The organism is Enterobacter sp. MGH 4 (assembly GCF_000534735.1).
Lineage (GTDB): Bacteria > Pseudomonadota > Gammaproteobacteria > Enterobacterales > Enterobacteriaceae > Enterobacter > Enterobacter intestinihominis.
In genome coordinates this window covers 168,716-225,497 of sequence record NZ_KI973289.1, presented here as the reverse complement: position 1 = coordinate 225,497, position 56,782 = coordinate 168,716, and the positions used below count along the sequence as shown (strand labels likewise).

Genomic DNA, 56,782 nt, shown 5'->3' with positions numbered 1-56,782 from the left:
ACCCTGTGACAGCAGCGATGACGCGGTATCAATCAGCTTCCGGGCGCTGGATAAGCCTTCCTCGCTGAGGGCGGGCTTTTTGACGCCAGCGAACACCACGTCCGTGGAGCGTTCTGTGCGAATCGGCACCAGGTCGCTACGCAGCCACGCCTGGATCTGGCGGGCGCGGGCGCGCTTTTGCAGATCGTGAGGATAGATGCGTTCCCACTCTGGTGGGGCAAAGCGGTCTTCAAGGTACTCGTCAATCGCTGAGGATTCACTCAACTCAAAACCGTCAATCTCCAGCACAGGGACACGGCGGGTGAGCGCGTAGCCCTGCCACTGAGGCTTCAGATGTTCGCCGCTGTCCAGGTCAACGGTTTTCAGACTAAAAGTTAGCCCCTTTTCTGCCAGCGCCACATAAACGCTCATGACATAAGGAGAAAAAAAGTTCGCATCGGACCACAACGTTATTACAGGCTGGCTCATAACATCCTCATCGGCTGATCGGTTTTCACTCAACATATAATCTCTTTGCCTCGCTGTCACTTGATGAAAACTCACGATTTACAACAAGCACCTATACTGATTTTTCATGGCAACACTATTCGCACTGACAGGAGTTGAGAATGATAGATCTCTATTATGCCCCCACCCCTAATGGCCATAAGATCACCCTCTTTCTTGAAGAAGCCGAACTGGACTACCGGATCATTCGCGTGGATATCAGCAAAGGCGATCAGTTCCGCCCCGTTTTTCTGGCCATCTCGCCCAACAATAAAATTCCGGCCATCATTGATAACCTGCCTTCTGACGGGGGCAAACCGTTAAGCCTGTTTGAGTCCGGAGAGATTTTGCTTTATTTGGCAGAGAAAACCGGCAAGCTCCTGAGCGGGGAGTTGCGCGAGCGTCATCACACGCTGCAATGGTTATTCTGGCAGTCGAGCGGCCTGGGGCCGATGCTGGGGCAGAATCATCACTTTACCGCCTATGCGCCGCAAACGATCCCTTACGCCATTGAGCGATATCAGGTCGAAACCCAGCGCCTGTACGGAGTCCTGAACCGTCGGCTGGAAAAATCACCGTGGCTGGGAGGTGAGCATTACAGCATCGCAGATATCGCCTGCTGGCCGTGGATTAACACCCATGAACGCCACCGGATCGACCTGGCCACTTATCCGGCGGTGAACAACTGGTTTGAGCGCATCCGGACCCGCCCGGCAACCGAACGCGCCATGCAAAAAATCCATCAGATTTGAGCCTGTGCCCCGTTGGGTGCAGGTGTTCTCCTCATGTATGATGAGGTAAAAATACTGACACGGAGAAGACCTGCAATGTCCCAGCATGACGCTATTATTCGTATAAAAAACCTACGCTTACGTACATTCATTGGTATCAAAGAGGAGGAGATCGCGAATCGCCAGGATATCGTGGTGAATGTCGTGATCCATTACCCGGCAGACAAGGCGCGCGCCAGCGAAGACATCAATGACGCGCTGAACTATCGCACGATCACCAAAAGCATCATCCAGTACGTTGAGAACAACCGTTTTGCGCTACTGGAAAAATTAACTCAGGATGTGCTCGACATCGCACGCGAACACCACTGGGTCACTTATGCTGAAGTGGAGATCGATAAACTTCACGCCCTGCGCTACGCCGACTCCGTCTCCATGACGTTAAGCTGGCAGCGCCAGGCGTAAACCTGGAGGTTGTATGAAGATCCTGCTCACCGGCGGTACGGGGCTGATTGGTCGCCATCTCATTCCACGTTTGCAGGCGTTGCATCACGACATTACCGTGGTCACGCGCAGCCCGGAGAAAGCGCGCCAGGTGCTGGGCACCGGCGTTGAGATCTGGAAAGGCCTGGCGGAACGGCAGGATCTGAACGGCTTTGACGCCGTCATCAACCTCGCAGGCGAGCCTATCGCTGATAAACGCTGGACCGAAGAGCAAAAACAGCGTTTATGCAGCAGCCGCTGGAACATGACTGAAAAGCTGGTTGAGCTGATTCGAAACAGCGAGATGCCGCCCTCGGTGCTGATTTCTGGCTCTGCAACAGGCTATTATGGCGATCTCGGTGAAGTGGTGGTGACCGAAGAAGAGCCGCCGCACAACGAGTTTACCCATAAACTCTGCGCCCAGTGGGAGCGCATCGCCTGCGGGGCGCAGAGCGATAACACCCGCGTCTGCCTGCTGCGCACCGGCGTGGTGCTTGCGCCGAAGGGCGGTATTCTCGGTAAAATGCTGCCGCCGTTTAAAATGGGGCTTGGCGGGCCCATCGGCAACGGTCGTCAGTATCTGGCGTGGATCCATATCGACGATATGGTCAACGGTATTCTCTGGCTGCTGGATAACGACCTGCGCGGGCCGTTTAACATGGTGTCTCCGTATCCGGTACGTAATGAGCAATTTGCTCATGCCCTGGGTCATGCCCTGCATCGCCCGGCGGTGCTGCGCGTGCCTGCGACGGCGATTCGTCTGCTGATGGGTGAGTCTTCGGTGCTGGTACTGGGCGGGCAGCGCGCGCTGCCAAAACGGCTGGAAGCGGCCGGGTTTACGTTCCGCTGGTATGACCTGGAAGAGGCGCTGGGGGATGTGGTGCAGTGAATATGTTAGAGTTATACGCCATGTCTGGATGATATGGCGTAACTATGGCAACCATCACCACAACCCGGCTTAACCTCACCCCTTTCGAACCTTCTGACTGGGCATTCTTCCGCTCTCTGCGCGAAGACCCCGCCATCATGCGCTATATGGCCGCTATTACACCGGAAAAAGAGACGCGCCGCGTATTTGCCGCGCGCCTGATGGCGGAGCATGTCTTTGTGATCCGTCTGCATAACGACGTTACGCCGCTCGGGGATATCGGCCTGCAAATCAGTGCGGCGAACCGTGAAGAGGCGGATATTGGCTACACGGTTGTGCCTGCCGCGCAGGGAAAAGGCATTGCCAGCGAGGCGCTGCACGCGGTGTGCGAGTATGCATTTAACCAGACGGGCGTGAAGGCGATAAACGCGTACGTGCTGGCGGATAACGTCGGGTCGGTGCGGGTCCTTGAGAAAGCGGGTTTTGTGCGCACGCAGGTGCTGGAGAAGGCGTACGAGATTAACGGCGTACGGTACGACGACTGGGTGTATCGGCTGGAGTGTTGAATGCCGGGCGACACTGCGTTTGCCCGGGCTACGGTTTTTGTAGGCCCGGAAAGCGAAGCGCCACCGGGCAATTGGGCGGCTCTGCGGCCTGATGCCCTCACCCCGGCCCCCTCCCACAGGGAGAGGGAGAAAGGCCAAACCTACTTCAACGAGCCTTTCAGGAACTGCTGCAAACGCGGGCTTTGCGGGTTCGCCAGCACCTCGTCCGGATGCCCCTGCTCCTCAATCTTGCCCTGATGCAGGAAGATAACGTGGTTAGAAACGTTACGGGCAAAGCCCATCTCGTGCGTCACCACCACCATCGTTTTACCCTCTTCCGCCAGCTTCTGCATGATGCGCAGCACTTCGCCAACGAGTTCCGGGTCCAGCGCGGAAGTCGGTTCGTCAAACAGCAATACTTCCGGCTCCATCGCCAGCGCGCGGGCGATGGAAACACGCTGCTGCTGTCCCCCTGACAGGTGCACCGGATATTTGATCTGCTGCCGCTCGTCGATCCCCACTTTCGCCAGGTATTTCACCGCACGCTCGCGGGCTTCCTGCTTGCTTAAGCCGAGCACCTGAACCGGCGCTTCCATCACGTTCTCCAGCACCGTCATGTGGCTCCAGAGATTGAAGTGCTGGAATACCATTGTCAGACGCGTACGCAGCAGGCGCAGCTGATTTTTATCCGCCACTTTAAGCTGACCGTCTTTATCACGGACCATGTTGATGTTCTGTCCGCTCACCACAATCGATCCTTCGCTCGGCTTTTCGAGGAAGTTGATGCAGCGCAGGAAGGTACTTTTACCCGAACCTGATGAGCCGATAATACTGATCACGTCGCCCGCGTTAGCCTCCAGCGACACCCCTTTCAGCACTTCATGTTCGCCGTAGCGCTTGTGCAAATCAATTACGTTTAATTTGTTCTCAGCCATCATAAATTCTCAGTGCGTCGACGGTTTTATATGCTGCAACCAGCGTTTTTCAGCCTTACGGAACAGGCTGATCAGGACGTAAGAAATGATCAAATAGAGCACTGCCGCAATACCAAACGCCGTAAACGGCTGGTAGGTGGCAGAGTTAATATCGCGGGCAATCTTTAACAGATCCGGCACCGTGGCGGTAAACGCCAGTGCCGTCGAATGCAGCATTAAAATCACTTCGTTGCTGTAGGCCGGCAGCGCAATACGCAGCGCCGAAGGCAGAATAATACAGCGGTAGAGCTTCACGGACGAGAAGCCGTACGCGCGCGCCGCCTCGATCTCACCGTGCGGCACAGAACGGATGGCCCCGGCGAAGATCTCGGTGGTATAGGCGCAAGTATTGAGGGTCAGCGCCAGCACCGTACAGTTCAGACCGCTGCGGAAGAACGCGTTCAGCATCTCGGTGCCTTTCACGATCTCCAGCGTGTACATTCCGGAATAGAACACCAGCAGCTGCACGTACAGCGGAGTACCGCGAAACACGTAGGTGAACAGCCAGATCGGAAACTGGATAAATTTATTGTTCGACACGCGGCCAATGGCGAGAAACACCGCCAGAATGCCGCCCATGACCACCGAGGAGATCAGCAGCCACAGCGTGATCGCCACGCCAGTAAAGCGGTAGCCATCCGTCCACAGCAGGGATTTCCAGTACTCCTGAATAATCTCAATCACAGGTCAGCCCTCTTCACACCCACGGAGTAGCGACGTTCGAGCAGAAGCAGCACACCATTGGAGACGGTCGTAAAGACCAGATAGATTACGCCGCAGACTACCGCAAAATAGAACGGTTCCCAGGTGCTTTTACCCGCCAGCTGCGTGGCCTTCACCACATCTTCCAGACCCAGCAGGGAGACCAGCGCCGTTGCCTTCAGAATAACCTGCCAGTTGTTACCGATGCCCGGCAGCGCGTAGCGCATCATGGCCGGGAACATGATCCGGCGAAACGTTTGTGAGGAGGTAAAACCGTAGGCGGTCGCCGCTTCAATGTGCCCTTTCGGCACAGCCATGTAAGCGCCGCGAAAGGTCTCAGTGAAATAAGCACCGTAGATAAAACCAAGGGTAATAATACCGGCCACCATCGGGTCGATATCGATCTGATCCATGCCGATAGCATCCGTGACGCCGTTAAGTGCGATTTGCAGGCCATAAAAGATCAGCAGCATCAGCACCAGGTCAGGCACGCCGCGAATCAGCGTGGTATAGCCTTCAAATATCAGCGCCAGCGGTCTGTTGGCGGATAACTTTGCCCCCGCGCCCGCCAGGCCTATCAGCACCGCCAGCACCACGGAGCTGATAGCCAGCTCAAGGGTGACAAGCGCGCCCTGTAAAATAACGCCAGAAAATCCGTACAGCATACCGCGTGCCCTGTCGTCTCGTGAGTGGTGGAACCGTGTCTTTTCCCCTCCCGCAACGGGAGGGGCCGCACGTTATCAGACGGGGCGATTAGCCGCCGTAAACATTAAAATCGAAGTACTTTTTCGCCAGCTTGTCGTAAGTGCCGTCCGCGCGCATCTCGGCGAACGCTTTGTTCAGGGCTTCACGCAGTTCGTTGTCTTCTTTCCGCAGGCCCATACCGGTACCAACGCCAAAGAGTTTTTCGTCCTTAATGGACGGACCGCCGAACTTGTAATCTTTACCCACAGGCTGTTTCAGGAAGCCTTCGCTTGCCGCCACTTCATCCTGGAATGCTGCATCAATGCGGCCTGCCGTCAGGTCTGCGTAGATGTTTTCCTGGCCCTGGTAAGAGACAATTTCAATCCCCTTTGGTGCCCAGTGCTCGTTGCCGTAGGTTTCCTGCGTCGTACCCTGCAACACGCCCACGCGTTTGCCTTTCAAAGATTCAAGGGTTGGCTGAATGTCAGAGGATTTCGCCACCACCAGACGTGAGTCCGCCGCATAGAGTTTGTCCGTGAAGGCAATCTCCTGCTGACGTTTTTCTGTGATGGACAGGGAGGACATGATCACGTCAATTTTCTTCGCTTTCAGGGACGGGATCAGCGCATCCAGCGGGTTTTCAACGTAGGTACATTGCGCTTTAATGCGTTTGCACAGCTCGTTAGCCAGATCGATGTCAAAACCGACCAGTTCCCCCTTCGCATTTTTCGATTCGAAAGGCGCGTAGGTTGGGTCAGTCCCAATACGAATTTTCTGCGGAATGGCTGCGAATGCTGCGGTGGCGCTGGAAAAGGCCAGTACCAGAGAAAGTGACAACACCAGTTTTTTCATATCTGTCCTCAACAAACTGTCTAAATACGAGATTTTACGACTACGGGGTGCCGTTAATGTGCCATTAATCCCCTCACTCAGGCAAAGATTAATGCCTCTGAACGGGAATTTTTGCATTTAAAATGCTTAACTATGCACACGGCGGTCCAATATGGTGCATTGCTTGCACCATATTGGAACACCCCCCCCTAAAGATGCACCACATCAGTGCATCTCATTCAGGTATTAATCACCGTAGACGTTGAAATCGAAGTATTTCTTCGCCAGTTTGTCGTAGGTACCGTCTTTACGCAGCTCATTAAACGCTTTGTCGAAGGCGGCTTTCAGCTCGGTATCATCCTTACGCAGGCCAATACCGGTACCGTCGCCAAAGTATTTTTTGTCTTTTACCGACGGGCCGGCAAAGGCGTACTCTTTACCCGCAGGCTGTTTCAGGAAGCCTTCGCTCGCGGCGACTTCATCCTGAAACGCCGCATCCAGACGGCCTGCCGCAAGGTCAGAGTAGATCAGATCCTGGTTCTGGTAAGCCACCACATCGACGCCCTTCTCGCGCCAGTTAGCATTGGCGAAACCTTCCTGGGTCGAGCCCTGAAGCACGCCAACATGTTTGCCTTTCAGCGAGTCGATGGTCGGCTGGATTGGCGAGCCTTTCGCGGCAATCAGACGTGAGTCGGCAGCGTAGAGCTTCTCAGAGAAGGCGATCTCCTGCTGACGTTTTTCCGTGATGGAGAGAGAAGAGATAATGGCATCAATTTTCTTGGCTTTCAGCGACGGGATCAGCGCGTCAAAGTCACTGCCCACCCATGTGCATTTCACTTCCATGCGTTTGCACATCTCATTTCCCAGATCGATATCAAACCCCACGAAATCGCCTTTCGCATCCTTGGAGGAGAATGGCGCGTAGGTTGCGTCTGTACCGATACGAACTGTCTGTGGTAGCGCTGCATAGCTACTTGCTGCTGCACTCAAGCCCACGAGCAAAGACAGAGCCAGAACCGTCTTCTTCATACATTTACCCTCAAGAACCGTGATTTTATTATGGTTTATGTTGTGTGTTGTGTTGCAGGCTGCTCTTGCAGGTCTTATGCCACATTGTCGTCGGGTTAAAACTACGACGTTAAATATGTTAATAAAACGTTGTGATACTGCCTTAATGGTGAAAGATAGCAGGTCTGCCGAACGAACCGGAAAGAGAAAAAGGGAAAAAACGAATTAAATGTCGAGGATATGATCGCGGTTGCAGTTTTGCCCTGAAACAGGGCAAACAGTCATTTCATGCACCTTGTTTGTGCACAGCCTCACGCCCCCTGCCAGCGGGTAAAGAGATCTTCCGGCAGGTCTATATCGAACTGATCCAGCACGCGGTTAACGGTCTGGTTGATGACATCGTCCAGCGTTTGCGGACGATGATAGAACGCGGGGACCGGCGGCATTATCACAGCTCCCAGTTCGGCTGCCTGCGTCATTAAACGCAGATGTCCCAAGTGCAGCGGCGTTTCCCGCACGCAGAGCACCAGAGGACGACGCTCTTTCAGCACCACGTCCGCCGCACGCGTCACCAGCGTGTCGGTATAGCTGTTTACGATACCGGAGAGGGTTTTAATCGAACAGGGCAAAATAACCATGCCGGCCGTTTTAAACGAGCCCGAAGAGATGCTGGCGGCGATATCGCGGGCATCGTGGACAACATCAGCCAGCGCCTGAACGTCGCGCAGAGAGAGATCGGTTTCAAGAGAGAGGGTCTGACGCGCCGCCTGGCTCATCACCAGATGGGTTTCTACGCCAGCAACGTCACGCAGCACCTGTAACAGCCGGACGCCATAAATCGCGCCGCTGGCACCGCTGATCCCTACAATGAGTCGTTTCATGATTTTTGCCCTTGCTGATTTCAGGGCTGACTGTGCAGGATTTTACGGGGAGTTGCAAGTGAGGGCGAGCCCCCTCACTTGCCGGAGCATCAACCTTCGTTGTGCATCTCTAAGCTTTCGAGATCGTTTTGCAGCTGGACGGCTTTCGCATCGTCGTTACGCAGAGAATCAAGGTAGTCGAGATACTGCTGGTCTACGTCTTTTGTCACGTAGATCCCATTGAATACCGAGCATTCGAACTGCTGAATATCCGGGTTCTCGGCGCGCACCGCATCGATCAGATCGTTCAGATCCTGGAAAATCAGGCCGTCGGCCCCGATGATCTGGCGAATCTCATCCACTTCTCGGCCATGCGCAATCAGCTCATTAGCGGTTGGCATATCAATGCCATACACGTTCGGGAAGCGAATTTCCGGCGCTGCGGAGGCGAGATATACTTTCTTCGCCCCGGCCTCACGCGCCATCTCGATGATCTGCTCAGACGTCGTGCCGCGCACAATGGAGTCGTCCACCAGCAGCACGTTCTTGTCGCGGAACTCGGCACGGTTAGCGTTTAGCTTACGACGTACGGACTTACGACGCAGCTGCTGGCCCGGCATGATAAAGGTGCGGCCAACGTAGCGGTTTTTCACGAAGCCCTGACGGTACGGCTTGTCCAGAATACGGGCAATTTCCAGCGCGATATCACAGGAGGTTTCAGGGATTGGGATCACGACGTCGATGTCGAGATCGTCCCACTCGCGGGCAATCTTCTCGCCCAGCTTCGTCCCCATGTTGACGCGCGCGCTGTAAACGGAAATTTTGTCGATGAACGAGTCCGGACGCGCGAAGTAAACGTATTCGAACAGGCACGGGTTGCTCACCGGATTGTCGGCGCACTGGCGGGTAAACAGCTGGCCCTTCTCGGTGATGTAGACCGCTTCGCCTGGCGCGACATCACGCAGGAATTCGAAGCCCAGCGTGTCCAGCGCCACGCTTTCGGAGGCAACCATGTACTCGGAACGGCCATCGCCGAGGTCACGTTTGCCGAGCACCAGCGGGCGAATGCCGTTTGGATCGCGGAAGGCCACCATGCCGTGACCGATAATCATCGCCACGCAAGCGTACGCGCCACGGATCAGGCGGTTAGTCGCGGCAACGGCGGCAAAAATGTTGTCTGCTTCCAGCGGATAATGGCGGAAGTTATCCAGCTCGCTGGCAAAGATATTGAGCAGGATTTCAGAATCAGAGGTGGTGTTAATGTGGCGACGTTTCTCTTCGAACAGCTTTTTACGCAGCTCGTGGGCATTGGTCAGATTGCCATTGTGGGCAAGCGTGATGCCATACGGGGAGTTAACGTAAAAAGGCTGAGCCTCAGAGGCGCTGGAACTGCCAGCAGTAGGATAACGAACGTGACCGATCCCCATATTACCTTGCAGACGCTGCATATGGCGGGCTTCAAACACATCGTTTACCAGGCCATTCGCCTTGCGTAAACGGAAGCAGTTGTTTGCATCAATGGTAATGATACCCGCAGCATCCTGCCCACGGTGCTGAAGCACCGTTAACGCGTCATAAATCGACTGGTTTACCGGCATGAAACCGGCGATACCGACAATACCGCACATTCGTCTTTTCCTCGTTAAGCCACATCTCAGGGTTTATGCCCTGGGCAAGAAACTCGACGAGCTTTGCAGATAGTCAAAGAACCATCTGATGATGAAGCTGAACTCCGGAATGAGCTGCGATTTTTGCCAGTCTTCACTTTTGGAGAACCCGGTAAAGGTATCCAGGAAGAACAGGATCGCGGCCACAATCAGCACGCCTCGCAACGCGCCGAAACAGATGCCGAGCACCCTGTCCGTTCCTGACAGACCGGTTTTCTCGACCAGCTGACCTATCACGTAATTGACGATAGCGCCGACAATCAGCGTCGCGATAAACAGCACCGCGATGGCGATTCCGTTTCGGACCAGTTCATCTTCAAAGCCCGTGAACCAGACAGACAGGTAAGTGTAGTAATGACTGGCAACAAAGAAAGCACAACCCCAGGTTACCAGCGATAACGCTTCACGAACAAAGCCACGGATCAGGCTAACCAGACAGGAAAAACCAATCACCGCAATGATGGCGTAATCAATCCAGACCATATGTGTCCCACGATTAAACGCCCTGTCATCCAGTTCGGGGCGAATTCTAACAGAAAAAGAAAACGTTTGCGTAGGGATTTCCTTCCCACGCGTAAATAAAAAAGGCGCTGAAAAAATGCTCAACGCCCCTCCGCCTGACGTCTCTGTGGACGTCTGCTTTCTCCCCCTCACCCTAACCCTCTCCCCAAAGGGGAGAGGGAATTATTTGCACCCTCTCCCCTTTGGGGAGAGGGCCGGGGTGAGGGGAGCCTTATCAGTTCGCGCTGTAGTTCATCACCACACCGCTCAGGCCGGAGATTTGCTTCAGCTCGCCAAGCGAACCTTTGAGCTTATCTTTAGACGCATCCGGCCCGACGAGGATACGGGTAATTTTACCCTGTACCGGCGTGGTGGGTGAAGTATAAACACGGTATCCCGCGCCGCGCAGTTTACTCACAATCTCATTGACCTTATCTGCATTTTTCAATGCACCGAGCTGAACGACATAGGCTTTGCCGGTAGGGGCCGCGTCCTGTTTCGCCGGCGGTGGCGTTTCTGAAGCGGCTGCCAGTTGCTCGGCCGCTTTATCCCGCTGCGGTTTCGGCTGCGGCTTCTCCACCGGTTTCGGCTTCTCAACAGGCTTAGGCTGTTCTACCGGCACCGGATCAATCTCGATGTTATTGTTCGTCGCCAGACGCGACGGGTCAAGAGACGGCGCGGCTGCATCACCTGCGCGCACCTCTTCCGCTGCGCCTTCAGGCGGCTGGGCTGGCAGCGCCTGCGTTGCCGCTGGCAGCATATCGGGCTCGTCGCGATCGCCCGGTTTGGGTACCAGCGGAATGGCCGCAAATTCATCCTGGTAATGCTTTTTCTGCCCGTCGAGCAATCCCGGGAGAATAATCACCCCGAGCGCGACCAGCACAATGGTTCCTGTTAAACGGTTCTGAAACTTACTCGCCACCGGTTCTCCCCGCGTCCATCACTTCCATGACATGTGCCACCGTGTGGAATGACCCACACACCAGCACGGTATCTTCTGGTTTAGCCTCCGCCATCGCGGCACGCCAGGCCGAAACCACACTGCTGTAGATTTCGCCTTTGCCGAGATGTTCCATCAACTGCTCAGCAGTCGCGCCGCGCGGCCCTTCCAGAGGAGCACAATACCAGCTATCGACCACACTCTCCATGCAGGCCAGCGTGCCGCCGATATCTTTATCATGAAGCATACCGATAACCGCCAGCACGCGCCCGGTTTTTGGTAACGATTTGAGACGTCCTGCGAGGTACGCCGCCGCATGCGGGTTATGTGCAACATCCAGAATCAGACGCGGTGACTCACTCACAATCTGAAAACGTCCCGGCAGCAGTGCGTTCTGAATGCCATCGCGGATTGCCTGCTCGCTCACCGTTAACCCGCTGGCGCGCAGGGCTGCCAGCGCAGTCGCCGCGTTAGGCTGTGGCACCTGCGGCAGCGGCAGATTCTCCAGCACGCCCTGCGCGTCGCTGAAGCGCCAGCCGTTGTCCTGCACCTCATACTGCCAGTCCACGCCGCGACGCAGCAGTCGAGCACCCTTCTCTTTCGCCACTTCAGCGATGGTATGTGGCATGTCCGGTTCGCCAACCACGGCAGGCTTATCGGCCCGGAAAATACCGGCCTTCTCACGGCCAATGCTTTCGCGGTCGGGCCCCAGCCAGTCGGTGTGATCCAGCGCGATGCTGGTGACGACGGCGACATCCGCATCTACCATATTTGTGGCATCCATACGCCCGCCCAGCCCCACTTCCAGGATCACCACGTCCAGTTGCGCCTGCTTAAACAGCCACAGCGCCGACAGGGTGCCGTATTCGAAATAGGTTAATGAGGTATCGCCGCGCGCGGCTTCGATAGCGGCAAACGACGCCGTATGGGCCGATTCGGCCAGCTCGGTGTTTTGCACCCGCACGCGCTCGGTGTAGCGCACCAGATGCGGCGAGCTGTAAACGCCTACCTTATAACCGGCTGCCATCAGGACAGATTCCAGCGTACGGCAGGTGGTGCCTTTACCGTTAGTGCCGGCCACGGTAAACACGAAAGGCGCAGGTTTCAGCACGTCAAGGCGCGCGGCAACCTGGCTTACGCGCTCAAGGCCCATGTCGATAGTTTTACTGTGCAGGTTTTCCAGATAAGAAAGCCACGCGGCCAGGGGCGACGTGGCTTGAGGAATGCTTTTATTTTCCATGATGCCCGGTTGTCATTAACGGTTTAGAAAGCAAAAGGGCAGCGCCATTTGGCCCTGCCCTTTTCAGTTATCAGGCCTCGGGTTCCTGATCCGGTACCACCACGCCTTCGCGCGGCTCGTCCGGGCTCGGCGACGGCAAATTCATCAGCTTCGCCAGGACGCTTGCCAGTTTGAGGCGCATCTCCGGGCGGCGGACGATCATGTCGATAGCACCCTTCTCAATGAGGAACTCACTGCGCTGGAAGCCCGGCGGCAGTTTCTCACGTACGGTCTGCTCGATAACGCGAGGACCGGCAAAGCCGATCAGCGCTTTTGGCTCAGCGATGTTCAGGTCGCCCAGCATCGCGAAGCTTGCAGAAACGCCGCCCATGGTTGGGTCGGTCAGTACCGAGATGTACGGTAGACCGCGCTCCTGCATTTTCGCCAGCGCGGCAGAGGTTTTCGCCATCTGCATCAGGGACATCAGCGCTTCCTGCATTCGTGCGCCACCGGAGGCAGAGAAGCAGATCAGCGGGCAGTTGTCTTCCAGCGCCTGCTCAACGGCACGCACGAAACGCGCACCAACCACAGAGCCCATTGAGCCGCCCATAAAGGCGAACTCAAACGCGGCGGCAACCACCGGCATCTCATGCAGGGTGCCTTTCATGACGATCAGCGCGTCTTTCTCGCCGGTCTCTTTCTGTGCAGAGGCCAGACGATCTTTGTATTTTTTGGAGTCGCGGAACTTAAGCACATCTTTTGGCTCCAGTTCGCTGCCCAGTTCTACCAGAGAACCTTCGTCCAGCAGGCTATGCAGGCGGTTGCGCGCCGACATACGCATATGGTGGTCACACTTCGGACACACCTCAAGATTGCGTTCCAGCTCTGCGCGATACAGAACCTGGCCGCAGCTATCACACTTCGTCCATACCCCTTCAGGAATGCTCGCTTTACGCGTTGGGGTAATGTTGCTTTTAATTCGTTCAATCCAGCTCATTGATAACCTTTCTGCCTGAACCTGGTCGTATGCCAGTTTTGCTGTAAGAGGCGAATAATGCCATTTTTGCCTCCAACAGACCATGAATGTTGCACATTAAAACATAACAGCCCGAAACTTTGGATAAAAAAGTGGTCGAACCGCCAGCGTGCATTTACTTCGCTTGTTTTGCCGCCGCGCGTTTGTGACGAATAATTTCGATCACACCCGGCAGAACGGAAAGCACAATAATCGCTACAATCAGTAACTTAAGGTTTTCCTGAACCACCGGCAGATCGCCAAACAGGTAGCCCGCATAGGTAAACAGCAGTACCCACAGCAGGGCGCCCACCACGTTGTACATGGCAAAATGACGATAGGACATGTGACCCATTCCCGCCACAAACGGTGCAAATGTGCGCACAATAGGCACAAAACGGGCAAGGATAATGGTTTTACCGCCATGGCGCTCATAGAACGCATGGGTCTTATCTAAATAACTGCGGCGGAAAATCTTCGAGTCCGGATTACTGAACAACCGCTCGCCAAACACCCGCCCGATAGTGTAGTTGACCGCATCACCAATAATCGCGGCGATGATCATCAGGACGACCATCAGATGGACATTCAGGTCATTCGTTGGCAGTGCGGATAACGCGCCCGCCACGAACAGCAGTGAATCTCCCGGCAGGAACGGCGTAACCACAAGGCCGGTTTCACAGAACAGAATGAGGAACAGAATGGCGTATACCCAGACGCCGTACTGCGCGACCAGCTCCGCCAGGTGAACATCAATGTGCAGGATGAAATCAATCAGAAAACGTATTACGTCCATATTGTCTAAGCCCTAATTGCGCCTTTGTTTAGTCCGCTAAAAACAGCGGGCCCATTGGCGGTTTTGGCAGGTCGAACCGGTCCGGGTAATCCACCGAAACCAGATACAGACCTTCCGCTTTCGCCGTTGCTGCCGCAAGCGTTCTGTCCTTCGCTGCCAGCAGTTCTGCAATCCAGCTCTCCGGCTGGTGTCCGGCGCCCACTTCCATCAGGCTGCCTACAATATTCCGCACCATATGATGTACAAAGGCATTGGCTTTGATATCCACCACCACATACGCGCCATAACGACTGACGTTAATGTGCATGACGTTACGCCACGGCGTACGGGACTGACACTGCACCGCACGAAACGACGTAAAATCATTCTCTCCAATCAGACACTGCGCCGCACGCTGCATACGTTCTGCATCCAGCGGTTCATAAAAATGCGTCACGCCCTGGCTTAACACCGCCGGGCGCAGGCGCTGGTTGTAGATGACATAACGGTAGCGCCGCGCCGTCGCGCTGAAACGCGCGTGAAAATCATCCGGCACAGCTTTCACCCAACGCACGGCAATGTCACCAGGCAAATTCGCATTTACACCCAGCGTCCAGGCCGCGTCTTTGCGCACGGCGGTGGTGTCAAAATGCACCACCTGCCCCGTGCCGTGAACGCCGGCATCGGTGCGGCCCGCACAGAAGACGCTTATCGGTTCATTCGCCACCTGAGAGAGCGCTTTCTCCAGCTTCTCCTGGACGCTGCGCACCTCATTCTGCCGCTGCCAGCCATAGTATTTACTGCCATCGTATTCAATGCCGAGGGCAATTCTGTGGACCGGCTTTTGTTCCACATCTGACATCAGTACAGATACTCCTGCACCAGTTTTTCCGCGATTTTGACCGCCATCAGCGCGCCGCCAAAACGCACGTTGTCGGCAACGGACCAGAACTGCACCTGCTCAGGCATACCGTAATCGTTACGCACGCAGCCCACAGAGAGATGCGCGCTGCCGGTAGCGTCGCCCACCTGCGTCGGGAATTCACTCTCTTCGGACAGGACAAGGTCCTCTCCGCGGCCAAACGCGTCGCGGGCTTCTTCAGCCGCCAGCGGACGCAGGGCTTCAAACCCGACCATCTGCGCGTGGCCGTAAAAGACCGGAGACTGCACGACGTTCGCGGAGATCATCAGACCGTCATCCTGCAGAATTTTGCGTGCTTCATCGACGATACGACGCTCTTCCCGCACCGAACCTTCACGATCCGGCAGCAGCGGCAGCATGTTGAACGCCAGCTGGCGGCCAAAGAAATCATCTTCGTCGATCGGGATACCGTTCAGCAGCTTCGCGCTCTGCCCTGCCAGTGCGTCTACGGCTTTTTTGCCGTTAGCGGAGGCTGACAGCAGGCTGGTCACGGAAATACGCGACAGGCCACCGTCGTCGATCAGCGGCTTCAGCGCGGTCAGCAGCTGGCTGGTGAGGCTGTGCGGTACTGCAATGATATTGCGGTTGCGGTAGTCAGCCAGCACAAACGGGTTGACGTCCGGCACCACCAACGGCACATCCGGCTCCAGGGAGAACAGACCGCTCAGGTCGATCACCAGACAGCCTGAATTGGTCGCTTCTTCAATGTAGGATGCCGTGGCTTCCGCACCTGCGGCAAAAAACGCCAGCTGAGCCTGTGTCCAGTCAAACGCGGCGGCATCCTGCACCATCACGGATTTCCCGCCGAAACGCAGATGTTCTCCTGCGCTGTCGGTACGCGCCAGCGCGTAAATGTCGCCCACCGGGAACTGACGCTCAGCAAGGGTTTCAAGCAGGGCTTCGCCCACGGCGCCAGTGGCACCCAAAATGGCAATGTTCCAGCCTTCAGACATGGTGGTTTACTCCAGAAATAAAAAAGCGTCCCTGCCGGAATATCCGACAGGGAGCATTAAGAAGACATTAACGTGCCGGGTGGTGAACGGCGTTAAATCCCAGCTGATGCAACAGCGCCGCCGCGGGGGCGTCATCGCACATCACATACAGGGAGGACCACTCGCGGCGCTCAAGGTAATTTTTGCGCAGCTTGTCAAACTCACCCGGAATACCCGCCACTTTACGCAGCAGCGCGTCATCGCGGCGCACATCATACACCAAATGCACCAGTCTTTTCAGCGTTGCCTCATCCAGCGGTCCATGAAGGGTAATGCGACCAAATTCCGGGGCGGGCAGCAGCGTATCCAGCGCTACCTGCTGCGGATGGCCGATAAAGGCGCTGTAAGCCTCAAACACCTGGGTTGTACCACGCGCTTTGCCTTCAAGGGTATAACCCGCGATATGTGCGGTACCCACGTCCACCTTATTCAGCAATGCGACGTTGAGATCCGGCTCTGGCTCCCAGACGTCCAGTACGACGCTAAGATCTTGTCCCTCATCGAGACATGTCAGCAGCGCCGCGTTATCCACCACCGGTCCCCGGCAGGCATTTATCAGAATAGTGCCAGCCTTCAGACGGCGGATCAGCTTTTCGTCGGCCAGGTGCAGAGTCTTGTACGGCCCTTCTTTAAAGAGCGGCGTATGGAAGGTGATGACGTCGCACTCGTCGACCAGCTCATCCAGCGTGCGGAAATCGCCCTCATCGCCGTTATCCTTACGCGGCGGATCGCACAGCAGAGTGCGGATGCCCCAGGCTTCCAGACGCTTTTGCAGACGTCCGCCCACGTTGCCCACACCCACAATCCCGACGGTGCGGTCTTTCAGCGCAAAACCATCGCGCTCGGCCAGCATCAATAGCGAGGAGAATACATATTCCACGACGGCAATGGCGTTACAGCCTGGCGCCGCGGAAAAACCAATCCCCGCCAGCTTAAGCCACTGGTCATCCACATGATCGGTCCCGGCCGTTGCCGTCCCGACAAATTTAACCCCTTTGCCGGTGAGCAGCGCCTCATTTACTTTGGTCACCGAGCGCACCATCAGGGCGTCTGCATCGTCCAGTTCGCTGACCGGAATCGGGCGACCAGGGACAGCCTTAACCTCACCCAGGCGGCTGAACAGCTCACGGGCGTAAGGCATATTTTCATCAACGAGGATTTTCACGTCTGAGTACCTGTTTGAGAGGAAGTAAACCTGCCAAGTGTGCCATAATCTCGCCGCCGGGCATATATCTCCGCCCGGTTACGCAGAGTTTGACTTTAAGGATTTTTGACGATGCAGCCCATTTCAGGTACGCCTCCGCGCCCTCCGGGTGAAGGCCCCGTAACGCCCAACACGCCAGGCGAACAACCGCTCTCCACGCAGCAACGCACCGTACTGGAGCGTCTTATCACGCGTCTTATTGCGTTGACCTCACAGCAAAACGCAGAGGTATGGGCCGGCGTTAAGCACGATTTGGGCGTCAGAAACGATGCGCCGCTACAGTCGCGCCATTTCCCTGCCGCCGAACAAAACCTGAACCATCGTCTTACCAGCGCACAGCAGCAACATACTACCCGCCAGATTATCTCGCAGCTGACCGAGCTGTTGGGCCAGGGGAATAATCGTCAGGCGGTGAGTGATTTTATCCGTCAACAGTACGGTCATACCGCCCTGAGCCAGCTTTCGCCGGAACAGCTGAAAACCGTGTTGACCCTGCTGCAAAGCAATCAGCTTTCTATCCCGCAGCCGCAACAGCGCCCGTCTACAGAGCGGCCATTACAGCCTGCGGAGCATAATACGCTCAAGCAGATGGTCACTAAGCTGGCTGCCGCCACCGGCGAACCGACAAAGCTTATCTGGCAATCCATGCTGGAACTTTCCGGTGTGAAAGCGGGCGAGATGATCCCGGCAAAACAGTTTACCCATCTGGTCACCTGGCTCCAGGCGCGTCAGACGCTCAGCACCCAGAGCGCTCCGACCCTGCACAGCGTACAGGCGGCACTGAAACAACCGCTGGAACCGCACGAGTTCGATATGATCCGGGATTACGCCCAGCAGAGCTGGCAGGCGACACCGCAAACGGTGCTGACCACCGCGCAGGTACAGGATTTACTGAATCAGATCTTCGTTCGCCGCGCCGAGCGGGAAGGCGGTGTACCGGAGGTAAGAAACATTCAGCCGATCTACAACCCGCTGTTTGCCCCCGTTGTTGACACGTTCAAAACGCTTTCTGCCCGTCCGGGATTGATGTTTATCGCGTTGGTGATTGCGCTGGCGATTTTCTGGCTGGTTGCTTAAAACTGCCGGGTGGCGGCTACGCCTTACCCGGCCTACGGTTCGCGCGGTTGTAGGCCCGGTAAGCGGAGCGCCACCGGGCAAAAACTACGACCTGCGAAACGCCACCAGCGTCACCACAATCCCCACCACCGCTGACACCGCACCGGCGAGAAATACGGAAGGATAGCCAAACGACGTTGCAAGCAGCCCCGCCAGCGGCCCGGTGATGCCGTAAGAGATATCCTGAAACGCCGCATAGCCGCCCAGCGCCGTTCCGCGCACCTGCGGAGCCACGCGCTTCACCACTTCAACGCCCAGCGCCGGGAAGATCAGTGAGCAGCCGCAGCCGGTTAACGCCGCACCCAGCAGCGCAACGGATGCGGACGGCGCCTGCCAGAGCAGTACCAGACCCACGGTCTCAATGATAAGTGACGCCACGGCCACCTTCACGCCGCCAAAGCGATCCGGCATCCAGCCAAACAGCACGCGCATCAATACAAACGCGCCGCCAAAGGCCGTCAGCGTAAAGCCCGCCATCGCCCAGCCGCGGCTCATGAAATAGAGGGAGACGAAGGTACCGATAACCGCAAAGCCCACTCCCTGAAGCGCCAGCCCAAGCCCCGGTTGCCAGATTTGCCCCACCACGCTCCACAGCGAAGGACGCTCGCCTTTATGGGCGGGCACCTTACGCACCGAACCGTTAAACGCCCACGCCAGCAGCGGTAATACCATGGTGGTGCCTGCCAGCACCGCAAAACCAAACTGGCTGTGGATCAGCAGCCCCAGTGGTGCGCCTGCCGCCAGCGCGCCGTAAATCGCCATCCCGTTCCAGGACATCACTTTTCCGGAACGCGCAGGTCCCACCAGCCCCATTCCCCAGGTCAGGGTGCCGGTCAGCAGCTGGCTTTCGCCAAAGCCGAGGATCAGGCGCCCTGCCACCAGCAGCGCGAATTTATACGCTGCATCTATCGGCAACAGCGCCGCCAGCAGCCAGGCTCCCCCCGCCAGCCCGCAGGCAAACATGCCCTGCAACGCCGAGCGTTTTGCGCCGTGCTGATCCGCCAGGCGACCGGCGTAGCCCCGGGTTAATACCGTCGCTAAAAACTGAATGCCCACCGCAATACCGACCATGGTGTTGCCATAGCCCAGCTCCTGGTGAACGAACAAGGGGATCACCGGCAGCGGCAGACCAACGGTCATGTAGGTCAGAAACACCGCAAAGGCGATGCGGAAAAGGGAAAGGTTCCCGGAAGGAGCGCTCTTCTCAGGGGTAACAGCCTTCATGCATAACTCCGTGTTCAGGCATAAAAAAAGGGAGCCGCGTGGCTCCCTTCTACTATATCTTCAAACGCTTACGCTTTCAGCTTACGCATCACCAGCGTGGCGTTGGTGCCGCCGAAACCGAAGCTGTTGGACATAACGGTCGTCAGCTCACGTTCGGTGGTTTCGGTCACGATGTTCAGGCCTGCCGCCTGCTCGTCCATCTCGTCGATGTTGATGCTTGGCGCGATAAAGCCGTTTTCCAGCATCAGCAGAGAGTAGATCGCTTCCTGCACGCCCGCCGCACCCAGAGAGTGACCGGTCATGGCTTTGGTTGCAGAGATCGCCGGACTGTTGTCGCCGAACACTTCACGGATCGCACCCAGCTCTTTCACGTCGCCTACCGGCGTAGAGGTGCCGTGAGAGTTCAGGTAGTCGATTGGGGTATCAACGCCGTGCATCGCCATCTTCATGCAGCGCACCGCGCCTTCGCCGGATGGAGCAACCATGTCAGCGCCGTCAGACGTTGCGCCGTAGCCCACGATCTCAGCGTAGATGTGCGCGCCACGCGCCAGAGCGTGTTCCAGCTCTTCAACCACAACCATACCGCCGCCGCCAGCGATAACAAAACCGTCGCGGTGTGCATCATAGGTACGGGATGCTTTGTCTGGCGTTTCGTTGTATTTGGTGGACAGTGCGCCCATCGCGTCGAACTCACAGGCCATTTCCCAGCCCAGCTCTTCGCCGCCGCCAGCAAATACGATGTCCTGTTTGCCCAGCTGGATCTGCTCAACCGCATTACCGATACAGTGTGCGGAGGTCGCACATGCGGAGCTGATGGAGTAGTTCACACCGTGGATTTTGAACGGCGTTGCCAGGCACGCGGAAACCGCTGAACCCATGGCTTTGGTCACAACATATGGACCAACCGCTTTCAGGCCGCGCGGGCTGCGCATGGCGTCAGCACCGAACACCTGAGCTTTAGAGGAACCGCCGGAGCCTGCAATCAGGCCCACGCGTGGGTTGTTCTGGTAAGCGTCTTCGCTCAGACCAGAATCCATGATCGCTTCCTGCATGGAAAGATAGGCGTAGATAGAGGCATCGTTCATGAAACGAACCACTTTACGGTCAATTAAACCGGTGGTATCCAGTTTAACGTTACCCCATACGTGGCTACGCATTCCAGAATCTTTAAACTCTTCAGAGAAAGTGATCCCGGAGCGTCCTTCACGCAGAGATGCCAGGACTTCCTGCTGGTTATTACCGATGCTGGAAACGATGCCCAGGCCAGTAATCACTGCACGTTTCATTCAATACCTCTGTAAGTCGCACTATAAAAAGTTTCGAGTCGCACAATAGCGTACACTTGTACGCCGAACAAGTCCGATCAGCGATTTTCTGTGGAAATTTGCACCGATGGGCTCACATCGCTAAGATCGTGCCACTGCCTGTCGGACGAGTAACTTACGTGAAACAAAACGCCATACAACCTGCCAACCTAGAATTCAACGCTGAGGGTACACCTGTTTCCCGAGATTTTGATGACGTCTACTTTTCTAATGATAACGGACTGGAAGAGACGCGCTATGTCTTCCTCGAAGGAAATCATCTCAGCACCCGCTTCCCTGAGCATCCGCGCAGCCTGTTTGTCGTCGCGGAGAGCGGTTTCGGCACCGGGCTGAATTTTTTGACCCTCTGGCAGGCCTTCGACCAGTTTCGCGCTGCACACCCCGAGGCTACCTTACAAAGATTACATTTCATCAGTTTCGAAAAATTTCCGCTTACCGCACACGATCTGCGGCTTGCCCATCAGCGCTGGCCGGAGCTTGCCCACTGGGCGGAACAGCTTCAGGCCCAGTGGGCACCGGCTATCGGCGGCTGTCATCGTCTGATTCTGGACGACGGACGCGTCACGCTCGACCTGTGGCTTGGCGACATTAACGACCTGACCGATAAGCTCGATGACTCAATGCATCAGAAAGTGGACGCCTGGTTCCTGGACGGTTTTGCGCCCGCCAAAAACCCTGACATGTGGAGTCCGCACCTGTTCAGCGCAATGGCACGTCTGGCACGCCCGGGCGCGACGCTTGCCACCTTCACCTCGGCGGGCTTTGTCCGCCGTGGGTTGCAGGAGGCGGGGTTTACCATGCGGAAAACCAAAGGCTTTGGCCGCAAACGCGACATGCTGGTGGGGGTGATGGAGCAGGATCTGGCGATCCCGGCACAGGCACCCTGGTTTGCTCGCCGCCCCAGTGCGTCGCGTGAGGTCGCCATTGTGGGCGGAGGTATTGCCAGCGCCCTGCTCTCACTGGCTCTGCTGCACCGTGGCTGGCAGGTGACGCTCTACTGCGCTGACGAGGCACCGGCGATGGGTGCATCAGGCAACCGTCAGGGCGCGCTTTATCCCTTATTAAGTTCACACGATCCAGCACTGTTCCAGTTCTTCCCGGCTGCGTTTACGTTTGCTCGTCGCCTTTACGATAGCCTGCCGGTTGCGTTCGACCACGACTGGTGCGGTGTGACGCAGTTGGGCTGGGATGAGAAGAGCCAACAGAAAATCACCCAAATGCTGTCGCTGGGGCTGCCGGAAACCATCGCCCATGCAGTGACGGCTCAGCAGGTTGCTGAGACCGCTGGCGTCGACACCGGCTGCGGCGGAATTCAGTATCCACTCGGCGGCTGGCTATGTCCGGCTGAACTGACTTCTGCGGCGATAGCCCTCGGGCAGTCGCGTGGGTTGACAGTGCATTATGCCCATAAGGTTCAATCGCTAAGCCGCACTGCGCACTGGGAACTGCGTTTTGCTGACGGCAAAGCGTCGCAGCATGCCAGCGTTGTACTGGCCAACGGACATCACATCACTCAGTATACCCAGACAGCGTCATTGCCGGTTTATCCAGTCGGCGGCCAGGTGAGCCATATCCCGACCGCGCCCGAACTGAGCAAACTGCGTCAGGTGCTGTGTTACGACGGCTACGCGACGCCGCAAAATCCGTCCAACGGCCATCACTGCATCGGTGCCAGCTATCATCGCGGTGAAACAGATATGCAGTACAGCGAAGCGGATCAGCAGCAAAACCGCCAGCGCCTGCTCGACTGTTTCCCGAATGCGTCGTGGGCGAAAGAGGTTGATGTCAGTGAGGGTCAGGCGCGCTGCGGCGTACGCTGCGCGACCCGCGATCACCTGCCGATGGCGGGAAACGTGCCGGACTATGACGCCACGCTTGAAGTCTATCAGGATCTTGCAGACAACAAAGAAACGGCGGTAAGTGCGCCCGTTTATCCGGAACTGTTTATGTTGGGTGGCTTAGGCTCGCGGGGATTATGCTCCGCGCCATTGCTGGCTGAAGTGCTAGCCGCGCAAATGAGCGATGAGCCGGTTCCGCTGGACAGGGTAACGCTCGCGGGGCTTAATCCGAACCGACTGTGGGTGCGGAAATTGCTGAAGGGGAAAAGGGTTAAGTAGGGTGCGGTCTGGTGCCCTCACCCTGGCCCTCTCCCCAAAAGGGAGAGGGAAGAGAAGGCGGCAACTTAGCGTTTAGCCTGCTGGAACAAATTGTCCCACATGCCCAGCACTAAAGACTGGTCGCGTGGAGACAGTTCCCCGGCCAGAATGGCTTTTTCAAGGCTGCGAGTAACTTCCGCGTGAACGGCGTCGGCAGAGTGATCGTCCCCTGCTTCCAGCGCGGCTACCGCCAGCGTCAGGTGACCACGCAGATAACCGCTGGCGAACAGCTCATCATCGCTGGCGTGTTCCACCATGTCATCAATTAACGCCAGAATGCGTGATTCAAATTCTGCGATCATCTTCTTTCCTCTGTTATAAATCTTCCGGCCACGGGAAGCATTCCGCCGTGATCTCCGGCGTATGGTAATAATTTTGTAAAGCCTCGATCAGGCGTGCCGGACGTTCCGGGATGCCTCTCTCAAGATATTCCATCACCTGCGCATGCACGCGGCGCTGGAAGACGATACGGTCTGGCTCGAAGTCGCCTTCAAGGTTGTCACAGCTGACGTTGAACGGGAAACCCGCCGCCACGCAGAACAGCCACTCCAGCGCCTGCGGTTTCACCTCCACATCTTCGAACTGCCCTTGGGTGGCGGCGTCGCGCCCGTCCGGGCAGTACCAGTAACCAAAGTCCACCAGCTCGCGACGCGCTTTCCCCGCGATGCACCAGTGCGAAATCTCGTGCAAACCGCTGGCGTAAAAGCCGTGGGCAAAGACGATGCGGTTGTATGAAACCTGGTCATCAGCAGGAAGATAGATCGGTTCGTCGTCGCCTTTAATCAGACGGGTATTAAAATCATCAGCAAAACAGCTGTCGAAGATCTCAATCAGCTGTTCGTATTTATGCGTACTGTTCATTAGTTCATCCCCAACCAGGTGAGGATCTCCTGTCCATGGCTGTCATAAAGAAGTTTGGCGCTCATCACCGCCGAGACGACAACAATCATCGGGCGGATCAGCTTTTGCCCTTTGCTTAATACCAGACGCGAGCCTGCGCGCGCGCCCAAAAACTGCCCCGCCATCATCACAAATCCGGTAGCCCAGATAACCTTGCCGCCAATGATAAACAGCAGCAGACCGCCAACGTTGGAGGTTGCGTTGAGGACTTTGGCGTGGGCGGTGGATTTGGCGAGGTTGAACCCGGCCAGCGTCACGAATGCCAGCGCGTAAAACGAGCCTGCTCCCGGACCAAAGAAGCCGTCGTAAAAACCGACGCAGCCACCGGCAATCAGCGCAAACGGCAGGCCGTGCAGTCGCCGCGCCCGGTCTTCCTCGCCGAGCTTTGGCATCAGTAAGAAATAGAGGCCAATACAGATAACCAGAATCGGCAGGATCTGGCGCAGAATGTCGGACTGTACGTGCTGGACCAGCAGCGCGCCCGCCGTCGAGCCAATAAACGTCATCAGGATATTGAGCTTCTGATCGGCGAGATTCACCACTTTGCGCCGAACAAAGTAGAGCGATGAGGAGAGCGAACCGCCGCATGCCTGGAGTTTGTTGGTGGCAAGCGCCTGGGCAGGGCTCATGCCTGCCGCCAGCAGCGCCGGAACGGTGAGCAACCCGCCACCGCCCGCCAGGGCATCGATAAATCCGGCTAACATCGCAACAAAAAAGAGCACCGCCAGCAGCAGCGGTGACACCATAAACAGATCGACGAAATTATCCATTAAAGTACATGCTCATCCAGTAGCGCCTGGCAGGAAGGCGGCAACGGAGGCGGTGTCTTCTTCTCAGGCTTAGAGGTTCCAGGCTTGGCCGGTTCAAACCAGCTTTGCAGTTCGTAACCACAACCATCGCCAGGCGGTGGCAGCGGCTGATCTTCACATTCCAGGCTGTTCGCCGGGCAGCGCAGGCGAACATGCATATGCGCCCGGTGCTGGAACCATGGGCGCACTTTACGCAGCCAGTCGCGATCCGTTCCCGCATCCAGGCAAAGCTGCTGCTTGATGGCCGGGTTAACAAAGATCCGTGTGACGTCGTTATCCTCTGCCGCCAGCTTAATCATGCTGGAAATTTCCGGCGACCAGCGCGAGGCCACGACCCGTTTACCGTCGGCCGAGACCAGATCCAGCGCCTGCGGTTTCAGCAGCTGCGCTGAGCTCCAGCGCGTTTTCGGCAGTTGCAGGAAGATGTCCACATCCAGTCCGGTCTGGTGGCTGGCGTGACCGCCGTTGAAGCGACCACCTGCAGGCATCCCCATATCGCCAATCAGCATCGTCCCCAGCCCCAGGTTATGCACCTGGTTGCCAAGACGCTGAATAAACAGCACCAGGTCAGGATGGCCGAAGTAACGGCGCTGGTCGGTGCGCATCACCTGATAGGTGTCCGACTGCAGCGGAAGTTCCTGCGCGCCGACGATACACCCGTTGGAGAAAGCGCCAATGGACTGCGCGCTTCCCGCTACCGGGTGGGTGATTTTCTGCCACGGCGTGGCGGCCAGGCTTGCTCCACTGGCCAGCAGCGCCAGCAGAGCGATTGCGGTTTTTTTCATAGTTACCAGCGTGGAATGGTGGTCGACACATCCGCATTCTGCGCGCGCTGGCGCAGGAAGTGATCCATCAGCACGATCGCCAGCATCGCTTCTGCGATCGGTACCGCGCGGATCCCCACGCATGGATCGTGCCGCCCTTTGGTGATCATCTCTACTTCATCGCCTGAGCGGTTAATCGTGTGGCCCGGCACGGTAATGCTGGACGTTGGCTTCAGCGCGATATTGGCAATAATTTGCTGCCCGCTGCTGATGCCGCCCAGAATGCCGCCCGCATGGTTGCTCTGGAAACCCGCCTTCGTGATTTCGTCGCGGTTCTGGCTGCCGCGAAGCTTAACCACGTCAAAACCGTCGCCGATTTCAACGCCTTTCACCGCGTTGATGCTCATCAGCGCGTGGGCGATGTCAGCGTCGAGGCGGTCAAATACCGGCTCGCCCCAGCCAGCCGGCACACCGTCGGCCACCACGGTGACTTTCGCACCAATGGAGTCGCCCTCTTTTTTCAGGCCACGCATCAGCTCGTCCAGCGCGTCCAGCTTGTCGGCATCGGCGCAGAAGAACGGGTTAAGTTCTACCTGATCCCAGTCTTTGATTGCCAGCGGAATGTCGCCCATCTGGGTCAGACAGCCGCGGATAACGATGCCGAATTTCTGCTGGAGATATTTTTTGGCAATCGCACCTGCCGCCACGCGCATCGCGGTTTCACGCGCGGAAGAACGTCCGCCGCCGCGATAGTCGCGAAAGCCATATTTTTGTTCGTAGGTATAGTCGGCGTGGCCCGGACGGAAGACGTCTTTAATCGCGCCGTAGTCCTGGGAGCGCTGATCGGTGTTTTCAATCAGCAGACCAATGCTGGTCCCGGTGGTACGGCCTTCAAAAACGCCGGAGAGAATTTTGACCTGGTCCGGCTCGCGACGCTGCGTGGTGTAGCGAGAGGTACCCGGACGACGACGGTCAAGGTCATGCTGTAAATCGGCTTCGGTCAGTTCGATGCCTGGCGGGACGCCATCAACGATACAACCCAGTGCCAGACCGTGCGACTCGCCAAAGGTGGTCACACGGAATACCTGTCCAATACTGTTTCCTGCCATCACGGCTCCGATGTTGTTGTTTGTGTTTGAGCGTTGTGAAACGGGCCGAAGCCCGCTGGATTAATCTTTGTAAATGCTGAAGTATTCGCGTGCATCAAGCAGTTGCGTTTTGGTCAGCATAAAGACGCCGTCACCGCCGTTGTCGAACTCAAGCCAGGTGAACGGCACATCCGGGTACTGCTCTATCAGATGTACCATGCTGTTACCCACTTCACAAATCAGAACGCCATCGTCGGTCAGATAATCCGGCGCGCAGGCCAGGATGCGGCGGGTCAGCTTCAGCCCGTCAGAGCCTGACGCCAGGCCCAGCTCCGGCTCGTGACGGTACTCGTTCGGCAGATCGGACATGTCTTCGGCATCCACGTACGGTGGATTGGTGACGATCAGGTCGTATTGCAGCGTCGGCAGGTCGCGGAACAGGTCAGAGCGGATAGGCGTGACGTGATGGATCAGGCCGTGCTCTTCAATGTTATGTTCGGTGACGGCCAGCGCGTCGGTGGAGATATCGACGGCGTCCACTTCCGCTTCCGGGAAGGCGTACGCGCAGGCAATCGCGATGCAGCCGCTGCCGGTGCACATATCAAGTATGTGCTGCGGCTGATGGTTAATCAGGCCGTCAAAGTGGTTGTTGATCAGCTCGCCAATCGGCGAACGTGGCACCAGCACACGCTCATCAACATAGAACTCATGGCCGCAGAACCAGGCTTTGTTGGTCAGGTAAGCCACCGGAATACGCTCGTTCACGCGACGGATCACGCGCTCAACGATGCGGTGTTTTTCACTGGAGGTCAGGCGCGCGGTGCGCATGTCTTCCGGAATATCCAGCGGCAGATAGAGTGACGGCAGCACCAGCTGGACGGCCTCATCCCACGGGTTATCGGTGCCGTGACCGTACCAGATATTGGCGGCGCTGAAGCGGCTAACCGACCAGCGCAACATGTCCTGTATAGTATGCAGCTCGTTTACTGCTTCATCGACAAAAATTTTATCCACTCTTTCCTCCAGGGCATGCTCGCATAATTTTCGGCGGCTAGTTTGCCATGAAGACGGCGATAAATCAGCAATGACGCGTGTCGCTTGAGGTTAAAAAATGCGTTTAGTCGGGTACACTATCGGAAATACGAGATGAGAATGACGAATGAAAAAGAAAACATCGCTCAGCGAGGAGGATCAGGCTCTCTTCCGTCAGCTGATGACCGGGACGCGTAAAATCACGCACGACACCATTGTCCATCGCCCACAGCGTAAAAAAATCAGCGAGGTTCCGGTCAAACGGTTGCTTCAGGAGCAGGCCGATAACAGCCACTATTTTTCAGATGAGTTTCAGCCGCTGCTAAATACGCAGGGCGCGGTGAAATACGTGCGCGAAGACGTTAGCCATTTTGAACTGAAAAAATTACGCCGGGGAGATTACTCGCCGGAGCTGTTCCTCGATCTGCATGGGTTGACCCAGATGCAGGCGAAGCAGGAGCTGGGGGCGTTGATCGCGGCGTGCCGACGCGAGCATGTTTTTTGCGCCTGCGTGATGCACGGTCACGGCAAACATATTCTCAAACAACAGACGCCGCTGTGGCTGGCTCAGCATCCACACGTGATGGCTTTTCATCAGGCACCGAAAGAGTACGGCGGAGATGCCGCATTGCTGGTATTGATTGAGGTGGAGGAGTGGCAGCCGCCAGAGTTGCCCTGACAGGATGGCGGGAGGCACGCGGCACCCCGCCATATCGCACGTCACGTCAGATGGCTTTAGCCATCTTCAGGTTGCATGGACTCATTTGCCAGTTAAAGACCCCTTTGCCGGTTTCGTCGAGGGTGACGTTGGCAATGGCGGACGTTGTGAACATCGGCGGCGTTTCGCCCGGGCACAGCTCAGATACCAGATAGCCGACCAGCGGCAGGTGGGAAATGACCAGTGCGGAAGCGACACCTTCGTTGCACAGCGCCTGAAGATAAGCACTGACAAGGCCAACATCGCCACACGGCGTGAGTTCAGGGAGAACATCCACACTGGATGGCAGGTTCATACACTCCCCTACCACATCCAGCGTCTGTTCTGCCCGCAGGAACGGACTCACCAGAACGCGTTCAATGTCCACTTTTTGACCTTTAAGCCATGTCGCCATCTGACGGGATTCGTCGCAGCCACAGACGGTTAAAGGACGTACTGAGTCACTGGCGGCATCGAGTGCCGCGTCGCCGTGACGCATGATAAAAACTTGCATATTGCACCGCTTTTGTTAACCAGAATCACCGGCGTTAACTACCCGCGATTAATGCTCTGAGGTAGAAAACCCGATGGCCGGGCATTGTGCCTGATCCATTCGGTGAATGAAACGCTGTTTTTTACCTCAATGGCGTAAGTATAGTCAATCTCTGTTTACAATTTCGCCAGAACAGGTTCCATCACCTCAGGATTTACCCTTCTTTGACTTCAGTTTACGCAATCAGTTTCCCTTGCGGGCCAGAATGTCTGACCCCGTTCCGCCATCTGCAATAATTCGTCACAAGGTATAAACCGTGGACCGTATTGCGAGGCCAGACGTTGCAGGATCGCAACCACTTCACCCGCCCCGAGGGTATCCATATACCGGAACGGGCCGCCAAGGAATGGCGGAAAACCGATACCAAACACGGCACCGATGTCGCCGTCGCGCGCGCTTTTGATCACCTGCTCACCAAAGCAGCGCGCCGCTTCATTGAGCATCATCATCACGCAGCGCTCAGCACACTGAACCGCCGACAGTTTTCCCTGACCCGTGACAGGAATAAGCGCATAAACCGAAGGGTCGACCTGTTTCTTGCTTTTACGCCCTTTCGCGGCGTAAAGATAGAAACCGCGTTCATTTTTTCTGCCTTTGCGATCGTCCTTCAAAATTGCGGAAACAAAGTTTGCAGGCGGCGCAAAACGATCGCCATAAGCCGCTTCCAGCACAGGGATAATTTTAGTCCCCGTATCAATTCCTACCTCATCCAAAAGTTGGATTGGGCCGACGGGGAAACCAAACTTCACCAGGGCGTCATCGACGTGCTCAATTTTCTCCCCTTCCGTCAGCAACCGCATCGCTTCGTTAATATACGGCGCCAGAATGCGGTTGACGTAGAAGCCGGCTTTGTCCGCGACCACAACAGGAGTTTTGCCCTGTTTTTTCGCCAGCTTCACCACGGTGGCAATAGTTTGCGGGCTGGTTGTGGCATGAGGGATAACCTCCACCAGCGGCATTTTTTCGACAGGACTGAAATAGTGCAGCCCTATCACCTGCTCCGGGCGCATGGCTTTCGCCGCGATGTCGCCGATCGGCAAAGACGAGGTGTTTGACGCGAAAATGGTGTGCGGCGCGCAATGCTGTTCAACGTCCGCTACCATCTGCTGCTTAAGGGCCAGATCTTCGAACACGGCTTCAATCACCAGATCGCGGTGTGCAAACCCACTGTAGTCGGTGGCGCCAGTGATCATCGCGAGGGTTTTATCGCGATCGCTGGCCTTGATATGGCGGCGTTTCACTTTGCGATCAAGGTTCTGCCAGCTGTACTGCAACGCGTGGTTGATGCCCTTAGGATTGATATCTTTGATACGTACGGGCAATTTGCCTTTGCTGGCGGTGACAAACGCGATGCCGCCGCCCATCAGCCCACCACCCAGAACCCCAACGGCGCGCAGCGGAGCCGGTTCAGCTTCACTGCCCGGATCTTTTTTAACCTCCGTGCTGGCAAAGAAAATGCCGCGCAACGCCTGCGACTGCGGCGTCATCGCCAGCTCGCCAAACGCTTTCGCTTCCGCGGCATAACCGCTGCTGCTGCCCTGCGATAAACCGGTTTCAATCACCTTCAGAATGCGCGTCGCTGCCGGATAGTTCCCTCTGGTTTTTTGCTCGGTTTTTTTACCCACCATATTAAACAGCAGCGTGCGCCCCAGCGGCCCGGCGAGGATACGCTCACGCACCGGCAGGGGGCGTTTCGCCTGACGACCTTTCAGCGCCCGCTCAACGGCAGCCTCAAGCAAGATTGCGTGCGGAACGACCTCATCAACCAGACCCGCCTTTAACGCCTGACGGGCGCGCAGCTGTTTACCGGTTAAAATCATCTCCAGCGCAGTACTGACGCCCACCAGCCGCGGCAAGCGCTGCGTGCCACCTGAACCGGGCAGCAATCCAAGCTGTACTTCAGGCAGTCCGAGTACGGTTTTCGCATCGTCGGTACAGATGCGACTGTGGCAGGCCAGCGCCAGCTCAAGCCCGCCGCCCAGGCAAGCCCCGTGGATCGCAGCGACAACGGGTATCGACAGCGCATGGATCTCCGCCATCACCTGCTGCCCCTGACGTGCCAGATCTTCTGCTTCCTGAGCGCTTGTCGCCCGGGCAATCATGTTGATATCGGCCCCGGCAATAAAGTTATCCGGCTTTGCCGAGATAAATACCAGGCCACGTATCGCTTTGTTTTCGCGGATCTGTCTGAGCATCGCACGCACCTGAACGCCGAACTCCGCCTTCAGGGTATTCATTTTTTCGTCGGGCACATCAATGGTGATAACGGCCACGTAATCAAGGCGAACAGCAAGGTTAAATGCAGATGTCGTTTCCATTATTCAGCCTCCAGAACCATTGCTGCGCCCAGGCCGCCCGCCGCACAGGCGGTGACGAGACCAAAGCCGCCGCCACGGCGACGCAGTTCGTGCAACGTCTGGGTGATCATTCTCGCCCCGGTCGCTGCAAACGGATGACCGTAAGCAATGGAGCCACCCAGTACATTGAATTTACTTTGATCCACTTCGCCTGTGGCATGTGCGCGGCCCAGCAGGTCGCGGGCAAAACGTTCGCTCGCCATAAGCTGCACGTTTGCCAGCGTTTGTGCGGCAAAGGCTTCGTGCATATCAATTAACGTGAGATCGGAGAGCGTTAGCCCCGCGCGCTCCAGCGCCAGCGGCGTGGACCAGGCCGGTCCGAGCAGCATGTCCTGCCAGACATCGATGGCGGTAAAGGCGTAGCTGCGCAAATAGCCCAGCGGTGTAATGCCCAGCTCTTTCGCCCGGGATTCCGTCATCAGGATCACGGCGGCGGCACCGTCCGTCAGCGGCGTACTGTTGGCCGCCGTAACGGTGCCATGTTTACGGTCAAAGGCCGGGCGCAGTTTTGCATAATCTGCCAGGGTTGAGGTGCCGCGAACGTTGTTATCTTCCGCGAGCGGTTCCCGGTAAGGCGGTACATAGGCGGTCATCACTTCGTTGGTCAGTTTGCCCTCCGACCAGGCTTTCGCTGCCAGCTGATGCGAGCGATGCGCCAGCGCATCCTGCTGTTCGCGGGTAATACCATAGGTTTTTGCCATCTGCTCGGCTGTATCGCCCATGCGCAGGCCGGTGGAGTATTCAGCAACGGCAGGTGGCACAGGCATGAGGTCGCGCAGGCGTAAACGCGAGAAGAGTTTAAGCTTTGCACCGGTAGTGCGAGCTTTGTTGGCATCCACCAGAATGCGGGCCAGCTGTTTGCTGACGCCGATGGGCAGCACGGAGGAGGAATCAGCGCCGCCGGCAATTCCCGCGCGAATGGTCCCCGCCATCAGGCTTTCCGCCACGTTCGCCACCGCCTGGAAACTGGTAGCGCAGGCGCGGCTGACGCTGTAGGCGTCGGTATGAACATTCATGCCGGTACCCAGCACGATTTCACGCGCGATATTGGGTGCTTCCGGCATCTGTACCACCTGGCCGAAAACCAGTTGCTCAATAACCTCTGGCGGGATCTCGCTGCGAGCCAGCATCTCCCCCACCACCATTTTTCCCAGATCGACAGCCGGTATACCGTGAAACGCGGTTGCCTGACGTGCAAACGGCGTACGTAACCCGCTGACAATGGCAATGCGGTCACCGTGTCGGGTGATAAGCGGTAATGCCTGACTCATAACACTCCCCTGTAAAAAAATTTTGCGCGCACGTTAAGTGGTCTGACCTGATAATAGTCTTAACTATTTTTTTACATTGAGCCAATCGGGGAAGCGAAAAATTGCGAGCTAAGGCACAGAGAAGAAAAAGAAAATGCCCAGGGTAAAAGCAAAACGGTAACCCGTGGGTTACCGTTTTTAGTGTTTGCGCCCTCTCCCGTGGGAGAGGGTTGGGGTGAGGGCACCAGACCGCAGGAATTAACGCAGGCCCAGCTGGAAGATCAGCGTTTCTGCCTCGCAGGCGAACACAAAGTCGATATCCAGCTGTACGCCGCCTTCCACTTCCGTGAAGGTAGATTTGATTTCACATGGATCGGATTCGACTTCACGCGCACGCTTGCTCAGCGCGGCCAGCGTCTCTTCCGCTTCAGCGCGGTTAGGGAATACGCGGCTGTAAGAGGCGGTGCAATCGGTGTTGTCCATAATGGTGCCAACATCCATACAGCAGCAAACCGGGGTTTCATCAGCACTGCATTTACTCATAGCTCAATTTCCTCTGTATTCGCGCAGCGCGCGAGATAAACACGATGCGACTATTTTACGCCCCCGGACGAGCCCCCTCCAGCCGTTAATGGCGCAAAACCGGATAAGTGAGCAATATCACACTAAAAAATGATCTAAAACAAAATTCACCTTTTCGGATGAATCGTACTGGTCACAATTTTGCCAACCAGATCTCGTTTCATGAAACATGTTTGAAAATATTAATAAACAAACTTGCAACATCCCAGCTGGTCAGACCTATACTCTCGCCACTGGTCTGATTTGTATGTCATACCTCAGACCCTACACTTCGCGCTCCTGTTACGGTATGTAACAATTATTGAATAAAAATAACTCAATGAGGTTATGGTCATGAGCCAGAAAACCCTGTTCAAACAAACTGCTTTAGCAGTTGCAGTGGCAATCGTCTCAACGTCCGCCTGGTCAGCGGGCTTCCAGTTAAACGAATTTTCTTCCTCTGGCCTTGGCCGTGCGTATTCCGGGGAAGGTGCGATTGCCGATGACGCAGGCAACGCAAGCCGTAACCCGGCGCTTATCATGATGTTTGATCGCCCTACCTTCTCTGCCGGTGCGGTTTACATCGATCCTGATGTCAACATTTCTGGCAAATCTCAGTATACCGGCGCAGATCTGAAGGCGGATAACATTGCACCAACGGCGTGGGTGCCTAACCTGCACTTTGTTGCGCCAATCAATGAACAGTTTGGTTGGGGTGCCTCTGTCACCTCTAACTATGGCCTGGCAACGGAGTTCAATAACAACTACCCGGCCGGGGAATACGGCGGTAAAACCGACCTGACGACCCTGAACCTTAACCTGAGCGGCGCATATCGTCTGAACGATAACTGGAGCTTTGGTCTGGGCTTTGATGCTGTCTACGCTGATGCAAAAATCGAGCGTTATTCCGGGGAGCAAACTGCTGCGCTGCCGAAAAACAGCAATAAAATTGCCAGCCTGAAAGGTGACGAGTGGGGTTACGGCTGGAACGCCGGTATCCTGTATGAATTGGATAAAAACAACCGCTGGGGTCTGACCTACCGCTCAGAAGTGAAGATTGACTTCGATGGCGATTACAAAAGCGGCATCCTGAGCCCAGTCAACGGTATGGTGCCGGGTGCAGGCACCACCATTCCATGGGGTACCTCGAATCAAACTGTACCGGGTTCACTGTCACTGCATCTGCCAGAAATGTGGGAAGTGTCAGGTTATAACCGCGTTGCGCCGCAGTGGGCTATTCACTACAGCCTCGCGTATACCAGCTGGAGCCAGTTCCAGGAGCTGAAAGCCACCGGCAGCAACGGCCAGACGCTGTTCTATAAAGACGAAAGCTTCCACGATGCTTACCGTATCGCACTTGGTACGACCTATTATATGGATGACAACTGGACGTTCCGTACCGGCGTGGCATTTGATGACAGCCCGGTACCGGCAGATAAGCGTTCTATCTCCATTCCGGATCAGGACCGTTTCTGGGTAAGTGCGGGGGCAACCTACGCGTTCAACGAGAATGCCTCTATCGACGCGGGCGTGTCGTACATGCATGGACAGAAAGTGACCTTCCAGGAAGGCCCTTACGAGTTTACCTCTGAAGGTAAAGCCTGGCTGTTTGGTACCAACTTCAACTACGCGTTCTAATCCCAACACGATTAAAAAAGGTGAGCATCGCTCACCTTTTTTATTTATTCCGAATCGATATCTTTTAATTCGTTCTCGATGGCTTTCGCGTTCGGATTATCTTCCGGCTTCAGCTTACCGCCGTTGGCAATAAAGTCATGGTTCTGGAAATAGGCCTCGCGGACCATGATGTACGGATCGGAAGACTGACGCAGCAGACCGTCAGAGTCCAGCAGTTGCGCACGCGTTTCAATCCCTTCCACGGTCCATTTACCAATCGACAGCGGCCAGGTGAGCCATGACAGCACCGGATACAGCGTATCCACCATATCGCCGCCATCATCACGCACGGTAAAGCTGCCGTAGAATGGCAGGTGCACATACGGCCCATAACCTACGCCATAATGCCCCAGTGTGCTGCCGAAACGATGCGGCTGTTCACGCTGTAATTTCGGGTTCGCCATGCCTGCGACATCTATTAAGCCGCCCATACCCAGCAGAGAGTTCAGGAAGAAACGGGTGAAATGCACCATCCCCTGATACGGGTCGCCCTGGAGGAAGTAGTTCACCATCACCGCTGGCTCTTCCAGGTTACTGGTAAAGTTGCTCAGCCCGTTACGCGCTGGCTGCGGAACGTAGTCACGCCATGCCACGGCAACCGGACGAACCAGATATGGATCCAGCACATTATAGTTAAAGTTGTACATTGAACGGTTAAATCCTTCGAGAGGATCGGAGCGTCCCGTTTGCTCGCCAGAGCTGGCGCAGCCCACAAGCATCGTTACGCCCAGCGCAAGCGCCGACAGCCGAAGCTTCATATATTTCTCCCTGTTCAATATGGCTATCGTTGAATGCCATCTGTGACGGAGCCTGTGAGGCTCCGCCTGAAACGTGCAAGTGATTGTAACAGCACGCTTACCGATGTCTACGAGGACAATGACGACCCGCTCGCGTCATCACGCTAATTTCAGCATAGCCTGTCTTTAAGAATTCGTTTCGCTGGCAATTTTATATTGGCTTTGAAAGAGATGTCTCACCTTTATTGCCATTTTCAGCAATTTAAGAGCTTCCCCACGGGCAAGGCGCCAAAAGCCGCTACGCTTAAATGAGCGATTACCCCGAAGGAGCAGTTATGAAAGATATTAACAAAGAAAAAATTGGCGAGAACAATGAGGAACATGAGATTGAAAGTGAGGAGAAAGACCGGGGAGAAGAGATAGAAGTCGATGAGGATCGCCTGCCGTCGCGTGCCATGGCCATTCATGAGCATATTCGCCAGGATGGCGAAAAGGAGATGGAGCGTGACGCAATGGCCCTGCTGTGGTCGGCCATCGCAGCCGGTCTGTCGATGGGTGCCTCTCTGCTCGCCAAAGGTATATTTCACGTTCAACTGGAAGGCGTGCCGGGCGGTTTTTTGCTGGAGAATTTAGGCTACACGTTCGGCTTTATTATCGTCATTATGGCGCGACAGCAGCTTTTCACGGAGAACACCGTCACTGCCGTACTGCCCGTCATGCAAAATCCGACCCTTGGTAATTTTGGTTTACTGATGCGCCTGTGGAGCGTCGTGCTGCTGGGGAACCTGATCGGTACGGGCGTTGCAGCCTGGGCCTTCGAGTATATGCCAATCTTTGATGAACCGACCCGCGACGCATTCGTGAAGATTGGCATGGACGTAATGAAAAATACGCCGGTTGAAATGTTCTCTAATGCCATTATCTCCGGCTGGATCATCGCCACTATGGTCTGGATGTTCCCGTCAGCGGGCAGCGCGAAAATCGTGGTGATTATTCTAATGACCTGGCTTATCGCACTCGCCGATACCACGCACATTGTTGTCGGGACCGTTGAAATCCTTTATCTGGTATTTAACGGCACACTCCACTGGAGCGACTTTTTCTGGCCGTTCGCCCTGCCTACTCTCGCAGGCAACATTTGTGGCGGAACCTTTATCTTTGCACTGCTGAGCCATGCGCAAATCCGTAACGACATGTCCAACAAGCGTAAAGCCGAACTTAAGGCTCAGGAAAAAAAGGATAAAACTGCCGAAAAATCGGCGTGAACGGTGACTCTTTGACCAGTCAGGCGGCAATGCGCTTAACGAGAAGTGTAAATAACGCTATACTCTTGCCGCTTCGTCCCCTTAGTTAAATGGATATAACGAGCCCCTCCTAAGGGCTAGTTGCAGGTTCGATTCCTGCAGGGGACACTTTTAATTTCCCCCTATAATGCCTGATTTATCAATCCGCTTTGCAATTGCCGCTTTTTTAAGCAAAAACGAGTAATAGCTCATAATGTATAACGGTGCTACATTAAGCCGCCCACCCAAGTCAGCAATGGCCAGGCAACGTCGTAAAGAACGGTAAAGCCTGCAACCATGACCTCGTCCTACGGTCTCAATGGCACGTGGTATCGCGAAGTCTGCGCTACCTTCACAGGCTTTACAAAGGTTCCACTATTTTGTCTCAATCCAAATTTCAGCGGGCGTTTCTGCACCCGCGCTACTGGTTTACATGGTTCGGCCTTGGCGTACTTTGGCTGCTGGTCCAGCTTCCTTATCCCGTGATTCGCTTCCTGGGTTCGAAGCTCGGCAGTGCATCGCGTCACTTTCTTAAGCGTCGCGAGTCCATTGCCCGAAAAAATCTTGGACTTTGCTTTCCGCATTACAACGCGCAGCAGCGTGAAACGCTGATCGCTGAAAACTTTAAATCTATCGGTATGGCGCTGCTTGAAACCGGTATGGCCTGGTTCTGGCCAGACGAGCGTGTCCGTAAATGGTTTGACGTTGAAGGTCTGGATAACCTCAAACATGCCCAGATGCAAAAACGCGGCGTGATGGTTGTGGGTGTGCATTTTATGTCGCTTGAGCTGGGCGGCCGCGTTATGGGTCTTTGTCAGCCGATGATGGCAACCTATCGCCCGCATAACAGCGCACTGATGGAATGGGTACAAACGCGGGGCCGCATGCGTTCAAATAAGGCGATGATCAGCCGTAACAATCTGCGCGGCATGGTTGGCGCCCTGAAAAAAGGTGAAGCCGTCTGGTTTGCCCCGGACCAGGACTACGGCCCTAAAGGCAGCAGCTTTGCCCCTTTCTTTGCGGTTAAAGATGTCGCTACGACGAACGGTACCTTTGTGATTTCACGTCTCTCTGGCGCCTCGATGTTAACGGTGACCATGGTCAGAAAAGCGGATAAGTCAGGCTATCGTCTGCATATCTCACCGGAGATGGCGAACTATCCTGAGGATGAGAGTGAAGCCGCGACCTTTATCAATAAGGTGATTGAGTTTGAGATTATGCGAGCACCTGAGCAGTATCTGTGGATGCACCGCCGCTTTAAAACCCGCCCTCTGGGCGAAGCCTCACTTTATATCTAACCCCTTTCGAAGGTTAGTTTCGCTAAGAAACTAACCTTTTCAAGCACCTGTAATCGCAGTGCGTAACGGCTTTTTTCGACCGTCGCTCAACAGGCATTTATTGCGTACCGAAATCAAACTGTCGCCGTTCCACGACACTCGTAAGTATCGGAAATTATTTAAAAAAATGCCTCTTGTCACTCCTGAAATTTAGGCGTACATTAGCGCCGTCTGGCGACAGGAAAGCACAGAATTCAGAGCTGAAGTTAGCGACGTAACGGGATAATTCCGATTTCCCCTTTCGCATGATTTCAACTCTCTATACTCAGTTGGACTCTGTTTTTTTAATGCGTACCGGAAGATACGCGGAGCGATGAAACGTGAAATATTTCTTTATGGGCATTTCGGTTATTGTTTTAGTTTGGGCCGGAACGTTTGCTCTGATGATCTAGTTAAGAAAATGCAGTCAAAAAAACAGGCGCCGTTGGCGCCTGTTTTTTTGGTGTCCGTTACGACTCGGGTTGTTCCACGACGCTCTTCACTGCGAGCAGGCCATCCGCGCGGAACATGCTTTTAATCCCCCGCACAGCCTGACGGATACGGTCGCTGTTTTCGATCAGCGCGAAACGCACATGCGTGTCACCGTAGTCACCAAAGCCAATGCCTGGAGAAACGCAAACCTTCGCGTCCTGAAGCAGTTTTTTGGCAAATTCCAGAGATCCCATCGCCGCATACGGCTCGGGGATTTTCGCCCAGACGTACATGGAAGCTTTAGGCATTTCAACCATCCAGCCCGCTTCGTGAAGCCCTTTTACCAGCACATCACGGCGGCGTTTGTACTGGGCGGCAATATCAAGCACGCACTGCTGATCCCCTTCCAGCGCCGCGATGGCCGCGACCTGCAATGGCGTAAACGTACCATAGTCATGGTAACTTTTAATACGCGCCAGGGCGCTCACCAGCGTTTTATTTCCCACCATAAATCCTATTCGCCAGCCCGCCATGTTGTAGCTTTTCGACAGGGTGAAAAACTCAACCGCCACATCACGGGCACCCGGTACCTGCATAATTGACGGCGCTTTCCAGCCATCATAAACGATATCAGCATAGGCGAGATCGTGTACCACCAGCACGTCGTAACGCTTAGCCAGCGCGACCACTTTCTCAAAGAATTCGAGTTCGACGCATTGTGCCGTTGGGTTGGACGGGAAACCGAGGATCATCATTTTCGGCTTCGGATAGCTTTCACGAATCGCCCGTTCCAGCTCGTTGAAGAAGTCGACGCCTTCCACCAGTGGGACAGAACGCACCTGCGCGCCAGCAATCACCGCCCCATAAATATGAATTGGGTAGCTCGGATTCGGCACCAGGACGGTATCGCCGTGATCGAGCGTCGCCAGCATCAGGTGGGCCAGCCCCTCTTTGGAGCCAATGGTCACAATCGCTTCGCTTTCAGGATCGATATCCACCTGATAACGATCCTGATACCAGCGGGAGATCGCCCGACGCAAGCGTGGAATGCCGCGAGAGGTTGAATACCCATGGGTATCGGGACGCTGGGCAACTGTGCAGAGTTTCTCAACGATATGCGGCGGCGTTGGGCCGTCAGGGTTACCCATACTGAAATCGATAATGTCTTCACCGCGCCGACGCGCAGCCATTTTCAGTTCAGCAGTGATATTGAAAACATAAGGGGGGAGACGATCGATACGCGTAAAACGGCGTTCAGGACTGAATTCAGCCATAGATTCCTCAGAGTCACGTTAGCGCCCGGACCGTCCGAGCGACGCTGCCACCCGTGTGGCATGCTTAGAAAATAACCTGAAGAAAAAGACGCTGTCGAGGGGATAACGGCAAAACAATATATTGCGCTAAAACGGGAATGCGATTGCAGTGAAAAGCGGAACTCTTATCGTGAACAGGCAGTTTTAAGCGCTGCGATTTAACACAATATTTTCAGTATCGTTACCTGACGCTTCTCCCCAAACGAAAAAGCAGCGACTTTCAGTCAAAAGCCAGCAATCCCTTTTGAGAATTATGGTTTTTCCCCATTTGATAAATCTGATGGATAGCTGGTCATCTGGCCCTATGTTTTCTATCATAGATTTTTCCCGTTTTCCCAGGCCTGACCGTGCACGAAATCTTCAATATGCTCCTGGCGGTGTTCGACCGCGCGGCATTAATGCTGATCTGTCTCTTTTTCCTTATCCGCATCCGCTTGTTTCGCGAACTGTTGCATAAATCTGCCCACTCGCCAAAAGAGCTGCTGGCCGTTACGTTTATCTTTTCGATGTTTGCCCTGTTCAGCACCTGGTCCGGCGTGCCGGTAGAAGGCTCGCTGGTGAACGTGCGCATCATCGCCGTCATGTCGGGCGGGATCCTCTTTGGTCCCTGGGTCGGGATTATCACAGGCATTATCGCCGGCACCCATCGATACCTGATTGATATTGGCGGCGTGACGGCAGTCCCCTGCTTTATCACCAGCATTATTGCCGGGGTACTCTCCGGCTGGATTAACCGCAAAATCCCGAAAAAACAGCACTGGCGTGCGGGGATTATCGCGGGGATGGTCTGCGAAACGCTGACCATGATCCTGGTCGTCGTCTGGGCACCGACCACTGCGCTGGGGCTGGATATCGTCTCGAAGATCGGTATTCCGATGATCCTCGGGAGCGTCTGTATAGGCTTTATCGTGCTGCTGGTGCAAAGCGTGGAAGGCGAAAAAGAGGCCAGCGCCGCGCGTCAGGCGAAGCTGGCACTGGATATTGCCAACAAAACGCTGCCGCTTTTCCGACACGTTAACACCGAATCTTTACGTCAGGTTTGCGATATCATCCGCCGGGATATTCACGCCGATGCGGTCGCCATCACCAATATTGACCACGTGCTGGCCTATGTTGGCGTCGGTGAGCACAATTATCGCGACAGCGACGATACCATCAGCCCGACCACCAGACAGGCGATCAACTACGGAAAAATCATCATTAAAAACAATGATGAAGCCCACCGGACGCCAGAGATCCACTCAATGCTGGTGATCCCGCTGTGGGAAAAAGGCGTGGTCACGGGGACGCTGAAAATTTACTACTGCCATGCGCACCAAATCACCTCCTCGCTCCAGGAGATGGCGATTGGCCTGTCGCAGATCATCTCCACCCAACTCGAAGTTTCGCGTGCGGAGCAGTTGCGCGAGATGGCAAATAAGGCAGAGCTGCGTGCCCTGCAAAGCAAGATCAATCCCCATTTCCTGTTTAACGCGCTGAATGCTATCTCCTCTTCCATTCGTCTTAATCCGGATACCGCGCGGCAGCTGATTTTTAATCTGTCGCGCTATCTGCGCTACAACATTGAGTTAAAAGACGACGAGCAGATCGACATCAAAAAAGAGCTGTATCAAATCAAGGATTACATCGCGATTGAGCAGGCACGCTTTGGCGATAAGCTGACGGTCATTTACGATATTGATGAAGAGGTCAACTGCGTGATCCCAAGCCTGCTGATCCAGCCGCTGGTGGAAAACGCCATTGTTCACGGCATTCAGCCGTGTAAAGGAAAAGGCGTGGTCACGATTAGCGTGACGGAAAGCGGTAACCGCGTGCGAATCGCCGTGCGCGATACCGGACACGGCATCGATCCGAAAGTGATCGAGCGCGTCGAATCAAACGAAATGCCGGGAAATAAAATCGGGCTGCTGAACGTGCACCACCGGGTCAAGCTGCTGTACGGTGACGGGCTGCACATTCACCGCCTTGAGCCGGGCACCGAGATTGCTTTTTATGTCCCGAACGAACGAACGCCCGTTAATGCCCCCATATCCTTGTTGCCGTAGGCCGGAGTAACAGATGAAAGTCATCATCGTAGAAGATGAAATTCTGGCTCAGCAGGAGTTGAGCTGGCTTATCAAAACCCACAGCCAGATGGAGATTGTTGGCTGTTTTGAGGATGGCCTGGACGTGCTGAAATTTTTGCAGCATAACCGGGTCGACGCGATTTTTCTCGATATTAATATTCCGTCTCTGGACGGCGTTCTGCTGGCGCAAAATATCAATCAGTTCGCCCACAAGCCGTTTATTGTGTTTGTCACCGCGTGGAAAGAGCATGCCGTGGAAGCCTTCGAGCTGGAGGCGTTTGACTATATTCTCAAGCCGTATCAGGAGTCGCGTATTATCAGCATGCTGCATAAGCTGGAAGCCGCATGGCAGCAGCAGTCGCTGCCCACCAGTGCCAGTCCGGTAGCGCGGGAAAACGACACCATTAATCTGGTCAAGGACGAACGGATCATCGTCACGCCTGTCGACGATATTTACTATGCTGAAGCGCACGAAAAAATGACGTTTGTCTATACGCGGCGTGAGGCCTACGTAATGGCGATGAACATCACCGAATTTTGCAACAAACTCCCGGCAGCGCACTTCTTCCGCTGCCACCGCTCGTTCTGCGTCAACCTGAACAAGATCCGCGAGATCGAACCCTGGTTTAATAACACCTATATTTTGCGTCTGAAGGATCTGGATTTTCAGGTGCCGGTAAGCCGCAGCAGAGTGAAAGCGTTCCGCCAGCTCATGCACCTGTAGCGCGTTCCCTCTCCCGCAGGAGAGGGAGACGGATGTCAGAGGATCTGGCCAAGTACCTGACGCAGATGCGCCCCGGAGCCAAGCAAGCCCGGATTGTCGTGGACAATCAGGTAAACCGGAATGTCCTGCACGTAACTTTTGAAGCGGCCTTTGTCTTCAAAGCCACCACGGAAACCGGAGGCGGTAAAGAAATCGAGGAAGCGCGGCACGATCCCGCCCGCAATATAGACCCCGCCAAAGGTGCCGAGATTCAGGGCCAGGTTGCCGCCGAAACGCCCCATAATGACGCAGAACAACGACAAAGCACGACGGCAGTCAATACAACTGTCGGCCAGCGCGCGTTCGGTCACATCTTTAGGCTGCAGATTTTCCGGCAGACGACCGTCTGATTTTACAATCGCCCGATACAGGTTCACCAGACCCGGACCAGAAAGCACGCGCTCGGCCGACACGTGACCAATCTCGGCGCGTAGCTCCTCAAGAATAATGCCCTCTTCTTCGCTGTTCGGCGCAAAATCCACGTGGCCGCCCTCACCCGGCAGGCTGACCCAGCGTTTGTCGACGTGAACCAGGTGCGCCACCCCCAGACCGGTTCCGGCGCCGTAAACAGCAATGGGTTTGCCTTCAACCGGGGCCGTACCGCCGAACTGAATCAGATGCTCAGGTTTAAGCATTGGGATAGCCATGGAAACCGCAGTGAAATCGTTGATAATTTCAAGGTGCGAGAAGCCGAGGTTTTTCCGCATTTCGGCAATTGAAAAGGCCCACGTGTGGTTGGTCATCGCCACCCAGTCGCCGGTGATCGGACAGGCGATGGCGATACAACCGTCTTCAACGCTCACTTTATGCTCTTCAAGATAGACGCGAACTACCGCTTCCAGGCTTGGGTAATCCAGCCCTGAATAGGTTTTCGCCTGAGAAATTTCACCGCTGTTTACATCGCACAGGGCAAGGCGCGCGTTGGTGCCGCCTACATCACCTACCAAAGCATACTTTGTCATTCTTCTACTGCTCCGCTAAAGTCAGAATAAATCTTTGGGACACTGTAAATTCAAGGCGTGATAACAACAACGACCAGAAGGTGACTGCCCATGGATTATCGATCTTCGTCACATAATAACTTTACCGTTTCAGCACCTTTTGCACTATTGCCACAATGCTGATTGTGCAAAGTAACGTTAAGCCGTTTTGTACAAGGAAATCATCATGCTCCATCCGCGAGCCAGAACCATGCTGTTATTGGCTGTCCCGGCGCTAATTATTGGCGTAGCGTCGAGCCTGGTGCTCATCGTCGTCATGAAAGTAGCGGCAGTGCTGCAAACGATTTTATGGACCGCGCTGCCGGTTAAACTTGGCATCAGCACTGACTCGCCAGGGTGGATCATGATGATGCTGACCCTGACCGGAATTGCCGTAGGTCTGGTGATCCGCTATAGCCCGGGCCATGCCGGGCCGGACCCGGCACTGGAACCCTTGATTGGTGCGCCAGTATCTCCCTCTGCTCTGCCGGGGCTTGTTATCGCGCTGATTATCGGTCTTGCGGGCGGCGTAAGCCTCGGGCCTGAACATCCCATTATGGCGGTTAATATCGCGCTGGCGGTCTTTCTGGGAGCGCGTCTTTTCCCGCGCGTTGGCGCGCTGGACTGGACGATTCTGGCTTCCGCCGGTACCATCGGGGCACTGTTTGGTACCCCAATAGCGGCTGCGCTCATCTTTTCGCAAACGCTCAGCAGCGACAATGATGTGCCGCTGTGGGATAAACTCTTTGCGCCATTGATGGCCGCCGCAGCAGGGGCCCTCACGACCAGCCTGTTTTTCCATCCTCATTTTTCACTCCCCATCCCCCACTATGGCCAGATGCAACTCACCGATATTGTCAGCGGTGCCGTCGTCGTCGCGATAGCCATTGCGCTGGGAATGATCGCAGTGTGGTGTCTTCCGCGCCTGCATCGTCTGATGCACAGGCTGAAGCATCCGGTGCTGATTCTGGGTATGGGCGGTTTTATTCTGGGCGTTTTAGGCGCTATCGGCGGGACGGTTACGCTGTTTAAGGGTCTGGACGAGATGCAGCAACTGGCCTTCAGCCAGGTCTTTAGCGTCTCCGATTATCTGCTGTTCGCGCTGGTAAAACTGGAGGCGCTGGTGATCGCTGCAGCCTGTGGTTTCCGGGGAGGACGGATCTTCCCGGCGGTATTTGTTGGCGTCGCGCTGGGGCTGATGCTGCATGAGCATGTCGACGCTGTCCCTGCGGCGATTACCGTCTCCTGCTCCATTCTGGGGCTGGTACTGGTGGTAACGCGCGATGCATGGCTGAGTCTGTTTATGGCGGCCGTTGTGGTGCCGGATACCACGCTTCTGCCGCTCCTTTGTATCGTGATGTTGCCCGCCTGGCTCCTGCTGGCGGGCAAACCGATGTTGATGGCATGGCGAAACGACAGGTAATCAGGCGTTATTGCGCGCCTCCAGCGCTTTGGTCAGCGCGCTCAGCAGCGGCGGAATATCGGCTTTCGGCAGCATCACCTCGATCAGCGATAGTCGCTCGTGGTGTGCTACTTTATCCAGCACCTCCGCCAGTGTTTCCGCTTCGCTGACGCGCCAGCATTCTGCCTCTGGCGCCAGGCTCAGCGCCTGCGGGATCTGCGTCCAGTTCCAGAGGGCAATATCGTTATAGCGCTGCTCCGGCCCGTGGATGGCTCTCTCAACCGTGTATCCCTCGTTGTTAAGCACCAGAATAATCGGGCGCTGCTTGTCGCGCAGCATCGATCCCAGCTCCTGAATGGTCAACTGCGCGGCACCGTCACCCGTCAGGACAATCACGCGTCGGTTCGGACACGCTGTTTGCGCGCCAAACGCCGCCGCGAGCGTGTAGCCGATCGATCCCCAAAGCGGCTGGACGATAAAGTTCACGTCTGCCGGTAAACGCAAATCGATAGCGCCGAAAGCAGACGTCCCCTGGTCAGCCAGAATAATGTCTCCGGGGCGAATAAACGTTTGCAGGGTACGCCAGAAGCTCTCCTGAGTCAGCGCCCCTTCGATAGTGGGGAAAGAAGAGCTGCTGTGATCCGATGGCGCTCGCGTATCACGTACATGCGTTTTGCACAGCGCTGTCAGCGTTTCAATGGCCTCCCTCATCGGGATACCCGTAAACCAGACGTCGCCGACGCGGGACGCGTGGGGCTGAACCTCTATCGTCTGATCTGGCGTCAGCTGGTGGGTAAACCCGGCAGTGAGCGTATCGGTAAAGCGCGTGCCAATGCACAGTACCGTATCAGCCCCCTCGATTGCCTCTTTGACCGCCGCGGCGCTCGCCGATCCGCTGTAGGTGCCATAAAAACCGCTCTGTCGTTCGTCAAAAATGCCCTTGCCCATCAGCATGGTGGCGTGTGCCATCGGCACCTCTTTCACCCACGTCTGAAGGGCCGCGCGCAAACCGTGGCGCAGCACCAGGAAGTCCGCTAACAGCGCGGTGCGTTTGCTCGTTGACAAACGCTTTTCGGCAGCCTCACGGAACGCTTGCATGCAGGCTGAATCGGCTGGTGCGGAGTTAAGAGTGAGAGCGCTTACAGGGGGCGTAGCGGCTTTTTTCGCCACATCGGCGGGCAGCATCAGGTAGCCCGGACGGCGCTCCCGCAGCATGGTGGTCAGGACTCTGTCAATTTCATAGCAGGCGTTTTGTTCGGTAAGCACCGCCTGTGCAACGGTGATGGGTTCGCTCATGTGGTAGAAATGGCGGAACTCGCCGTCGCCTAAGGTGTGGTGCAGTAACTCTCCTCGCTGCTGCGCCGCCATACCCGGAGCCCCCACAATATGGAGCACGGGGACATGTTCGGCAAAGCTGCCCGCTACACCGTTCATGGCGCTTAACTCCCCAACGCCGAAAGTCGTCAGGAGTGCGGCAAATCCCTTACAGCGGGCATAGCCGTCTGCGGCGTAAGACGCGTTCAGCTCGTTGGCACAGCCCACCCAGCAGATGTCCGGGCTGTCTATCACATGGTCGAGAAACTGCAGGTTATAGTCGCCCGGCACGCCAAACAGATGATCGGCACCGCAATCTGTTAGTCGGTCCAGCAGGTAATCGGCGACGCAATAGGGGGTACGCATATTATAGGTGTCCTTCTGACGTTGACCTCACTCTGAGTATTAAATAAGCGTGAAGGGTGTCCAGAATTGGCGACAATCAGGGGCTGGAAAGAATGCTTTACGAAAAAAGCTGAGCTATGCTCATTTTCTTCAGGTTAGTGTAAACGCATACACTGATTTTTCTTTCCAGCGCCAGAGGTCTCGCTCATGGGTTATCAACCTGACAAAAATCGTTACCAGACAATGCAATATCGCCGCTGTGGACAAAGCGGCCTCAAGCTTCCCGCCATCTCGCTGGGGCTTTGGCATAATTTTGGCGACGCGACGCTGCTCGAAAACAGCCGTCAACTTTTACAGCGCGCCTTCGATTTGGGTATTACACATTTTGACCTTGCTAATAATTACGGCCCACCTCCTGGTTCAGCCGAACGCAACTTCGGGCGCATCCTGCAGGAGGATTTCCTGCCCTGGCGCGATGAGCTAATCATCTCCACCAAAGCGGGCTACACCATGTGGGACGGGCCTTACGGCGACTGGGGCTCGCGTAAATATCTGATTTCCAGCCTGGACCAGAGCCTCAGGCGTATGGGGCTGGAGTACGTTGATATCTTCTATCACCACCGCCCCGATCCACAAACGCCGCTACGTGAAACGATGAAAGCGCTTGACCATGTGGTGCGCCAGGGCAAAGCGCTGTACATCGGCCTGTCCAACTACCCGGCAGAACTGGCGCGGCAGGCGATTGAAATACTGGAGGATCTGGGCACGCCCTGTCTAATCCACCAGCCGAAGTACTCCATGTTTGAACGTGCGCCTGAAGAGGGGTTGCTGGACGTGTTGCAGCAAAATGGGGTGGGATGTATCCCCTTCTCTCCCCTGGCGGGCGGACAGTTGACCGATCGCTATCTGAACGGCATCCCGGCAGATTCTCGCGCAGCAAGCGGCAGTAAGTTCCTTAATCCGGAACAGGTCACCGACAAAAAGCTGGAAAAGGTACGCAAGCTGAATGCGCTGGCGGAAAAACGGGGGCAAAAGCTTTCGCAAATGGCACTGGCCTGGCTCCTGCGCCACGATGCGGTGACATCAGTGCTCATCGGCGCAAGCAAAACCGGACAAATTGAAGATGCTGCAGGCATGCTTGAAAATCGTCATTTCTCCGCAGAAGAGCTGAAGACGATAGAAGCGATTCTGTCCAGTTCAGATTAAAAACACTTTTAGCAAAAAGTGCTCTCGTTCATGATTTAGGAGTTGAGGCGATGAAACGAATGTTTACCAACTCGTAAAATTGCGTTAACAGGTCGCACAGCGGCCCCGATCGTGAAGGAGAAGAGTATGTTCAGGTCACTGATTCTTGCAGCGGTACTACTGGCTTCGGCCCCGCTGGTCGCCAATGCGGGCGAAATCACCCTGTTGCCATCGATTAAATTACAAATTGGCGATCGTGATGACTACGGCAGATACTGGGACGGTGGCTACTGGCGCGACCGTGACTACTGGCACCGACATTATGAGTGGCGTAAAAACCGCTGGTGGAAACACGATAACGGCTATCACCGTGGCTGGGATAAGCGTAAGGCCTACGAACGCGGCTACCGCGAAGGCTGGAACGATCGTGACGACCGCCGTGGCGGCAGGGGTCACGGAAAAGGCAGAGGCCATGGTCACGGCCATCACCATTAACAGCTAAAAGGAGCCTCACGGCTCCTTTTTCTTTTACAGGCCTGCTGCTGTGCCTAACAGCAACCACATGTTTAACGCCACCACCACGACCACAATGGCCCACCCGGCGCGTTTCACCCACGTCGAATTCACCAGATCGCCCATCAGCGATTTGTTGCTGGTGAATATCAGTAGCGGCACCAGCGCCAGCGCAATACCGAAACTCAGCAGCACCTGACTCATCACCAGAATGCGGGTCGGATCCAGCCCCATCAGAATTACAATAAAGGAAGGCAGCATCGTTACCGAACGGCGAACCCACAGTGGAATATGGAAACGTACGAACCCCTGCATCACCACCTGCCCGGCCAGTGTCCCCACAACCGTAGAGGAAAGTCCCGCAGCAACCAGGCTTAAACCAAAAATAGTGGCAGCGGCATGGCTCAGCAACGGCTCCAGCGTCAGGTACGCCTGGTCGAGATCGGCAACCCCGGTATGCCCGTTAAAGTGAAACGCGGCGGCGGCAGTCGCCATCATCGCCAGATTCACAAATCCGGCAATGGTCATCGCAATTGCCACATCCCATTTCGAGGCGGAGTAGCGCTCTTTACTCGTCCCGCCGTGCAGATTTTGGGTTAAAGAAGAGTGCAGATAAATTACGTGCGGCATAATGGTCGCCCCCAGCACCCCGGCGGCCAGAAATACGGCTTCAGAGGTGGGTAACGACGGGATCACCATCCCTTTCGTCAACTGCACCAGATTCGGCTGGGAGAAAATCAGCTCAACAATATAGGCGGCAGCGACGAACAGCAGCAGGCCGCCGATGACTTTCTCCAGCGGTTTTTGTCCCCGCCTCTGGAGCATCAAAATAAGGAACGTGGCGATACCGGTCAGCACGGCGCCCTGTAGCAGGGAGACGCCCAGAATAAGCTTAAAGCCGATCGCCGCCCCGATAAACTCGGCGAGATCGGTGGCCATGGCGATAATTTCCGCCTGGACCCAGTAAAACCATACCGCCGGACGCGGATAATGATCGCGGATTTGCTCCGCCAGGTTTTTCCCGGTGGCAATACCCAGCTTCGCGGAAAGCATCTGAATCAGCATCGCCATCAGGTTGGCCCACACCACAACCCACAGCAGCTTATAGCCGAAACTGGCCCCGGCCTGAATATTGGTCGCAAAATTACCCGGATCGATGTAGCCAATCGCGGCAATGAATGCAGGTCCCATTAATGCGAACCGCAGCTTGCGTGCCGCCCTGCCGCTGCTACTCTCTACGCGACTATTCGTCATTTCTGCCTCTGGAAATATAGCCTGTGCTATGTTTTATGCTATCAAAATGAGAATGATTATCAAGTTCATTTGTAATGGTTAACATGATTACTCTGATAGCCAGGGACAATAGACAGGCAGGTGGAGCAAGGTCACAGAATGTGAAAATGCGCAGACATTTGTGAAGCGTAGCACACAAACTTAACTTTTCACTCATTTACCTAACATAACAAAAATGTATTGTTGATCACTATTTTTGAGACTCGTCACAGGATGTAACTATAGTGTGGGCTTGATCTCGTTTTCTTTGTGCTTGTTACATAGAATGTGCACGGAAATTAAACCTGCCTCATATTTGGAGCAAATATGGACCGCGTCCTTCATTTTGTCCTGGCACTCGTTGTCGTTACTGCACTCGCATTGCTGGTCAGCACTGACCGCAAAAATATTCGTATTCGCTATGTTGTCCAGCTGCTGGTCATTGAAGTTTTACTTGCGTGGTTCTTCCTGAACTCCAACGTAGGCCTCGGCTTCGTGAAAGGCTTCTCCGAAATGTTCGAAAAACTGCTCGGATTTGCCAACGACGGGACTAACTTTGTCTTTGGCAACATGAACGATCAGGGTTTGGCCTTCTTCTTCCTGAAAGTGCTCTGCCCTATCGTCTTCATCTCTGCCCTGATCGGGATCCTCCAGCACATTCGTGTTCTGCCGGTGGTTATCCGTGCAATCGGCTTCCTGTTATCGAAAGTTAATGGCATGGGCAAGCTGGAATCCTTTAACGCAGTCAGCTCGCTGATCCTGGGTCAGTCTGAGAACTTCATTGCGTATAAAGATATCCTCGGCAAGATGTCCCGTAACCGCATGTACACCATGGCGGCGACAGCAATGTCTACCGTTTCCATGTCTATCGTGGGCGCGTATATGACTATGCTGGAACCTAAATACGTGGTTGCAGCGCTGGTTCTGAATATGTTCAGCACCTTTATTGTTCTTTCGCTGATTAACCCGTACCGCGTGGATGCCAGCGAAGAGAACATTCAGATGTCAAACCTGCACGAGGGACAGAGCTTCTTCGAAATGCTGGGTGAATACATTCTGGCGGGTTTCAAGGTTGCGATTATCGTTGCCGCGATGCTGATTGGCTTTATCGCACTGATCGCTGCGCTGAACGCCCTGTTTGCGGCCGTACTTGGTATTTCGTTCCAGGGTATTCTGGGCTATATCTTCTACCCGGTCGCCTGGGTAATGGGTGTGCCCGCTCACGAAGCGTTGCAGGTGGGCAGTATCATGGCAACGAAACTGGTATCCAATGAATTCGTGGCGATGATGGATCTTCAGAAGATTGCCAGCACGCTCTCCCCGCGTGCGGAAGGGATCCTGTCCGTCTTCCTGGTCTCCTTCGCGAACTTCTCTTCCATCGGTATTATCGCTGGTGCGATTAAAGGCCTGAACGAAGAGCAAGGTAACGTCGTTTCTCGCTTTGGCCTGAAGCTGGTTTACGGTTCAACGCTGGTGAGCGTCCTGTCTGCCTCTATCGCAGCATTGGTGCTGTAATCCATACCGCTCAATGAAAACCGGGAGCCATCGCTCCCGGTTTTTTTATGTCTCCAGCGCCGTCAGGGGCAGTGGTTTACCAATCAAATAGCCCTGCAAATAATCAACGCCGTATCGCAGCAACATCTCGCGTTGTTCAGCCGATTCCACATATTCAGCCACCACACAAAGCGATTTCGTTTTTGCCATGTTGCAAATGGACTGCACGATCATCGCATCCATGCTGTCGGTGCAGATATCTTTCACGAAGCAGCCATCGATCTTAATGATATCGGCCTCCAGTCGCTTCAGGCGCTCAAAGTTGGCATAGCCGGTACCAAAGTCATCGATAGCAATGCGGAAGCCATAATCCCGCAGCTGCTGGATATTGTTGATGCTGCTTCCCGAATCAGAGAAAGCCTGTTCCTCGGTGATCTCAATGACGATATCTTGCGGTGCAACGGCGTAGCGTTCAAAAAGCGCGATGATCTCAGCTGCAATCTCGTTCTGCATCAGCGTCAGCGGCATCAGATTAACGGAGAACCGCGTTCCGGCCCGTCCGGATGGATGACTGCGCATCCACATCAGCAATTTTTCCACCACGTTCAGGTCGAATCGGTGGCTCAGGTTGAACTGAGCAATCAGCGGAATAAAGCGGTCATGGGTGATGATCTCACCATCACTTTCAAGACGCGAAAGGATTTCAAAGTACCCTTCTCCGCGCGCGTTGTGAATTGGCTGCGCGTAAAGATGGAGACCACCGATATCAAGGGCGCGTTTTATACGGGCCAGCATTAGCACCCTGTCAGTCGTATGACCAGAAACATCATCCAGACTGTTGGTTAACGCAAGGACGTTATGCCCGGAACAGGACTGCTCGGACAGCCAGCTCAACTGACCCAGCGTGTGATGCACGCTTTCTCCATTTGGCACTTCCCCCCAGGAGGCACCAAACTCAATGTCGAGCTCAGTCTTGTTCCAGATAATTTTACGGCTGTTCAGATGGTCAACCATAAATTGCAGACGTTCAGCCGTGCCCGGTCCCAGCAAGACCAACATCAGTTCACTGCCTGGTAACTGGAAGAGCTTCTCGTCTTTTTGCAATAACGGCTGCAGCGACGCGGTGATCATCTTTTTACAGTGCACGCGCATGAGGATGCCGTAGTGACGGCTCAGGAATTCCAGATTATCCAGACGCAAGCAGCAGACTTTGGCCTCAGGATGATGCTGTAGAAAAACTTCCAGCGCACGAATGTTAGGCAGACCGGTGAGCGGATCGGTAAGCGCCCTCTCCTGCCACCCCTGTTTCAGCCATTCACTTTTCTGATAGATCTGCGACATGTAAAGCAGGCAGATAGCGAAAGAGATGAGTACCGACAGAATAAAGGAGAGCGAGTGGCCCGATTCAACGCCATTGAGAAAATTATAATTATAGGTCAACAACATGAGCGCTGAGGCTGCCCAGAATAAAGAGATGAGCGCATAGCTCAAACGACCAATACCCAGGGTAAAAAGAATGAAAACGGTCGGCATCAAATAACCCGCAATAAACTGCGACTCAAAAGGCGCGCATAAAATAGCGATCATTGAGACCAACAGCATCAGCCACACAACGATAAATAACGCTTTTTTGTTGCAAAAGAGGGGCTTCACGCTTCGCCGCCAGAATGTTCGGGCATAGCGAGGATTAATAATCATTCTTAATGGATAATAGAACATCATGGTGAAAATCAGGGCGGCGCAAATCAGACTCTGAATATCGATAACGTTATAAATTGCAGAGCCTTCGCCGAAATAGGAGGAGATTGTTACCGGGAAATCAAATAAATACCCCGCCAGATACATCGATAATTTGATGCCCACAGGCACCATAAATCCGAGCCATAAAATACGTATACCAATGTACTTATTCGGCATGCTGTGGCGCCAGCGCTTGCCCAGCATCAAACGGATAACGCCACAGGCGGCGAAGACGGAAAACGTCTGACAACATAATAAAACGATAGATTGTAGCGGGGCTAAATCAAAGTAATAAGAATTAGTAACGCTAAAACTTAGCAACAAAGGAATGATTGCCCGTCGTCCAAATAACAACACGATGGCGAGCATGGCGCTTAAGGGCAGCCACGCTAAATAAACATCATTTTCGTTAACAATAGCGCGCGGAGAGATATAACGGGAAAAGGGGATCGCAATCAGGCTTAGCGCCAGGGCAATCATAAATATTTTTACATTATTGTAAATTTTTCTATTCATTAATCCGGGTAATCTATTTAACCATCGTCTTATTGACCGGATCGATAATAGGTTTATTAATTGGACGAATCAAGTTTAGGTCTATTTATGGACTTATTTATTGATTTGGATTGAGGTGAGGTATAGAAAATGACGTTAATTGCAACAAAAACAGTCTAAATATTTTACAAGATATAAAAAACCCCCGTCTGACGACGAGGGTTTAAATTTTGGTGGAGCTAAGCGGGATCGAACCGCTGACCTCTTGCATGCCATGCAAGCGCTCTCCCAGCTGAGCTATAGCCCCACATGTTACTTTACCTACCGTACTCTGTTGGGTTCAGAGTTTGGTGGAGCTAAGCGGGATCGAACCGCTGACCTCCTGCATGCCATGCAGGCGCTCTCCCAGCTGAGCTATAGCCCCATCGTAAAGCTGTCATGTTGACGGGCGGCATAATATGAATTCCGCCGCACAGTGTCAACGGCAAATTCAACCTCAGCCTTTCAACCGCCGAAAAATCATGCAAATGAATCACTTTGCGAGTCTGCTCGCAGCCAGGAGTTAAGCTTGTCACGTTTTCACGTAAAACGGTGCTATAAAATGAACCACTAATTAACCCCACAGATATTCAGGAAATTGTATGATCAAGGAACGAATGACGCCAGAAGAGTTAGCCCTGCTGACTGGCTATAGCCGACAGACCATCAATAAATGGGTACGCAAAGAGGGTTGGATTACATCGCCAAAACCAGGCGTTCAGGGCGGCAAGGCGCGTCTGGTACACGTCAATGAAAAAGTGCGCGACTTTATTCGCAGCGCACGCAGGGTAACAGAGTCGCCGGAAATGCCAGAAAAGGCGTACCACGAAGGCTCGCTTCACGCCCTGCTCCTGACGCTGGCGAATGAAATGACGCCGGATGAGCAAAAGCAGATGACATCTCTGTTACTGCGGGAAGGGATTACCGGATTGTTACAACGCTTAGGGATTCGCGACCAACGCTAATATGAAAAGATTACGCAGCAAAATGACCACGGAAGAGCTGGCGGACAGTCTGGGCGTCGCCCGACAAACCGTTAATCGCTGGATACGACAGAAAGGATGGAAAACGGAGGGTATCAACGGTGTAAAAGGCGGAAGAGCGAGGGTGATATGTATTGATGCGCACGTTAAGGAGCACATCATTAGCCTTCCCGCCATTCGTAACAGTCGGGCTGTTTACCATGTGGCAGAAAGCCCTTCACTCTATGGCGTGGCGACCTCATCCAGCCTGCTTCCACAAATTATCGACTCGCTGGAAAACATGACAACTGTCGAACAGGAACGTTTGCACAAGCTGCTCGCTCGCGAAGGTTTGCAGGGTTTTCTCACGCGTCTTGGTATTGCTGAATAACAGACATAAAAAACGGCAGGTTACCCTGCCGTTATTTGTATTTCACGAGCATTACTGCTGGCTTTCGCGCTCAGCAATAAAGCCCAGCGCCTTGTTGATACGCGCAACGCTACGTGATTTGCCAATGGCATGAACGGTCACGTCCAGCGCCGGAGACTGGCCTGCCCCCGTCACCGCAACGCGAAGCGGCATACCGACTTTACCCATGCCAATTTCCAACTCATCAGCGGTTGCCTGAATCGCGTGGTGAACATTTTCTGCAGTCCATTCGGTAATGGCTTCGAGTTTATCTCGCACCACTTCCAGCGGCTGACGCGCAACCGGACGCAGGTGTTTCTTGGCCGCATCGGCGTCGAACGCGTCAAACTCTTCATAAAAGTAGCGGCAGCTCTCGGCGATCTCTTTCAGCGTTTTGCAACGCTCGCCAAGCAGCTTCACCAGATCCGCCAGTTCAGGGCCCGTACGGGTATCGATGTTTGCCTGCTCAATGTGCCATTGCAGATAAGTCGCCACATACTCTGGCTGCATGGTATTGATGTAGTGATGGTTCAGCCACAGCAGTTTGTCAGTGTTGAACGCGCTGGCTGATTTGCTTACCGAGTTCAGAGAGAAAAGCTCGATCATCTCTTCGCGGCTGAAGATCTCCTGGTCACCATGAGCCCAGCCCAGACGCACCAGATAGTTCAGTAGCGCTTCCGGCAGATAGCCGTCATCACGGTACTGCATCACGCTCACCGCGCCATGACGTTTGGACAGCTTTTTACCGTCGTCACCGTTGATCATCGATACGTGCGCATACACCGGTACAGGCGCGTTCAGCGCTTTCAGAATGTTGATCTGACGCGGGGTGTTATTGATATGGTCTTCACCACGGATCACGTGAGTGATTTCCATATCCCAGTCGTCCACAACCACGCAGAAGTTATAGGTTGGCGAGCCGTCAGTACGACGAATGATGAGGTCATCCAGCTCCTGGTTGCTGAATTCGATCGGGCCACGGATCTGGTCATCAAAGATAACAGAGCCATCCTGCGGGTTAGCAAAACGCACTACGCAAGGCTCATCAGCAGCATGCTCGCTGTGGTCATGACGGCAACGACCGTCATAACGCGGTTTTTCGCCTTTTGCCATTTGCTCTTCGCGCAGCGCATCCAGACGCTCCCTTGAGCAGTAACACTTATAGGCCGTGCCTGCGACCAGCATCTCGTCAATTACGGCGTTATAGCGGTCAAAACGTTTGGTCTGGAAGTATGGGCCTTCGTCCCACTCCAGATTCAGCCAGTTCATCCCATCCATAATGGCTTCAATTGCTTCCGGCGTTGAGCGCTCCAGGTCGGTGTCTTCAATACGCAGCACAAACTCACCTTTGTTGTGGCGTGCGAAAAGCCAGGAGTAGAGAGCAGTACGTGCACCACCGACATGCAGATAGCCTGTCGGGCTCGGCGCGAAGCGAGTTTTGATTTTCATGAAATGGCCTTACGTTATAAAGATGCCGGTAATCGGCAAATCCTGGGAAGAAAACAATGGGCAATATTCTATCACTGTGGGCCGATTCCTCAATGTCGATCATTTTATCCGGTTCGAGATTGCTGTTTTTGTTTAGAAATCATGCACCACAGTCCGTTTTGCGATCGTTTTGACTAATTTTACGACGAACGAATAAAAACTTTAGAAAATGCGTTGACTCATTTTCAACTCTCCCTATAATGCGACTCCACACAGCGGGGGTGATTAGCTCAGTTGGTAGAGCATCTCCTTTACACGGAGGGGGTCGGCGGTTCGAGCCCGTCATCACCCACCATCTACTTCGGTAGACTCGCAGTG

The 56,782-nt window shown here is 54.9% G+C and carries 54 protein-coding genes and 4 tRNA genes (1 of these 58 only partly in view); 21 read left to right on the top strand and 37 right to left on the bottom strand.

Annotated features, from left to right (window positions below):
* Nucleotides 1-468 carry the 5' portion of a glutathione transferase gene (gene yfcF, locus L350_RS21020; protein ID WP_023300634.1) on the bottom strand. It extends 177 nt beyond the left edge of the window, so 468 of the gene's 645 nt are visible here — the first part of the coding sequence; the start codon lies at nucleotides 466-468; its stop codon lies beyond the left edge, outside the window.
* A 140-nt stretch (nucleotides 469-608) separates the two neighbouring features.
* Here yfcF and yfcG point away from each other — a divergent pair, with 140 nt between their 5' ends.
* From yfcG to L350_RS21040, 4 genes are all read left to right on the top strand, one after another.
* Complete coding sequence (yfcG, locus tag L350_RS21025; protein ID WP_022648841.1) at nucleotides 609-1,238, top strand: GSH-dependent disulfide bond oxidoreductase; 630 nt, start codon at nucleotides 609-611, stop codon at nucleotides 1,236-1,238.
* A gap of 75 nt (nucleotides 1,239-1,313) precedes the next feature.
* Nucleotides 1,314-1,682, top strand: a complete 369-nt coding sequence (gene folX / locus L350_RS21030; RefSeq protein WP_003861432.1) for a dihydroneopterin triphosphate 2'-epimerase — start codon at nucleotides 1,314-1,316, stop codon at nucleotides 1,680-1,682.
* 13 nt (nucleotides 1,683-1,695) lie between these two features.
* A complete protein-coding gene (locus tag L350_RS21035; protein ID WP_032623851.1) occupies nucleotides 1,696-2,589 on the top strand; it encodes a TIGR01777 family oxidoreductase in 894 nt (297 codons plus the stop codon).
* Nucleotides 2,590-2,633: 44 nt separating this feature from the next.
* The gene (locus L350_RS21040; protein WP_032623849.1) at nucleotides 2,634-3,134 is read left to right on the top strand and encodes a GNAT family N-acetyltransferase; all 501 of its coding nucleotides are present in this window, start codon (nucleotides 2,634-2,636) and stop codon (nucleotides 3,132-3,134) included.
* Between the two features lie 140 nt (nucleotides 3,135-3,274).
* Here L350_RS21040 and hisP read toward each other — a convergent pair whose 3' ends face one another.
* From hisP to pdxB, 15 genes are all read right to left on the bottom strand, one after another.
* Nucleotides 3,275-4,048, bottom strand: a complete 774-nt coding sequence (gene hisP / locus L350_RS21045; protein WP_003861426.1) for a histidine ABC transporter ATP-binding protein HisP — start codon at nucleotides 4,046-4,048, stop codon at nucleotides 3,275-3,277.
* Between the two features lie 9 nt (nucleotides 4,049-4,057).
* Nucleotides 4,058-4,771 (bottom strand): ABC transporter permease, encoded by a 714-nt coding sequence (locus tag L350_RS21050; protein WP_003861424.1) that lies wholly within the window; start codon nucleotides 4,769-4,771, stop codon nucleotides 4,058-4,060.
* On the bottom strand, nucleotides 4,768-5,454 hold the full coding sequence (locus L350_RS21055) for a histidine ABC transporter permease HisQ (RefSeq protein ID WP_006811404.1): 687 nt from the start codon (nucleotides 5,452-5,454) through the stop codon (nucleotides 4,768-4,770). Before L350_RS21055 ends, L350_RS21050 begins: the two co-directional genes overlap by 4 nt.
* 88 nt (nucleotides 5,455-5,542) lie before the next feature.
* A complete protein-coding gene (gene hisJ, locus L350_RS21060; RefSeq protein ID WP_003861421.1) occupies nucleotides 5,543-6,325 on the bottom strand; it encodes a histidine ABC transporter substrate-binding protein HisJ in 783 nt (260 codons plus the stop codon).
* A 225-nt stretch (nucleotides 6,326-6,550) separates the two neighbouring features.
* A complete protein-coding gene (gene argT / locus L350_RS21065; protein WP_003861418.1) occupies nucleotides 6,551-7,333 on the bottom strand; it encodes a lysine/arginine/ornithine ABC transporter substrate-binding protein ArgT in 783 nt (260 codons plus the stop codon).
* Nucleotides 7,334-7,623: 290 nt separating this feature from the next.
* Nucleotides 7,624-8,193 carry a UbiX family flavin prenyltransferase gene (locus L350_RS21070; protein WP_015572254.1) on the bottom strand — a complete coding sequence of 190 codons (570 nt, stop codon included), beginning with the start codon at nucleotides 8,191-8,193 and terminating at the stop codon, nucleotides 7,624-7,626.
* An 89-nt stretch (nucleotides 8,194-8,282) separates the two neighbouring features.
* Nucleotides 8,283-9,800: an amidophosphoribosyltransferase gene (purF, locus tag L350_RS21075; protein ID WP_006811407.1), complete on the bottom strand. Its 1,518-nt coding sequence runs from the start codon at nucleotides 9,798-9,800 to the stop codon at nucleotides 8,283-8,285.
* A 33-nt stretch (nucleotides 9,801-9,833) separates the two neighbouring features.
* Nucleotides 9,834-10,322, bottom strand: a complete 489-nt coding sequence (cvpA, locus tag L350_RS21080) for a colicin V production protein (protein WP_000262116.1) — start codon at nucleotides 10,320-10,322, stop codon at nucleotides 9,834-9,836.
* A 253-nt stretch (nucleotides 10,323-10,575) separates the two neighbouring features.
* Nucleotides 10,576-11,262, bottom strand: coding sequence for a cell division protein DedD (dedD, locus tag L350_RS21085; protein ID WP_023300639.1), 687 nt, complete (start codon nucleotides 11,260-11,262; stop codon nucleotides 10,576-10,578).
* Nucleotides 11,252-12,520, bottom strand: a complete 1,269-nt coding sequence (gene folC, locus L350_RS21090) for a bifunctional tetrahydrofolate synthase/dihydrofolate synthase (RefSeq protein WP_032623847.1) — start codon at nucleotides 12,518-12,520, stop codon at nucleotides 11,252-11,254. Before folC ends, dedD begins: the two co-directional genes overlap by 11 nt.
* A 70-nt stretch (nucleotides 12,521-12,590) precedes the next feature.
* Entirely contained in the window at nucleotides 12,591-13,496 is a 906-nt protein-coding gene (gene accD, locus L350_RS21095; RefSeq protein ID WP_022648854.1) for an acetyl-CoA carboxylase, carboxyltransferase subunit beta, read from the bottom strand.
* Between the two features lie 154 nt (nucleotides 13,497-13,650).
* Nucleotides 13,651-14,310, bottom strand: a complete 660-nt coding sequence (locus tag L350_RS21100) for a DedA family protein (RefSeq protein WP_006811410.1) — start codon at nucleotides 14,308-14,310, stop codon at nucleotides 13,651-13,653.
* A 28-nt stretch (nucleotides 14,311-14,338) separates the two neighbouring features.
* Nucleotides 14,339-15,151, bottom strand: coding sequence for a tRNA pseudouridine(38-40) synthase TruA (gene truA, locus L350_RS21105; RefSeq protein WP_001286071.1), 813 nt, complete (start codon nucleotides 15,149-15,151; stop codon nucleotides 14,339-14,341).
* Nucleotides 15,151-16,164, bottom strand: coding sequence for an aspartate-semialdehyde dehydrogenase (locus tag L350_RS21110; RefSeq protein ID WP_032623846.1), 1,014 nt, complete (start codon nucleotides 16,162-16,164; stop codon nucleotides 15,151-15,153). The genes truA and L350_RS21110 overlap by 1 nt, the downstream gene beginning before the upstream one ends.
* Before the next feature lie 67 nt (nucleotides 16,165-16,231).
* Nucleotides 16,232-17,368, bottom strand: a complete 1,137-nt coding sequence (pdxB, locus tag L350_RS21115) for a 4-phosphoerythronate dehydrogenase PdxB (protein ID WP_022648856.1) — start codon at nucleotides 17,366-17,368, stop codon at nucleotides 16,232-16,234.
* 111 nt (nucleotides 17,369-17,479) lie between these two features.
* Here pdxB and flk point away from each other — a divergent pair, with 111 nt between their 5' ends.
* On the top strand, nucleotides 17,480-18,484 hold the full coding sequence (flk, locus tag L350_RS21120) for a flagella biosynthesis regulator Flk (protein WP_032623844.1): 1,005 nt from the start codon (nucleotides 17,480-17,482) through the stop codon (nucleotides 18,482-18,484).
* Between the two features lie 84 nt (nucleotides 18,485-18,568).
* Here the strand turns inward: flk and L350_RS21125 are convergent, their stop codons facing one another.
* On the bottom strand, nucleotides 18,569-19,747 hold the full coding sequence (locus tag L350_RS21125) for an MFS transporter (RefSeq protein ID WP_032623843.1): 1,179 nt from the start codon (nucleotides 19,745-19,747) through the stop codon (nucleotides 18,569-18,571).
* 68 nt (nucleotides 19,748-19,815) lie between these two features.
* The gene (fabB, locus tag L350_RS21130) at nucleotides 19,816-21,033 is read right to left on the bottom strand and encodes a beta-ketoacyl-ACP synthase I (RefSeq protein WP_023306653.1); all 1,218 of its coding nucleotides are present in this window, start codon (nucleotides 21,031-21,033) and stop codon (nucleotides 19,816-19,818) included.
* 158 nt (nucleotides 21,034-21,191) lie between these two features.
* On the opposite strand from fabB, the gene mnmC reads away from it, so the two are divergent.
* Nucleotides 21,192-23,189: a bifunctional tRNA (5-methylaminomethyl-2-thiouridine)(34)-methyltransferase MnmC2/FAD-dependent 5-carboxymethylaminomethyl-2-thiouridine(34) oxidoreductase MnmC1 gene (mnmC, locus tag L350_RS21135; RefSeq protein ID WP_032623842.1), complete on the top strand. Its 1,998-nt coding sequence runs from the start codon at nucleotides 21,192-21,194 to the stop codon at nucleotides 23,187-23,189.
* A 65-nt stretch (nucleotides 23,190-23,254) separates the two neighbouring features.
* Here mnmC and L350_RS21140 read toward each other — a convergent pair whose 3' ends face one another.
* The 6 genes from L350_RS21140 to prmB are packed head-to-tail and all read right to left on the bottom strand — an operon-like array spanning nucleotide 23,255 to nucleotide 27,803.
* Entirely contained in the window at nucleotides 23,255-23,530 is a 276-nt protein-coding gene (locus L350_RS21140) for a YfcL family protein (RefSeq protein WP_022648861.1), read from the bottom strand.
* A gap of 13 nt (nucleotides 23,531-23,543) precedes the next feature.
* Nucleotides 23,544-24,089, bottom strand: a complete 546-nt coding sequence (locus L350_RS21145) for an elongation factor P hydroxylase (protein WP_032623841.1) — start codon at nucleotides 24,087-24,089, stop codon at nucleotides 23,544-23,546.
* Complete coding sequence (locus tag L350_RS21150; protein WP_022648863.1) at nucleotides 24,089-24,898, bottom strand: sulfite exporter TauE/SafE family protein; 810 nt, start codon at nucleotides 24,896-24,898, stop codon at nucleotides 24,089-24,091. The genes L350_RS21145 and L350_RS21150 overlap by 1 nt, the downstream gene beginning before the upstream one ends.
* Nucleotides 24,898-25,722, bottom strand: coding sequence for a penicillin-insensitive murein endopeptidase (gene mepA, locus L350_RS21155; RefSeq protein WP_003861385.1), 825 nt, complete (start codon nucleotides 25,720-25,722; stop codon nucleotides 24,898-24,900). Before mepA ends, L350_RS21150 begins: the two co-directional genes overlap by 1 nt.
* Before the next feature lie 2 nt (nucleotides 25,723-25,724).
* Nucleotides 25,725-26,810 (bottom strand): chorismate synthase, encoded by a 1,086-nt coding sequence (gene aroC, locus L350_RS21160; protein ID WP_022648864.1) that lies wholly within the window; start codon nucleotides 26,808-26,810, stop codon nucleotides 25,725-25,727.
* A gap of 60 nt (nucleotides 26,811-26,870) precedes the next feature.
* Complete coding sequence (gene prmB, locus L350_RS21165; protein WP_022648865.1) at nucleotides 26,871-27,803, bottom strand: 50S ribosomal protein L3 N(5)-glutamine methyltransferase; 933 nt, start codon at nucleotides 27,801-27,803, stop codon at nucleotides 26,871-26,873.
* Nucleotides 27,804-27,948: 145 nt separating this feature from the next.
* On the opposite strand from prmB, the gene smrB reads away from it, so the two are divergent.
* Nucleotides 27,949-28,500 carry an endonuclease SmrB gene (gene smrB / locus L350_RS21170; protein WP_022648866.1) on the top strand — a complete coding sequence of 184 codons (552 nt, stop codon included), beginning with the start codon at nucleotides 27,949-27,951 and terminating at the stop codon, nucleotides 28,498-28,500.
* A 46-nt stretch (nucleotides 28,501-28,546) separates the two neighbouring features.
* Here smrB and sixA read toward each other — a convergent pair whose 3' ends face one another.
* The 4 genes from sixA to L350_RS21190 form a co-directional block, all read right to left on the bottom strand.
* Nucleotides 28,547-29,032 (bottom strand): phosphohistidine phosphatase SixA, encoded by a 486-nt coding sequence (gene sixA / locus L350_RS21175; protein ID WP_003861375.1) that lies wholly within the window; start codon nucleotides 29,030-29,032, stop codon nucleotides 28,547-28,549.
* 209 nt (nucleotides 29,033-29,241) lie between these two features.
* The gene (fadJ, locus tag L350_RS21180) at nucleotides 29,242-31,389 is read right to left on the bottom strand and encodes a fatty acid oxidation complex subunit alpha FadJ (RefSeq protein ID WP_032623839.1); all 2,148 of its coding nucleotides are present in this window, start codon (nucleotides 31,387-31,389) and stop codon (nucleotides 29,242-29,244) included.
* On the bottom strand, nucleotides 31,389-32,699 hold the full coding sequence (fadI, locus tag L350_RS21185; RefSeq protein ID WP_032623837.1) for an acetyl-CoA C-acyltransferase FadI: 1,311 nt from the start codon (nucleotides 32,697-32,699) through the stop codon (nucleotides 31,389-31,391). Before fadI ends, fadJ begins: the two co-directional genes overlap by 1 nt.
* Nucleotides 32,700-32,936: 237 nt before the next feature.
* The gene (locus L350_RS21190; RefSeq protein ID WP_022648869.1) at nucleotides 32,937-33,221 is read right to left on the bottom strand and encodes a YfcZ/YiiS family protein; all 285 of its coding nucleotides are present in this window, start codon (nucleotides 33,219-33,221) and stop codon (nucleotides 32,937-32,939) included.
* Nucleotides 33,222-33,593: 372 nt separating this feature from the next.
* Between L350_RS21190 and fadL the strand changes: the two genes are divergently transcribed.
* A complete protein-coding gene (gene fadL, locus L350_RS21195) occupies nucleotides 33,594-34,877 on the top strand; it encodes a long-chain fatty acid transporter FadL (RefSeq protein WP_022648870.1) in 1,284 nt (427 codons plus the stop codon).
* 44 nt (nucleotides 34,878-34,921) lie between these two features.
* Here fadL and mlaA read toward each other — a convergent pair whose 3' ends face one another.
* The gene (gene mlaA, locus L350_RS21200; RefSeq protein WP_022648871.1) at nucleotides 34,922-35,674 is read right to left on the bottom strand and encodes a phospholipid-binding lipoprotein MlaA; all 753 of its coding nucleotides are present in this window, start codon (nucleotides 35,672-35,674) and stop codon (nucleotides 34,922-34,924) included.
* A 314-nt stretch (nucleotides 35,675-35,988) separates the two neighbouring features.
* Here mlaA and L350_RS21205 point away from each other — a divergent pair, with 314 nt between their 5' ends.
* The 4 genes from L350_RS21205 to ypdK all read left to right on the top strand — a co-directional run bounded on the left by L350_RS21205 (nucleotide 35,989) and on the right by ypdK (nucleotide 38,665).
* A complete protein-coding gene (locus L350_RS21205; RefSeq protein WP_032623835.1) occupies nucleotides 35,989-36,918 on the top strand; it encodes a formate/nitrite transporter family protein in 930 nt (309 codons plus the stop codon).
* A gap of 75 nt (nucleotides 36,919-36,993) precedes the next feature.
* Nucleotides 36,994-37,065: transfer RNA gene (locus tag L350_RS21210), tRNA-Arg, on the top strand.
* A gap of 248 nt (nucleotides 37,066-37,313) precedes the next feature.
* A complete protein-coding gene (gene lpxP / locus L350_RS21215) occupies nucleotides 37,314-38,234 on the top strand; it encodes a kdo(2)-lipid IV(A) palmitoleoyltransferase (RefSeq protein WP_186004937.1) in 921 nt (306 codons plus the stop codon).
* Nucleotides 38,235-38,593: 359 nt separating this feature from the next.
* Nucleotides 38,594-38,665 (top strand): membrane protein YpdK, encoded by a 72-nt coding sequence (gene ypdK / locus L350_RS24110; RefSeq protein ID WP_099458937.1) that lies wholly within the window; start codon nucleotides 38,594-38,596, stop codon nucleotides 38,663-38,665.
* Nucleotides 38,666-38,722: 57 nt separating this feature from the next.
* Here the strand turns inward: ypdK and alaC are convergent, their stop codons facing one another.
* Nucleotides 38,723-39,958, bottom strand: coding sequence for an alanine transaminase (alaC, locus tag L350_RS21220; RefSeq protein WP_023300650.1), 1,236 nt, complete (start codon nucleotides 39,956-39,958; stop codon nucleotides 38,723-38,725).
* 386 nt (nucleotides 39,959-40,344) lie between these two features.
* Here alaC and L350_RS21225 point away from each other — a divergent pair, with 386 nt between their 5' ends.
* Together L350_RS21225 and L350_RS21230 are read left to right on the top strand one after the other, a co-directional pair.
* Nucleotides 40,345-42,042: a sensor histidine kinase gene (locus L350_RS21225; protein ID WP_022648926.1), complete on the top strand. Its 1,698-nt coding sequence runs from the start codon at nucleotides 40,345-40,347 to the stop codon at nucleotides 42,040-42,042.
* Between the two features lie 13 nt (nucleotides 42,043-42,055).
* Entirely contained in the window at nucleotides 42,056-42,787 is a 732-nt protein-coding gene (locus L350_RS21230; RefSeq protein WP_032623833.1) for a LytR/AlgR family response regulator transcription factor, read from the top strand.
* 35 nt (nucleotides 42,788-42,822) lie between these two features.
* Here L350_RS21230 and glk read toward each other — a convergent pair whose 3' ends face one another.
* A complete protein-coding gene (gene glk, locus L350_RS21235) occupies nucleotides 42,823-43,788 on the bottom strand; it encodes a glucokinase (RefSeq protein WP_022648928.1) in 966 nt (321 codons plus the stop codon).
* A 205-nt stretch (nucleotides 43,789-43,993) separates the two neighbouring features.
* Between glk and L350_RS21240 the strand changes: the two genes are divergently transcribed.
* Nucleotides 43,994-45,229 carry an ion channel protein gene (locus tag L350_RS21240; protein WP_032623831.1) on the top strand — a complete coding sequence of 412 codons (1,236 nt, stop codon included), beginning with the start codon at nucleotides 43,994-43,996 and terminating at the stop codon, nucleotides 45,227-45,229.
* On the opposite strand, the gene ipdC is transcribed toward L350_RS21240, so the two are convergent.
* The gene (ipdC, locus tag L350_RS21245; RefSeq protein WP_022648930.1) at nucleotides 45,230-46,888 is read right to left on the bottom strand and encodes an indolepyruvate decarboxylase; all 1,659 of its coding nucleotides are present in this window, start codon (nucleotides 46,886-46,888) and stop codon (nucleotides 45,230-45,232) included.
* Nucleotides 46,889-47,074: 186 nt separating this feature from the next.
* Between ipdC and mgrA the strand changes: the two genes are divergently transcribed.
* On the top strand, nucleotides 47,075-48,073 hold the full coding sequence (mgrA, locus tag L350_RS21250) for an L-glyceraldehyde 3-phosphate reductase (RefSeq protein ID WP_022648931.1): 999 nt from the start codon (nucleotides 47,075-47,077) through the stop codon (nucleotides 48,071-48,073).
* A gap of 126 nt (nucleotides 48,074-48,199) precedes the next feature.
* Nucleotides 48,200-48,547: a DUF2502 domain-containing protein YpeC gene (ypeC, locus tag L350_RS21255; protein ID WP_022648932.1), complete on the top strand. Its 348-nt coding sequence runs from the start codon at nucleotides 48,200-48,202 to the stop codon at nucleotides 48,545-48,547.
* A 33-nt stretch (nucleotides 48,548-48,580) separates the two neighbouring features.
* On the opposite strand, the gene L350_RS21260 is transcribed toward ypeC, so the two are convergent.
* Nucleotides 48,581-49,819 (bottom strand): Nramp family divalent metal transporter, encoded by a 1,239-nt coding sequence (locus L350_RS21260; protein WP_032623830.1) that lies wholly within the window; start codon nucleotides 49,817-49,819, stop codon nucleotides 48,581-48,583.
* A gap of 345 nt (nucleotides 49,820-50,164) precedes the next feature.
* Between L350_RS21260 and nupC the strand changes: the two genes are divergently transcribed.
* Nucleotides 50,165-51,352, top strand: a complete 1,188-nt coding sequence (gene nupC / locus L350_RS21265; protein ID WP_022648934.1) for a nucleoside permease NupC — start codon at nucleotides 50,165-50,167, stop codon at nucleotides 51,350-51,352.
* Between the two features lie 45 nt (nucleotides 51,353-51,397).
* Here nupC and L350_RS21270 read toward each other — a convergent pair whose 3' ends face one another.
* The 3 genes from L350_RS21270 to L350_RS21280 form a co-directional block, all read right to left on the bottom strand.
* Complete coding sequence (locus L350_RS21270) at nucleotides 51,398-53,587, bottom strand: EAL domain-containing protein (RefSeq protein ID WP_032623828.1); 2,190 nt, start codon at nucleotides 53,585-53,587, stop codon at nucleotides 51,398-51,400.
* Between the two features lie 210 nt (nucleotides 53,588-53,797).
* Nucleotides 53,798-53,873 (bottom strand) — tRNA-Ala (locus L350_RS21275).
* Between the two features lie 41 nt (nucleotides 53,874-53,914).
* Nucleotides 53,915-53,990, bottom strand: a tRNA-Ala gene (locus tag L350_RS21280).
* A gap of 217 nt (nucleotides 53,991-54,207) precedes the next feature.
* On the opposite strand from L350_RS21280, the gene L350_RS21285 reads away from it, so the two are divergent.
* Both L350_RS21285 and L350_RS21290 read left to right on the top strand, forming a co-directional pair.
* Complete coding sequence (locus L350_RS21285; RefSeq protein WP_022648936.1) at nucleotides 54,208-54,570, top strand: YfeC-like transcriptional regulator; 363 nt, start codon at nucleotides 54,208-54,210, stop codon at nucleotides 54,568-54,570.
* Nucleotide 54,571: 1 nt separating this feature from the next.
* Complete coding sequence (locus L350_RS21290) at nucleotides 54,572-54,958, top strand: YfeC-like transcriptional regulator (RefSeq protein WP_032622330.1); 387 nt, start codon at nucleotides 54,572-54,574, stop codon at nucleotides 54,956-54,958.
* A 51-nt stretch (nucleotides 54,959-55,009) separates the two neighbouring features.
* Here L350_RS21290 and gltX read toward each other — a convergent pair whose 3' ends face one another.
* Nucleotides 55,010-56,425 carry a glutamate--tRNA ligase gene (gene gltX, locus L350_RS21295; protein WP_022648938.1) on the bottom strand — a complete coding sequence of 472 codons (1,416 nt, stop codon included), beginning with the start codon at nucleotides 56,423-56,425 and terminating at the stop codon, nucleotides 55,010-55,012.
* Nucleotides 56,426-56,683: 258 nt separating this feature from the next.
* Between gltX and L350_RS21300 the strand changes: the two genes are divergently transcribed.
* Nucleotides 56,684-56,759, top strand: a tRNA-Val gene (locus L350_RS21300).
* Nucleotides 56,760-56,782 lie beyond the last annotated feature (23 nt).

Coding starts and splice junctions, on each gene's coding strand:
- L350_RS21145 (WP_032623841.1), bottom strand. CDS start 24,089: ATGAACAGTACGCATAAATACGAACAGCTGATTGAGATCTTCGACAGC.
- mlaA (WP_022648871.1), bottom strand. CDS start 35,674: ATGAAGCTTCGGCTGTCGGCGCTTGCGCTGGGCGTAACGATGCTTGTG.
- fabB (WP_023306653.1), bottom strand. CDS start 21,033: ATGAAACGTGCAGTGATTACTGGCCTGGGCATCGTTTCCAGCATCGGT.
- argT (WP_003861418.1), bottom strand. CDS start 7,333: ATGAAGAAGACGGTTCTGGCTCTGTCTTTGCTCGTGGGCTTGAGTGCA.
- L350_RS21270 (WP_032623828.1), bottom strand. CDS start 53,587: ATGAATAGAAAAATTTACAATAATGTAAAAATATTTATGATTGCCCTG.
- smrB (WP_022648866.1), top strand. CDS start 27,949: ATGAAAAAGAAAACATCGCTCAGCGAGGAGGATCAGGCTCTCTTCCGT.
- truA (WP_001286071.1), bottom strand. CDS start 15,151: ATGTCAGATGTGGAACAAAAGCCGGTCCACAGAATTGCCCTCGGCATT.
- gltX (WP_022648938.1), bottom strand. CDS start 56,425: ATGAAAATCAAAACTCGCTTCGCGCCGAGCCCGACAGGCTATCTGCAT.
- folC (WP_032623847.1), bottom strand. CDS start 12,520: ATGGAAAATAAAAGCATTCCTCAAGCCACGTCGCCCCTGGCCGCGTGG.
- L350_RS21100 (WP_006811410.1), bottom strand. CDS start 14,310: ATGGACGTAATACGTTTTCTGATTGATTTCATCCTGCACATTGATGTT.
- alaC (WP_023300650.1), bottom strand. CDS start 39,958: ATGGCTGAATTCAGTCCTGAACGCCGTTTTACGCGTATCGATCGTCTC.
- L350_RS21285 (WP_022648936.1), top strand. CDS start 54,208: ATGATCAAGGAACGAATGACGCCAGAAGAGTTAGCCCTGCTGACTGGC.
- L350_RS21125 (WP_032623843.1), bottom strand. CDS start 19,747: ATGAAGGCTGTTACCCCTGAGAAGAGCGCTCCTTCCGGGAACCTTTCC.
- L350_RS21205 (WP_032623835.1), top strand. CDS start 35,989: ATGAAAGATATTAACAAAGAAAAAATTGGCGAGAACAATGAGGAACAT.
- purF (WP_006811407.1), bottom strand. CDS start 9,800: ATGTGCGGTATTGTCGGTATCGCCGGTTTCATGCCGGTAAACCAGTCG.
- fadL (WP_022648870.1), top strand. CDS start 33,594: ATGAGCCAGAAAACCCTGTTCAAACAAACTGCTTTAGCAGTTGCAGTG.
- fadI (WP_032623837.1), bottom strand. CDS start 32,699: ATGAGTCAGGCATTACCGCTTATCACCCGACACGGTGACCGCATTGCC.
- flk (WP_032623844.1), top strand. CDS start 17,480: ATGCAGCCCATTTCAGGTACGCCTCCGCGCCCTCCGGGTGAAGGCCCC.
- folX (WP_003861432.1), top strand. CDS start 1,314: ATGTCCCAGCATGACGCTATTATTCGTATAAAAAACCTACGCTTACGT.
- accD (WP_022648854.1), bottom strand. CDS start 13,496: ATGAGCTGGATTGAACGAATTAAAAGCAACATTACCCCAACGCGTAAA.
- L350_RS21110 (WP_032623846.1), bottom strand. CDS start 16,164: ATGTCTGAAGGCTGGAACATTGCCATTTTGGGTGCCACTGGCGCCGTG.
- ypeC (WP_022648932.1), top strand. CDS start 48,200: ATGTTCAGGTCACTGATTCTTGCAGCGGTACTACTGGCTTCGGCCCCG.
- L350_RS21040 (WP_032623849.1), top strand. CDS start 2,634: ATGGCAACCATCACCACAACCCGGCTTAACCTCACCCCTTTCGAACCT.
- L350_RS21070 (WP_015572254.1), bottom strand. CDS start 8,193: ATGAAACGACTCATTGTAGGGATCAGCGGTGCCAGCGGCGCGATTTAT.
- L350_RS21190 (WP_022648869.1), bottom strand. CDS start 33,221: ATGAGTAAATGCAGTGCTGATGAAACCCCGGTTTGCTGCTGTATGGAT.
- L350_RS21035 (WP_032623851.1), top strand. CDS start 1,696: ATGAAGATCCTGCTCACCGGCGGTACGGGGCTGATTGGTCGCCATCTC.
- nupC (WP_022648934.1), top strand. CDS start 50,165: ATGGACCGCGTCCTTCATTTTGTCCTGGCACTCGTTGTCGTTACTGCA.
- fadJ (WP_032623839.1), bottom strand. CDS start 31,389: ATGGAAACGACATCTGCATTTAACCTTGCTGTTCGCCTTGATTACGTG.
- hisP (WP_003861426.1), bottom strand. CDS start 4,048: ATGGCTGAGAACAAATTAAACGTAATTGATTTGCACAAGCGCTACGGC.
- L350_RS21140 (WP_022648861.1), bottom strand. CDS start 23,530: ATGATCGCAGAATTTGAATCACGCATTCTGGCGTTAATTGATGACATG.
- aroC (WP_022648864.1), bottom strand. CDS start 26,810: ATGGCAGGAAACAGTATTGGACAGGTATTCCGTGTGACCACCTTTGGC.
- mepA (WP_003861385.1), bottom strand. CDS start 25,722: ATGAAAAAAACCGCAATCGCTCTGCTGGCGCTGCTGGCCAGTGGAGCA.
- sixA (WP_003861375.1), bottom strand. CDS start 29,032: ATGCAAGTTTTTATCATGCGTCACGGCGACGCGGCACTCGATGCCGCC.
- glk (WP_022648928.1), bottom strand. CDS start 43,788: ATGACAAAGTATGCTTTGGTAGGTGATGTAGGCGGCACCAACGCGCGC.
- yfcG (WP_022648841.1), top strand. CDS start 609: ATGATAGATCTCTATTATGCCCCCACCCCTAATGGCCATAAGATCACC.
- mgrA (WP_022648931.1), top strand. CDS start 47,075: ATGGGTTATCAACCTGACAAAAATCGTTACCAGACAATGCAATATCGC.
- L350_RS21230 (WP_032623833.1), top strand. CDS start 42,056: ATGAAAGTCATCATCGTAGAAGATGAAATTCTGGCTCAGCAGGAGTTG.
- L350_RS21240 (WP_032623831.1), top strand. CDS start 43,994: ATGCTCCATCCGCGAGCCAGAACCATGCTGTTATTGGCTGTCCCGGCG.
- L350_RS21290 (WP_032622330.1), top strand. CDS start 54,572: ATGAAAAGATTACGCAGCAAAATGACCACGGAAGAGCTGGCGGACAGT.
- cvpA (WP_000262116.1), bottom strand. CDS start 10,322: ATGGTCTGGATTGATTACGCCATCATTGCGGTGATTGGTTTTTCCTGT.
- ipdC (WP_022648930.1), bottom strand. CDS start 46,888: ATGCGTACCCCCTATTGCGTCGCCGATTACCTGCTGGACCGACTAACA.
- L350_RS21055 (WP_006811404.1), bottom strand. CDS start 5,454: ATGCTGTACGGATTTTCTGGCGTTATTTTACAGGGCGCGCTTGTCACC.
- L350_RS21260 (WP_032623830.1), bottom strand. CDS start 49,819: ATGACGAATAGTCGCGTAGAGAGTAGCAGCGGCAGGGCGGCACGCAAG.
- hisJ (WP_003861421.1), bottom strand. CDS start 6,325: ATGAAAAAACTGGTGTTGTCACTTTCTCTGGTACTGGCCTTTTCCAGC.
- L350_RS21150 (WP_022648863.1), bottom strand. CDS start 24,898: ATGGATAATTTCGTCGATCTGTTTATGGTGTCACCGCTGCTGCTGGCG.